Genomic DNA, 53808 nt, shown 5'->3' with positions numbered 1-53808 from the left:
ATGTGTATTTTTTCATCAGCTGTAAATTTAACCATAGAAAAACTGCACCTCCAATTGTTAGACGGTGTCTAACAATTGGGGTGCAGTTCATAAATTTGTGCTCTTTTTTTATCCCGCTATTTGTGGGAGCCTTACTGCCCGTAAACGCCTGATTGGTGTGGACTAATAATCAGCTGGGGATGCACTTCAACACTGATTAAAGTTTCACTTTATTTTGTAGGAATAAAGAAAACAGATATAGCTGCGATAAGACCTGCAAAAGAGAATAAGTAAAAATTCCATGCTAAGTCATATTGCATTGTCATAATAATACCGACAAGAATAGGTCCAGCAATTGCACCAACTCGGCCAAGTCCAAGTCCCCAGCCTAAGGAGGTAGCTCGTATATGTGATGGGAAGTATTGTGTTACATAAGCATTTAATATTTGAGTAATACCGACTGATCCAATTCCAGCAAGACCAATTAAAAGATAAATGATTGTAACAGATGGTTTAATTGTTAGTAGTCCAATACATATGGCTGCCATAAGATAGGAGATGCTAATAACAATTTTTGCTCCTATACGATCGGCAATCGCCCCGGCAAATAATGCGCCGATAGCTGCAGTAATATTTAGCATAAGTAGAAATGATAAACTAGATCCAAGAGGATATCCTGCCTGACGCATCATCTGTGGTAACCAAGTATTTAAACCGTATATTAAAAACATTCCCATTATATAAGTGATCCAAAAAAGTAGCGTTGCTTTTATGTATTCTTTTGAGAATAACGTAAGAAATCCATTTTTCTTTTGTATATTAGATGGTGCTTCGGAAATTTCATCTTTTACATGGAATTCAATTTGAAAGCGATTAAGAATTTTGTTCACTTCTTCTTGTCGATTCCGCGACAATAAAAATTGAATGGACTCAGGTAAATAACGAATAATGAAAGGAATGAGGAGTAGCGGAATCATGCCGATGCCAAACATAATTCTCCATCCGAAATCTTCTAACATAAACATGGATAAAATAGCACCTAACACGATACCTAAAGGATAGCCGGTAAACATAAGAGCATAAATAAAAGATTGTCGTTTTTTTGGTGAATATTCAACAGTAAGTGCGGAAGCTGTTGGGATAACACCGCCTAATCCGATTCCTCCGATAAATCGAGATAGCCCAAATAATTCAGGAGAAGGAGCAATTGCAGCTAAGCCCATTGTGATAGAAAAAAGAACTAAACAGCATATAAGTGTCCACTTTCGTCCAATTAAATCTGTAATGGTTCCGACTAGAATAGCGCCAATAAACATCCCAAATAGAGCATAGCTGGCAATTGTTCCAGCTTGAGCTGGTGATAGTGCCCAGCTGTTGTCTTCTAAAAGCTTTGGCAGAACGGCACCGTAAATACCTAAATCATATCCGTCAGCTAGAATGGCGAGCCAACAAATAAAAACAACAAGTTTTGTAATAGAGCTTGAAAAGATAGTTTCTGTAGATTCTAGATGAGGTGGAGCAGAAGGTTGCATAGTATTCACCCCTTTTATTTGTAGATGAATATATTATTTTATTTACTGTTAATATTTCCCTTCTTATGTCGAAATTTATATGAAAAGGTGTCATGAAAAACAAAGAAGTTCAACAGGATTCTTGTTGAACTTCTTTGTTTTTTTATTCGTTATCAACTCGTTTTAATGGTTGATCTGCTGGCCCTTCCATAACATCGCCATCAATGGAAAAACGAGAACCGTGGCAAGGACAATCCCAAGTACAATCACCGTTATTCCATTCAACTTCACAGCCGAGGTGTGTACAAGTCGTATCGACGATATGTAGTTTTCCTTCTTTATCTTTATAAGCACCTGCTCGTTTACCGTTGACATGTACAACGGATCCTTCGCCAACTTCAAGATCCTCTGGTTTACGTAATGCAGTTTCAAGTTTCCCTTCAATTAAATGTTTAGCAACATCAATGTTTTGAGAAAGGAATGTTTTTATATCTGGATTTGCATGAAACCGTGATGGTGCAAACAGCTCTTTATATGGGCTGTGGACTTTTAGTATGGAATCCTTCAGTAAATGAGCTGCAGCAGTTCCAGTTGTCATTCCCCATTTGCGATATCCAGTTGCAACAAATATATTTGGATTGCTTTCGTTAATATGTCCGATATAAGGGAGCTTGTCTAGCGTAATCAAATCTTGCGCTGACCATCTATAGGGAACTTCATCTACTCCAAAAGTTGCTTCAGCAAAAGAATAGAGTGCTTCATAATGAAGCATCGTATTTATTCCCTGTCCCGTTTTATGGCTCTCTCCGCCAATCAAAATCAACTTTTCTCCATTGTTTGTTATATAGCGTAAGGAGCGTTTTGGATCATCAATACTTAAATACATGCCACCTGGATAATCCGTTTTTGCTTTTATTGCAAGAGCATAGGAGCGTTCTGCGTACATTCGCGTAAAGAAAAAGCTATTCGCATCATAAAAAGGAAAGTGAGAACAAGAGACGATATATTCACAAGTGATGCGATGCCCCTCCTTTGTAATTACTTGTGGATAATCTCCTTTTTCCACATCCATAGCTGTTGTTTGTTCATAGACCTTTCCTCCCATCTCCACAAACTTTTCTAAAAGTATTTTCAAATAAAGGAGGGGGTGGAATTGCGCTTGATTTTTCATTACAAGTGCAGATTGTACTGGAATAGGAATCGATAGAGATTGAACATAGTCACAAGGTATATTTAATTTTTGATAAGCTTCATATTCTTTCGATAAATTTCTTAATCCGTTATCAGTAGTTGTATATAAATATGAATTTTCATTTGAGAAATTACAGTCGATTTTATATGTTTGAACAGTTTCATTTATGAATTGTAGAGCCTTATTATTTGATTCATAGTAAAGCCCGGCCTTTTCTACACCGAAATGATTTATTAATTCATCATAAATAAGATCATGTTGTGCTGTTACTTTTGCTGTTGTATGCCCAGTCGTTCCGTTTAAAATACGACCAGAATCAATTAAAACAACGTCGATGCCTTCTTTTGCAAGTAAATAGGCAGTAGTAATACCTGTAATACCAGCACCGATAATAGCAACTTTCGTCTTTATATTTTCGGATAAACGAGAGAAAGTAGGAAACTGAGTAGATTCAATCCAATAAGATAGCGGCAGTTGTGGAAATGTATCACTTGTCATTGCGGAAACCTCCTAATTTTAGAACAATTTTCCTTTTAATATTTCCATATTATATGAAATTCATGTGTATTGTTTTAGAAGTAGTCTATCTTTATTAAAAGAGGTTATAAATTATTTTGATATAATTAATTAGGTGGGGCATTATGAAGAAGTAGGATTTATATAAAACTAAATTTAAGTGATTCTGTTTGTTGATTACATAGAGAGTTATTGAATGAGATAGAGTCTATGGCGTTTAAGAAAATGTCTATATATAGTAGGTGAATCCTTATGGAATCTATACATTTTCTTTAGTGAAATAAAGTATGATTATAAAAATATAACCAACTTTTATTACTAGGTCATAAAAGTTGTTGACAATATAGAAATTCTATTGTTATGATTCATCATGTGGAAAGGTTGATAGAGAGTAAAAAGAGAAATGTTTTTCATTGATAATAAAAGCGAAAAATAAGTGACGATAGAGTGAGTATATTTTCCTTATAATAGATGCTTTTTGGATCATCTAGTAAAATCAATCTGGAAGCAAGAATTGATATATGTAAGTTGCGCAAGGCGCGGCATAAGAAAGGGGCAAAAGGATGAAGGAGCTTCATACGTTTGGGTGGTATGCAGCACGTGTATCACCACATTTGCCGAAAAAAGCATTTAAACCAGTGCCTACTCGTTTATTTGGTGGACTGGCTTATTTGCTTGTGGCATTGGCGGGGTTAATATCGATTGGTGTATTTGAATTGAATGTGTGGGCGAATCTAGGAATTGCGATTGTTCTTGGATTATGTTTTGCTTCACTAGGATTTTTAGGGCATGAAATTTTACATGGAACTGTTGTAAGAAAGGCATGGCTTCGTGACTTCTTAGGCGCGATTGCATTTATGCCATTATCAACAGGACCAAAGCTTTGGAGAAAGTGGCATAATGCAACGCATCATGTTCATACACAGCATGAAGAGAATGATCCGGATGCATGGCCGACACTTGAGAAACTTAAGAAGAGTAAGTTTTTGAGTTGGGTATATCGTATGCCTTTACATGTACGTTCATTCTTTAGTTTTCTGTCACTAACAATTCAATTTACATTGCATTCGACTCGAATGTTCTTTCATTTTATAAAAGAATTTAAGTCATCGAATCAAAAATCTGTATGGCTTCAACTTCTTTTGCCTTGGACAGTTTGGATTAGTTTATTATTTATTATGGGACCTGGAAAATGGTTATTTGCATATGTAATTCCGTTGTTAATTGCTAACTTTATTGTAATGGCATATATCGCAACAAATCACCGCTTAAATCCAATTGTTCCAGTAAATGATCCGTTAGCAAACTGTTTATCAGTAACAGTGCCGCGCTGGGTAGACGTTTTACATTTCAATTTCTCGTATCATACAGAACATCATCTGTTCCCTGCTATGAGCTCTAAATACTATCCGTTAGTAAAAGAGAAGATTAAAGAAATGTGGCCGGAACGCTATCACGAAATGCCGATGACAAAAGCATTGGCAGCACTTTGGAATACACCACGTGTGTATTATCATGGAAGTGAATTAGTTGATCCGCATAGAGAACATTTCTACGGTTCTTTAGGAAATGGATTAGACCCTCATAATATTTCATATCGTGAGGAACATATAGAAGAAAAAGAGAATATTAAAAAAGTAAATCAGTAAAAGTTGATATATTTTGCAGTGAAAAAGCAAGCCATCTCAGGCTTGCTTTTTTTTATAAAGAAACTTCTTTTTTATTCTTTGTATGGACTTGGATAGAGTTTGTCTCTTTGCGCTGTAATCGTTTTTCTAAAAGGTTAACAAAATAAGTAAATAGGAGAACGAGTACGAGATAATATAAACCAACGATTACATATGTATCTAATTGTTGGAAGTTACTTGCGGCAATTGATAAACCCGATCCCCATAATTCGGACAGTCCTACGTAAGCAACAAGTGAGGAATCTTTCAATCCAATAATAAATTGATTACCTAGAGGAGGAAGAGATAGACGAAATGCTTGTGGTAATATAATTCGGCGCATCGCCAAAGGATAAGGCATGCCTAAAGAGCGAGCAGCTTCTAATTGTCCACGGTCAACGGATTGAATGGATCCACGGAAAATTTCGGTAATATATGCACCGTTATGAATTGCTAAAGCAATTGCTCCTGCCCAAAAAGGGGTGAACACAACAACAGATGTAATACCAAAATAGAGAATTGCGATTTGAACAATTAAAGGTGTACCACGAATAATGGCGATGTAGACATGAGCGATACTATTTAGAACTTTATTGTTAGAGATTCGAAAGAAAGCGAATAGTAATCCAATTAATGAGCCGAGTACTAGGGAAGTTAATGTTAATTGTAATGTGACAATAGTAGCTTTTAAGAGTGTGGGGTAGGTAGAGATAAAAATTTCAAACATGCGTTTCACCTCATAGTGTATAGATTTTAGTAGGGAATGAAATACCCCACATAAAAAGTGGGGCATGATTTATGGAATCTTTGAATAGTTAACTTACTTCGTTTTTGCCTCTTCTCCAAGAATATTACGACCAAACCATTTTTTACTAATCTTTTCGTACGTACCATCTTTAATGATTTCATCTAAAGCCTTATTTACTTTCTTAACCATTTCTTTATCATCTTTGCGAATAGCAATTCCCATTTCATCAAGATTTAATGGTTTTCCAGCTTCTTTTATATTTGATTTACCTTCTTTAATCATTCGAAGACCAACCATTTGATCAGTGATTACTGCGTCCACACGCCCAGGCTCTAAGTCCATAAGAGCGGTAATATCACTATCGTATTCCGTAATTTGATCTGTATGTTTTGAAACAAGAGTTTTAAAGGTACTAGCTTTTACAACACCAATTTTCTTTCCTTTCAAATCTTCTGGAGAAGAGATAGATGTATTCTTTTTAGCTACGAAAATCTGGGCACCAGAGCGATAATATGGGTTTGAGAAACTAACAGCTTTTAATCGTTCTTCTGTAATGGCCATACTTCCTAAGATTGCATCATATTTTTTTGATTGTAGACCTTGAATTAGCGTTTCCCACGGATTTGTAATAGGAGCGGGTTTCATTCCCATCTTTTTCGCGAGCGCCTCACCTATTTCTACATCAAATCCGGCAAGTTTTCCGTCATTTTCTTTATAGTTAAAAGGTTTGTATAATCCACTCATCGCATAACGAAATTCCTTTTCACCATTTGATGAAGTAGTCGAGCTTTCCTTACTACAGGCTCCCAGTATGAATGATGTACATAGTGTAATACTCGCAACAATGGTTAATAGTTTTCTTTTCATAAGACCCCTCCTATATATTGATCATACGGATGGTTTTAAGTATGTTATCGAGATATTTTATTTGGACAATTAGTTGTGCACCGTATAAATGTATTTCTTTACGTTTGAAATAGAAGTTACATTATAAAACGTTACGTAAAAACTGTTTTGCTCGTTCATGTGATGGGGCTGAAAAGAATTGCGCTGGCGGAGCATCCTCTACAATTTTTCCGTCATCCATAAAGATGACGCGATCAGCTACATCTCTTGCGAAATTCATTTCATGAGTAACAATAACCATTGTCATTCCTTCTTCAGCAAGTTCTTTCATAACTTGCAATACTTCTCCAACGAGTTCAGGGTCTAAGGCTGAGGTAGGTTCATCAAATAGCATAATTTTAGGATTCATAGCAAGAGCTCGTGCAATCGCAATGCGTTGTTTTTGACCACCTGAAAGTAGGTGAGGAGTTACATCCGCCTTATCTTGTAGGCCGACTTTTTGTAGGAGTTGATTCCCAACGTCCTTCGCGTCTGCTGTTTCCAATTTTTTTACGTGAATAGGTGCTTCTATGATGTTTTCTAGTGAGGTCATATGAGGAAAGAGGTTAAAGTGTTGAAAAACCATACCGACATTTTCACGGACTTTGTTTAAATTTGAATGCTTTGGATCAATTCGTTCACCTTGTAAGTGAATTTCACCTTCATCGTACATTTCTAAAAAGTTAAGACAACGAAGTAATGTACTTTTGCCGGAACCACTGGCACCGATTAAAACAACAACTTCTTTTTCTTTTACTTCTAAATCAATTCCTTTTAAAACATCAAGTGAGCCAAATGATTTTACTAGATTTCGAACTTGAATCATACAAAACCCCCAGTCAAAAATATATTTTACAAATGTTGCCCCTTATTTCTGTTATTAGTCATAAATTGTCAGAATCCTTTATTTTTTTCAGGGGATTTAATATTCAAAGAAATAATGATTTTTAAAATCCCTATATCTTTCTATAACGAAAATATGGATAATAATATATAGGTAGTACTTATATTGCTTATAAGAAGGGGGAAAGAAGAGATGGGAAAAGAAAGAAAAACATTTTCCTTTGGCTTGCGTATACAGCTTATGTTATTTACTACAATTCTAGCTTTCATTACATATTCAACAAGTTTAATTTTCATTTACGTTATATATGATTATTTTCAAAGTTATGTAAGTCAAACTGTTTATAATATTATCGTTATGTTATTAGGTGTAGTATGGTCTGGAATTTTAGCGTATGGGGCAGCAATATTTTTAATTAAACCACTTCGAAAGTTGGAAGAAGCAGCAAGGAAAGCGGCTGAAGGTGATATTCGTGAAGATGTCCCATTGCCAAAGACCGATGATGAGATAAAATCTTTAAGTGTTGCATTTAATATGATGCTAGGGAACTTAAGGGGCATGGTAAAAAATATCGATACTACATTTTCGTATACAAATAATCAAGTTCAGCAAATTAGAAAACAAACAGGTGAAGCGACAAAGCAAGCACAAGGTGTGTCTGAAACCCTTGCGGAGATTTCTTCCGGTGCCGAGCAATCAGCAGCATCGATTCAAGCGATCGTTTCTACTGTTGATACAACGACTTCTATTGCAAATGAAGTAGAAGGAAAAGCAAAACAGTCTGACGAGTTGTCTTCAGAAATGGTTCAAGCTTTAGGACAAAGTACACGTGTCTTTACTTCTTTAATTCAAGGTATTCAAACATTGGCGAGAGAAAATGAAGATTCGATGGAAAATGTACAGAAATTAGAAGAGCGAATGAAACAAGTTGAACACATTGTTTCTGTTGTGAGTGAGATTGCTAGCCAAACAAATTTATTAGCACTCAACGCTTCTATTGAGGCAGCTCGTGCAGGGGAGCATGGAAGGGGCTTTGCGGTTGTAGCAGAAGAAGTACGTAAACTTGCTGATGAAAGTGATCATTCCGCAAGAAACATATCGCAGTTATTACGGAATATGCAAGATGAAGTACAGCAAGTCGCATTGAAAATGACAGAGCAGGTGAAGACAGCTAAAGAAGAGGCGAAACGCGGAGAAGCTACAGAATTAATTTTAAAAGAAATGTCATCAAGTGTTATGGAAGTAGCCGATGCAACTAAGCAAATTAGTAGTTATATGAATGAACAAGTGAATCACATTCATCAAACAGGAGCACAAACAAAGGCTGTAGCAGCAATTGCGGAAGAAACGTCAGCTGGTTCACAAGAAGTGGCACGTGTGACGTTGCAGCAGTCTAAAAATATGATAGCAATCGATCAATTATTAAAAGACTTAGAGAAGCAATCAGCGGATTTAAAACAAACAATTGAACGGTTTTCAATGTAAAAGAGAAGAACAGAATGCTGTTCTTCTTTTTTTTTAGCTAGATTTAATATCTACAGTTAAAAAGTATAAACTATGAACGTTTCCGCAACATTCTTTTCTGTCCCTTTCGGATGAAAATTATAGCGAGCTATAATATTAAAAGGGGTGTCTTTTATGAAAAAAGAAAAAAGACAACGATTAATTAAACAATTTGTAAAGGAGTATGAAATAGAGAAGCAAGAAAGATTAGTAGAATTGTTAGCAAAAAAAGATGTATTAGTAACACAAGCTACAGTTTCTCGAGATATTCGTGAGTTAAATTTAACGAAGGTACCTTCTCAAGAAGGATTAATGATATATAAATTTTTCTCAGAAGAGCATTTACAAACTGATATAAAGTTAAAGAAAAAATTACGAGAGGTTGTTGTAAAAATTGATTGTGTAGATCAATTAATGGTTATTAAAACATTACCCGGTAATGCACATGTTATTGGTGTTTTGTTTGATGAGCTAGATTGGAAAGAAAAAATAGGATGTGTATGTGGAAATGATACATGCCTTATCATTTCTCAGTCAAAATCAGATAGGGAGATTTTAGAAGAAAGGTTAAATTTAATTATTTAGATGCAAAATCCTGTTTTTAATAAAAATTAAAAACAGGATTTTTGTTTAAATACGGAAGTTAAATATTCAACATATATGCGTAATATATGTATTTTTTTATTGAAAAATCGGGATGAAGTGTTATAAAAATACAAATTCATATGATTTTAAAAAAATAACTTGTTTAATATTTCACAATGATAATGTGGATACTTTCACAAAGATGAAGGCGCGTAGCATTTATTATGTACTTGTAAGACATCAAACATATTTAAAAGGAGGTACAACAAATGAAGCATCCGATACATGTTACTTCAGAGATTGGGGAATTACAAACAGTTTTATTAAAACGACCTGGTAAAGAAGTGGAAAACTTAACGCCAGATTATTTGCAACAATTATTATTTGACGATATTCCATACTTACCAATTATTCAAAAAGAGCATGATTATTTTGCACAAACATTACGCAATCGGGGTGTTGAAGTTCTTTATTTAGAAAAACTAGCTGCTGAGGCATTAGTAGATAAAAAACTTCGAGAAGAATTTGTTGATCGTATTTTAGAAGAAGGACAGGCTGACGTAAATGTTGCACATCAAACTTTAAAAGAATATTTACTTTCCTTTTCAAATGAAGAATTAATTCAAAAAATTATGGGTGGTGTACGGAAAAACGAGATTGAAACAAGTAAGAAGACACATTTATATGAATTAATGGAAGATCATTATCCGTTTTACTTAGACCCAATGCCTAATTTATATTTTACTCGTGATCCAGCAGCTAGCGTGGGCGATGGATTAACGATAAATAAGATGAGAGAACCGGCGCGTAGACGTGAATCATTATTCATGGAGTACATCATTAAATATCATCCAAGATTTGCAAATCACAATGTGCCAATTTGGCTAGATCGTGATTATAAGTTTCCAATTGAAGGTGGCGATGAGCTAATTTTAAATGAAGAAACAATTGCAATTGGAGTATCTGCCCGTACGTCAGCTAAAGCAATTGAACGTTTAGCTAAAAATCTTTTTAGTCGACAAAATAAAATTAAGAAAGTGTTAGCAATAGAAATTCCAAAATGCCGAGCATTTATGCATTTAGATACAGTGTTTACAATGGTTGATTATGACAAGTTTACAATTCACCCAGCCATTCAAGGGCCAAAAGGAAATATGAATATTTATATTTTAGAAAAAGGTCCAGATGTGGAAACTCTTAAAATTACACATCGCACTTCTTTAATGGAAGCATTAAAAGAGGTATTAGGTTTAAGTGAATTAGTTCTTATTCCTTGTGGAGGAGGAGATGCAATTGCTTCCGCTCGCGAACAATGGAATGATGGTTCTAATACATTAGCAATTGCGCCAGGTGTAGTTGTTACATATGATCGCAACTATGTATCCAATACGTTATTACGGGAACACGGTATAGAAGTCATTGAGGTGCTAAGTTCGGAATTATCTCGTGGGCGTGGGGGTCCACGTTGCATGAGTATGCCAATTGTTCGTAAAGATATTTAGTATAAATAACGGAGAAAGTAGGGATGAAGTATGTTAATGACTAGACCAAATTTAAAAGGAAGAAGTTTTCTAGCTGAAAAAGATTTTACACAAGAAGAATTATTATATTTTCTAGATTTAGCAGCAGAATTAAAAGAGAAAAAGAAAAACGGTGTCCCACATCATTATTTAGAAGGTAAAAATGTAGCGCTATTATTTGAAAAAACCTCTACTCGCACGCGATGTGCATTTACAGTAGCATGTACAGATTTAGGTGCGAACCCTGAATATTTAGGGAAAGGTGATATTCAGCTTGGAAAAAAAGAATCCGTAGAGGATACAGCAAAAGTGTTAGGACGTATGTTTGACGGAATTGAGTTTCGTGGATTTAATCATGAAACTGTAGAATCTTTAGCACAAAATTCTGGTGTACCGGTTTGGAATGGATTAACAGATATGTGGCATCCAACACAAACACTTGCAGATTTATTAACAATTAGAGAACATGTAGGGAAATTAAAAAATGTGAAGCTTGTTTACGTTGGAGATGGACGAAATAATGTTGCTAATAGCTTACTAGTTGGTGGAGCAATTGTTGGAATGGATGTACGTATTTGTACACCGGAATCTTTATGGCCAGAACAAGAAGTAATTGATTTAGCAAAAAAATATAATGAACAGGTAATGATAACAAGTAATGTGGAAGAAGCTGTTGCGAATGCAGATGTAATTTATACAGATGTATGGGTGTCTATGGGAGAAGAAGAAAAATTTGCTGAACGTGTCGAGTTATTGAAACCTTATCAAGTAAATATGAAAATGATTAAAGAAACAGGGAATGAAAACGTGATTTTCTTGCATTGTTTACCCGCATTCCATGATGTTGAAACGATGTATGGTGAGGAAGTTTATGAGAAATATGGACTGAGAGAAATGGAGGTAACTGACGAAGTATTCCGCAGTAAACATTCAAAAGTATTTGATCAGGCTGAAAATAGAATGCATACAATTAAAGCGGTTATGGCAGCTACTTTAGGAAACATGGAGTAAAGAAGAAAGGGAGTCTTCCTTTCTTCTTTCTCCTCCTTTAGACACTATCATTCACTATTGCTTTCGTATTGTTATTGCAATTAAAGAGAGGTGAGTGGAATGGGTGAAGATAAGAAATTAGGGTTGTTTACATTAACGGCGCTTGTAGTGGGGTCTATGATTGGCGGTGGAGCATTTAATTTAGCAAGTGATATGGCAAAAGGTGCTGGTGCTGGAGCCATTATTATTGGTTGGGTTATAACAGGAATTGGGATGATTGCGCTTGGATTATCTTTTCAAAATCTAACTGTAAAACGGCCAGATTTAGATGGTGGTATTTTTAGTTATGCAAAAGCAGGATTTGGGAATTTTATGGGATTTAATAGTGCGTGGGGATATTGGCTATCTGCCTGGCTTGGTAATGTAGCTTACGGCACATTATTGTTTTCTTCATTAGGGTATTTCTTCCCAATCTTTGAGGGCGGTCAAAATGTAGCATCCATTATTGGTGCAAGCGTATTATTATGGTGTGTTCACATGTTAATTTTACGTGGAGTTCAATCAGCAGCACTTGTGAATTTAGTAACTACAATCGCAAAATTAGTACCTGTATTTGTATTTATTGTTATAGGAATCTTCGCGTTTCATATTGATACGTTCCTAGATGGATTTTGGGGACAAACTGGTTCTTTTTCATGGGGAGCAGTTGGCAGCCAAGTTAAAAGTACAATGCTTGTAACTTTATGGGTGTTCATTGGGGTAGAAGGGGCTGTTGTTTTATCAAGTCGAGCAAAAAATAGAAGTGATGTAGGGAAAGCAACGGTTATTGGCTTAATTGGTACACTCATCATTTACATTTTAATTACATTACTGTCTCTTGGACTTATGCAGCAAGCAGATATTGCTAATTTAAAAAATCCGTCTATGGCTTATTTATTTGAAAGTGTTGTTGGAAAATGGGGTGCTATCTTTATTAATTTAGGTTTAGTTATCTCTGTATTAGGTGCTTGGTTAGGTTGGACTTTACTCGCATCTGAAATTCCGTATTTGGCGGCTAAAGACGGAGTATTTCCAAAATGGTTTGCAAAAGAAAATAAAAATAAAGCTCCAATAAATTCATTATGGATAACAAATGGCTTAATTCAAATGTTCTTATTAACATTCGTCGTTTCCGATCAGGCGTATAACTTTGCATTCTCATTAGCATCTTCAGCTATTTTAATCCCATATGCTTTTTCAGCATTTTATCAACTGAAGCATAGCTTAAAGTCTGAAGAAGCGGATCGAAATAAAAATATAATAATTGGTTTGATAGCAAGTATGTACGGTGTGTGGTTAGTTTATGCAGCTGGTTTAGAGTATTTATTATTAACAATGACTTTATATGCGCCAGGTATTTTTATTTTTTACAATGTTCAAAGGCAAAAGAGTTCGAAGCAAATATTTACTCGAGTGGAATTAGCATCATCGGTAGCAATTGGTGCTTTAGCATTCTTTGCGATTTATGGATTAATTACAGGCAATATTACTTTATAAAGCGTTGTGAAATCGAAATCAACTGGAGGGCTGAAATATGGCACGAAGAAAAATTGTAGTTGCACTAGGGGGAAATGCGATACAGTCTGGAAAAGCTACTGCGGGAGCACAGCAAGAAGCGTTAGAAAAAACAGCGGAACAACTTGTGAAAATAATGGAAAATGATGTAGATATAGTAATTGCGCATGGAAATGGTCCACAAGTGGGAAATATTTTATTACAGCAAAAAGCTGCAGAAACGGAAAAGACACCTGCAATGCCATTAGATACTTGTGGTGCAATGAGCCAAGGGATGATTGGATATTGGATGGAAAATGCGATTGAAAAGGCATTGAAAAAAAGGAATATAAAAAAAGACGTAGCAACGGTTATAACACGCGTTGTCGTGGATGAAAAAGATGAGGCATTTAAAAATCCAACTAAACCAATTGGTCCTTTTTATACAGAAGAAGAGGCCAGAAGATTAATGGAAAAAACAAAAGCAGTGTTTAAAGAAGATGCTGGCAGAGGGTGGAGACGTGTTGTTCCATCACCGAAGCCTGTAAGTATTCATGAACATAAAGTAATTAATTCTTTAGTTGAGGATGGAAATATAGTGATAGCTGTTGGTGGTGGTGGAATTCCAGTAATTGATTCTGAAGAAGGGTTAAAAGGAACTGAAGCGGTTATCGATAAAGATTTCGCTGCGCAGAAATTAGCTGAATTAGTAGATGCCGATACGCTCGTAATTTTAACTGCAGTTGATCATGTGTATGTAAATTATAATCAACTGAATCAAAAGAAATTAGAGCATGTCACAGTGAATCAATTAGAAGAATACATGGAAGAACAACAATTTGCTGCGGGAAGTATGCTTCCAAAAATTGAAGCTGCTATTAATTTTGTTAATACAAATCCAAAAAGAAAAACAATTATTACGTCTTTAGAAAAAGTATATGAAGCACTAGAAGAAAAAGCTGGTACTATTATTTCTAAACAGAATGTATGCATGTATGTTTAAATAATTATGTACGCTATTTATTAGTAAAAAAGAATGGAGTTAGTAACTTCATTCTTTTTATGTATTAATATTTTTTGTACTCATTGTTCATAAAGTTTTCATGATGAAATCTGAATATATAAGTTAGTTATGATAAAATTAAATTTGAATACGCTTTCTTGATTTTTCGCTCCAACATACAGCAAGAGAGAGGGAATCTTATGAATAGACGGAACGTAGTTAAAGATTTAAAGCAATTTGAATTATTTGCTCATTTAACAGAAAAGAAATTGAAAGGTTTGACGGAGTTTGTCTATTGGCGAACTTATAAAAAGGGTCAATTTTTATTTTTAGAAGGGGATTCAAGAGAAAGAATTTACTTCATGTTAGATGGTTTTGTAAAGTTAGAGCGGGTAAATCAAAGTGGAAATTTATTATATGATGACTATGTAAAGCGGTATTCTATTTTTCCTTATGGTGGTATGTTTACAGACAGAGGATATAACTATACGGCAGAAGCGATGACAGATGTAGAGGTATATTATATTCCGACAGTAATTTTTGAAGATATGGTGAAATCTAGTAGGACGCAATTAATGTACGTTGTTCAGCAATTATCATCAATATTAAAACTAAACGAAAATCGAGTGCAAAACATTACAATTCCTAATGCACAAGATCGAGTCATTCAAACATTAAATTATTTAATGCAAGATTTAGGAGAACAGAGTGGCGAAACGATTGTAATTTCCTGCCCACTTACAACAATTGAAATATCGAAAATATCTGGTACGTCTCGAGAGACGGTTAGCGGCGTATTAAAACAATTAAAAAACGATAGTATTGTTACGATTCTGGATAAGAAAATTACAATACATAATCCAACATATTTTGAGGAAGTCTCTATGTGAAAATTGCATATGGATTTTCTAATTCATACTATATATTAATAAAGTTCTTTATATATTTATAAGGAGCTTTTTTACGTTATCCTCTATAAAAAGATTGTATAGCATGGTAATAATAGCTAAAATCGATAATAAAAAAGTAAGGGGAAGGAGAGAAAGAATGGTCCGAATTGAGTATGATCGATTAGTAGCTATTTGTTACAGTATAGGGGTTTTGTTATTATTAAAAATTCCAAACGATAATGAATTAATTGGGGAAAAACTATTCAATTTCTTTAATGTTCCGGTATATACATATACTTATATGGATTATAAAGTCTCAAATATAGTAATCGTTTCTTTCATACTACATGTAATCGCATTTATATTATTTGTAAAATGGTTAGTAAAAAAGAAATCTAGTACATTTAGAACAATGAATAAGATAAAAGTAGTAGGCATTAGTATTTTGATTTTAATGATGCCGTTTATGCTAAATAACATCCTCCAGACATTGAATAAAACATGGTACTACGCAGGAAAAACAGGGGTAGAGGCGATAGAATATAAAAAAGAAGATAGTCAATGTAGAATGGAGAAGAATGAAGGGGATATTGAACAAAAGTGCATTGTTACTTTAAAAAATTATCGTAATCATTCACAAGCATTAAAAATTGTTTTATATGATAATGCAACAGAGACTTCCAAAAGTTATCCAGTACCGAAACCAGTCTATTTACAAAAACATGAGACAAAGCAATTGGAATTTCAAATTCCTGTTGCTTATAATAGCGGTATTGAAAAAGATAAAGTACCAAATATTAAATTACATTCATTGCATAAAAATGATGAGAAATACAATTAATCCGTAATTGAAAGTTTATGAGTAGGAGCAATAATTTGAAAAGATATAGAAAATTAACTTGAATCATCCAACATGCTGCGAGGTAACGGCATATTGGATGATTTTTTATTTTATCCCCTTTTTTACGTATGAAAAGGTGGGATACTTTGTTGAAAACGAAAAACATTGCAAGGATCATATATGGTTTTCACTTTACGTAATCTGTGAAAGTTAGAGCCATAGTAACTAGTTTGCCAATTTTTAATGTCGATATCGGGCCAATTGACATAATCACCTAGTGTATAAGGATCTAAGCTTTCTCTTAAATCTTTAACCCAGCGTATATTTCGATTTTCTTCATCATCGCATTTCCAAGAGGTAATGTATTCTTGCGCAATAATTGCTTTGCGATGGAAATAAGCTGTTTCAGTAGGCGAAATATTTTCCACAGCACCTACGAGCGATTGGTGCCAAATACTCGCATCTTTATTTGGTGCATGAGAAAGAAAATATTGCATAATCTGAATGCCTTTAAGAGGGATAGGTTTATATACGTAGGAACCGGAGCGCTTGAAGTTTTCAGGGATGTTACCACTGTTAAAAAATTCAACAGCCTTTATATAAGGAACTTCATCTATAAAGAGAGAGGGGGTACCGGTTTCAAGAAGTGGTGATAATAAGGAATGGAGTTCAGAGGGAGAGCCAACAAACTCACCTTGTGCTTCAATTTTATTTTGTTGCTTTGCGAATAATTCAATTGATGAAGTGAGACGTTCATCTATATAAGGCGCCCAGTTTTGCCAAGCTTGAAATGCAGCGATAAAATCTTCCCATTCCCATGTGATGGAGAAGATTGATACATTTTTTATAGGATGTACTCGAAAAGTTAAAGAAGTAACAATTCCGAAGTTTCCACCACCACCGCCGCGGCAAGCCCAAAACAAGTTAGGGTTTTCTTGTTCGTTTGCACGAATGATTTTTGCGCCCAATTTACCGCATGCTTGTACCATTTCAACTTCTACTAATTGATCACATGTTAATCCAAATAAGCGTGAAAGCATACCGATACCACCACCAAGTGTTAATCCAACAATTCCAACACTTGCACTTGTACCAGCCGGTATTGTAACACCATAATTCCAAAGTTCTTTATAAACCGTACCAAGATTTGCACCAGCTTCAATTGTTGCTGTTAATTTATTTGTATTAACAGTAATGCGATGCATTTCACTCACATCAATAATAAGTCCTCTATTTAAAAGAGAAAAATTTTCATAGCTATGACGTCCGCTTCTTAAGCGAAATGGTATATGACGTTCACGTGCCCATTTTAAGGCATTACACACATCATTTTTATTTTGGCAAAAAACAATAATACAAGGGAGTTTTGGAATACTTAAATTTAAATTCATTCGGGCTACGTCATAGTCAGGATCTGAGGGAACAACGATACGACCTGTTAATTTTGTTTGTTTCAATTTATCACTCCTTTCTAAAATAAGCAGTGCTTTTTATTAATATATGAAAAGCGTATGTAACGTGCGTGGACAAGAGCAGGTAAGAATGAGATTTACCTTTGTGAGAAATAAATAAAGTGAAGGCTAATAATCAGTGGGAGTTTTGTTCCTCCCCCACTGATTATTAGCCTTCACCAATCGGACTTTAACGGGCAGCCCGATCCCCACCGAACTTCTTTGCTTTCGCTGAATTTTGAGGTGGGGTTCTTACTGCTCGGCCAATAGCGGGATAAAGCATAAGAATAAGGAATCTACATAGAGTTCAATGAAAACAGTTGCAAACTATTCATATTTTGTTATGATAGTGTTACGAAAACGTTTGCATAAAATTTCCGATGGGATGCAAAAGGAGAGAATGACTATGAATAAGACATGGTGGAAAGAAGCAGTTGCTTATCAAATTTATCCACGAAGCTTTATGGATTCAAATGGTGATGGTATTGGAGATTTACAAGGTATTATTGCAAAGCTGGATTATTTAAAAGATTTAGGTATAGATGTAATTTGGATTTGTCCAATGTATAAGTCTCCCAATGATGATAATGGTTATGATATTAGTGATTATCAAGATATTATGGATGAGTTTGGTACAATGGCGGATTTTGATGCTTTATTAGATGAAGTTCATAAGCGTGACATGAAGCTTATTATTGATTTAGTTATTAATCATACGAGTGATGAACATCCATGGTTTATTGAATCTCGTTCATCTAAAGACAATCCGAAGCGTGATTGGTACATTTGGCATGATGGTAAAGATGGTGCGGAACCAAACAACTGGGAAAGTATTTTTAATGGTTCGGCATGGGAATATGATGAAGTAACAGAACAATATTATTTACATTTATTCTCACGTAAACAACCAGATTTAAACTGGGAGAATAAAGAAGTTCGTGAAGTGTTATACGATACAGTTAATTGGTGGCTTGATAAGGGAATTGATGGTTTCCGTGTTGATGCAATTAGCCATATTAAAAAAGAAGATGGCTTCAACGATATGCCAAATCCAAAAGAATTAAAGTATGTACCATCTTTTGATAAACATATGAATGTGGATGGTATTCAACCTTTATTAGAAGAGTTAAAAGAAAATACATTTTCTAAGTACGATATTATGACTGTTGGTGAAGCGAATGGCGTTAAGATTGAAGATGCTGAGCTTTGGGTTGGAGAAGAGCAAGGTAAATTCAATATGGTATTCCAGTTTGAACATTTAAGCTTATGGGATGCAGAAAAGAAGAAAGACCTTGATGTTGTAGGATTGAAAAAGGTATTAACGAAATGGCAAAAAGGATTAGAGAATAAAGGATGGAATGCTTTATATATCGAGAATCACGATAAGCCACGTATCGTTTCAACGTGGGGAGATGATAAACAATATTGGCGTGAAAGTGCAACAGCTCTAGGAGCGATGTATTTCTTTATGCACGGTACACCGTTTATTTATCAAGGACAAGAAATTGGTATGACAAATGTTCAGTTACCAAATATTGAAGATTACGATGATGTAGCAATTAAAAATTTATATCGAGAGAAAATTGCAGAAGGCGTATCACATCAAGATATGATGGAAATTATATGGGCTTCTTGCCGTGATAATTCACGTACACCTATGCAATGGAACGATGAGATGAATGCTGGTTTCACAACAAGTGCACCTTGGTTTGGCATGAATCCAAATTACAAAGAAATTAATGTTGAAAAGCAAAAAAATGACGAAAAGTCTATTTTCAATTTCTATAAGACAATGATTGCCTTGAAAAAAGAGCACGATGTATTGAATTATGGTACGTACGATTTACTTTTAGAGGACGATTCACAAATTTATGCATATACACGTACGTTACAGGATGAAAAAGTCATTGTAATTAGTAATATCTCAAAAGAGGAAGCTGTGTATAATGAGCCTTTATTCGCACTAGAACGCAAACGTTTGCTTTTAAATAACTATGAAGTTGCGGAACATGAACAATTAACTACAATCACGTTAAAACCTTATGAAACAAGGGTTTATCGCATTTCATAATACAAAAGGATGCTCCTTGAGCATCTTTTTTTATGAAAAAAAATAAATTTCTATTGCAATGTGAAAACGCTTTTATTAAAATAGATTTATGAAAACGGTTGCGTAACGAAAAAGATAAAGCAATATGAGGAATCGTTTTCATAAGAGAAACAGAAATTATAATTTAAATCATTATGTTGTTATAAATAAAGGGGAGGAAGAACAGATGAAAATTACGTCTTTTGATTTTTGGCAAAAGTTCGGGAAAGCATTATTAGTTGTTGTAGCTGTAATGCCAGCAGCTGGTTTAATGATTTCCATCGGTAAGCTAATTGGAATGTCTGCTGGGGATATTAACGCAGTTCATACTATTGCTCGTGTAATGGAAGACATCGGTTGGGCAATTATTACAAATTTACACATTTTATTTGCAGTAGCAATTGGGGGATCTTGGGCGAAGGATCGCGCAGGTGGTGCATTTGCAGCACTATTAGCATTCGTCTTAACAAATCGAATTACAGGAGCAATATTTGGCGTAAACGCTCAAATGTTAGCGGATTCAAAAGCGACAGTTTCTTCAGTATTAGCAGGAGATTTAGTTGTAAAAGATTACTTTACTTCTGTACTTGGTGCACCAGCATTAAACATGGGAGTTTTCGTAGGGATTATCACAGGTTTCTTAGGAGCTACTTTATATAACAAATACTATAACTATAATAAACTGCCACAGGCATTAGCATTCTTTAATGGAAAACGATTCGTACCATTCGTTGTAATTGTTTGGTCTACAGTCACTGCGATTGTATTATCACTTTTATGGCCATTTATCCAAAGTGGATTAAATGAATTTGGTCGCTGGATTGCAGCATCTAAAGATAGTGCGCCAGTTGTTGCGCCATTTGTATATGGAACGTTAGAACGTTTATTATTACCATTCGGATTACATCATATGTTAACGATTCCGATGAATTACACAGAGCTAGGCGGAACATATACGATGTTAACTGGCTCAAAAGTTGGACAAATTGTAGCAGGACAAGATCCATTATGGCTTGCATGGATTACAGACTTAAATAATTTATTAGCAAGTGGAGATACGAAAGCATATAACGATTTATTAAATAACGTTGTACCAGCTCGTTTCAAAGCTGGACAAGTTATCGGCTCAACAGCAGCGTTAATGGGGATTGCTTTTGCGATGTTCCGTAATGTTGATAAAGAAAAACGTGCAAAATATAAACCAATGTTCTTATCAGCAGCATTAGCAGTATTTTTAACAGGTGTAACAGAACCAATTGAATTCATGTTCATGTTTATTGCACCAGTACTATATGTTGTATATGCTATTACAACAGGACTTGCATTTGCATTAGCAGATTTAATCAACTTACGTGTTCACGCATTTGGATTTATTGAGTTAATTACTCGTACACCGATGATGGTTAATGCAGGACTAACAAGAGATTTAATCAATTTCGTTATCGTTTCATTAGTATTCTTCGGTCTTAACTTTACATTATTCAATTTCTTAATTAAAAAGTTCAATTTACCAACACCAGGACGTGCAGGTAACTATATTGATAATGAAGATGAGTCATCAGAAGGAACAGGAAATGTACAAGATGGTTCATTAGCAACAAAAGTTATTGATTTATTAGGTGGAAAAGAAAATATTGCTGACGTAGATGCTTGTATGACGCGTTTACGTGTAACAGTAAAAGATTTAGATGTTGTTGCACCAGAAGCGCAGTGGAAACAAAATGGTGCTTTAGGACTAATCGTAAAAGATAAAGGTGTACAAGCAGTATATGGTCCGAAAGCTGACGTATTAAAGTCAGACATTCAAGATATGTTAGGTGCGTAATAATATGAAATTGCTAACTTTAAACTGTCACTCTTGGCAAGAAGAGAATCAAATGGAAAAGATAAAATATCTTGCTAAAGTCATTCAAGAAGAAGAATACGATGTCATCGCATTGCAAGAAGTCAGTCAGTCGATACAAGCTGAAAATGTATGCGGTAACAAGAAAAAAGATAATTTTGGACTTTTACTATTAGAAGAGTTAAAAGCGTTACATGTAAAAGATTACAATATTACTTGGGATTTCTCTCATATTGGTTATGATGTGTATGAAGAAGGATTAGCGATTCTAACGAAACATAATGTTATAAAAGAAGATATGTTTTTTGTATCAGAAAATAAGGATACAACGTATTGGAAAACACGCAAAATTGTAAGTGCAACAATTGCTTATAATGGTAAGAACATCACGTTTTACTCTTGCCACCTCGGTTGGTGGAATGACGAAGAAGAATCATTTAAAGATCAAGTGGATTGTTTGATGGAGCGTGTAGATAGCAATGAACTTTCCTTCTTAATGGGTGATTTTAATAATAACGCCCGTTTGCAAGGGGAGGGTTATGAATATATGATACAAAAAGGTTTGTATGACACATATGAACTAGCAATAGAGAAGGATGAAGGAACAACTGTCCAAGGTGAGATTGCTGGTTGGGATGAAAATAAACATAATTTGCGAATCGATCTAATATTGTGTAACCGAAGTGAAAAAGTTCGTTCTTCAAAAATTATTTTTAATGGTACAAATCGAAATGTAATTTCAGATCATTTCGGTGTAGAGGTTCAATTAGATATATAATAGAAGAAATCCTCACAGATGATGAAAAGCTGTGAGGATTTTTTTTAGGAATACAAGTATTTCCAAGAGAAAATACTTGTATTTTTTATGACATTTCCTATATATTTGTTATTATTGAATGTAAAACTAATTTGGTCATTTTGTATGCATACTTTTTTTACTTCGTTATATAATGAAGTAAGTGAAATATTTAATGGAAAAAATAGTGTATTTTCGTTTAATCCACGATGTAGAAAGTGATATAATTGCAAAATGTATGTATCATTTTCTAAAGAAGGAAAAATATATAATTAGGTGATAACTTCTATGAAACAAATTTGGCGTATTTATAAGACAGATTTACGGAATGTAGCTAAACATTGGGCTGCAATTGTTATTGTTTTAGGGTTAATGATTTTACCATCGTTATATGCATGGTTTAACATTAAAGCTTCTTGGGATCCATATGGAAATACAAAAGAGGTTCCCATTGCAGTTTCTAACCAAGATGCAGGCTCTAATTTAAGAGGGAAAGATATCAATATCGGGAAAGAGATTGTAGATTCTCTTAAGAAAAACAAAAACCTTGGTTGGAAATTTGTAGATGAAAAACAGGCAATTTACGGAGTTGAGCGTGGGGATTATTATGCGAGCATTACGATTCCGAAAGACTTCTCTGAAAAAATTGCAACTGTTCTGGATGAAAATCCAAAGAAACCAGAACTGGATTACTATGTAAATGAAAAAGTAAATGCGATTGCACCGAAAATTACAGCAAAAGGTGCATCAGGTATTACAGAAGAAATTAGTAAAAACTTTGTTAAAACAGCAAACGGTGAGATTTTTAAAATTTTCAATGACCTTGGAATCGATTTAGAAACAAACTTACCAAGCATCGAGAAAGTAAAAGATCTTGTATTTAAGTTAGAAGCGCAGTTCCCAGAAATGAATACACTTATGGATAAGGCGTTAGATGATGCGACTCGAGCAGAAGATCTTGTGAAAGTGACGCAGAAAGAGTTGCCAGTTGTAGAAAGTGTTATTAATGATGGGCAAGAAGCGTTAGGGAACTTAGATAAGTTCTTTGCAAACAATGATCAAACATTGCAAAATGCACCTGGGACGATACGAAATCATTTAACAGCGGCTAAAAATGTAATGGATAAAGCTAATGCTTTTACGGATTTTTTAATGCACCCGGGAATAGACTTTTCTGGTATGAAAGGATTGCCGGAGTTTCCAGCGCGTCCGGATCTTTCAAAGTTAAACGATGAAGGTTATAAAAATATTGCAAGAAATATTAATCAAACAGTGAATAACGTTTTAAACTCGGCACGTGCAGGAACAACATACGGTAAAAGTGTTGTAAACGGATTGCAAAATGGTCAATTTGATCCAGAAAAGGCAAAACAAGATCTTAATGCGGTTTCTGAAAATCTTCAAGGTCGTACAGATAGTATCACATATCTTATTAATGTATTTACTGAACTACAAAAATCGGCGACGACTGATTTTGGTCAAAGCTTTTTCAAAGATCGTGTGGATCGCTTAACTAAGCTTAAAAGCGGTATGGAAAATGCAAACAACGGTATTAAAGATATTGTAAATGTTATTGGCACAGGTCAAGAAGTAAAGAAAGATGTAACAGATGTAGCGAATCAAAAATTAGATGCAGCAAATGGATTAATTGATCAAGCAGAAAAAGATTATAATGAAACGTTTGTAGCAGATTATAAAAAAGCAGTTAGCACAGTTGATCAAGCTAAAGCTGATGCAAATGAAGCGTATGATAGTGTGAAAAATGAATATGATAAGTTCAAAAATGGTGTTGAAGATGCTAAAGCAAACATATCAAATAAAGGTGTTACTGATTTAGAGTGGGCAAAAGTATCTTTAAACGATTTAAATGGTCAATTACAAGCTACTAATAATCTAATTGGTGATGCGATTCCGGTGTTAGAAAGCACAAATAAGGTATTAGCAGATGTAAATAGCGGAAAAGACCTTAATGGCGGAATTGCAAAATTGAACAAAATACAAAATTCTGTTCAAAAAGGTATAGATGCAACGAATAAGGCAACTACGCTAATTAACAATGGACAGAAGCCTACAAAAGAGGTTGTAGAAAGTATTAATGAAGCAACTCAAAATGCTTCAGCTCAATTAGGAGATTTCTTAGCAACATATGATTCAGAAATCGTTCCAAACTTTAACACAGCAATTGAACGTACGAAACGTATGTCTAAAAACACATCTCAAATTTTAAAAGAAGCAGACAAAAAGCTTCCAGACGTTAAAAAGTTACTAGAAGATTCATCAAAAGGTTTAGTTGACGGTAAAAAGAAATTAACAGACATTAAAGCTGAAATGCCGGAGACTGAGAAAAAGATTAAAGAATTAGCAGATAAAATTCGTGATTTTGAATCTGAAGAAGATTTAAAAGACATCATACGCTTATTGAAAAATGATGTTGAAAAGCAAAGTGATTACTTTGCGAATCCAGTAAATTTAAAAGAGAATAAATTATTTGCGATGCCGAACTACGGTTCAGCGATGTCACCATTCTATACAGTGCTTGCATTATGGGTAGGCGCATTATTAATGGTTTCATTATTAACGGTAGAAGTACATGAAGAGGGCGCAAATTATAAGAGCCATGAAGTTTACTTCGGACGTTTATTAACATTCTTAACGATAGGTCTTTCACAAGCGTTTATCGTATCGATGGGAGATATATTCTTACTCGGTACGTACGTAGTCGATAAGTTCTGGTTTGTATTATTTAGTTTATTTATTGGTGGGGTCTTCGTTTGTATCGTATACTCACTCGTTTCTATTTTCGGAAACGTTGGGAAATCGATGGCGATCATTTTACTTGTACTGCAAGTAGCAGGATCGGGCGGAACATTCCCAATTCAAATGACACCGGCGTTCTTCCAAGCACTTTATCCGTTCTTACCATTCACATACGCAATTAGTGCAATTCGTGAAACAGTGGGTGGAATGCTTTGGGATATCGTAACAAGAGATTTACTTGTACTAAGTGTTTTCGTAGTAGTTATGATTGTTGCTGCATTATTACTGAAAACGCCAATTAATAAATCAAGCGAAAAATTCGTTGAGAATGCAAAAGGAAGTAAAATTATTCACTAAAAAAAGGTTCCTACCGATAGAGGTAGGAACCTTTTTTGTTTAATCAAATTTTAATTTCTTTAATGCTTCTGCGAACGGGTTATTTAACGGTTCTTCTTCTTTGTTCTGTTGTTTCAAATATTTTTGAACGTCACGCTTATCAGCTTTGTTTCCAGATTCTTTTTTACGTCGCTCCTGGAATGTCGATAATTTTTCGCGATAGCCACATTTACATGCAAAGATTTGACCTTCACCTTCACCACGTAGTTCTAGTTTCTTCTTACATTGTGGACAACGAGCGTTTGTTGTGCGAGATACATTTTTACGATGACCACATTCACGGTCTTGGCATACGAGCATTTTTCCTTTTTTGCCGTTTACTTCTAGCATCGGTTTACCACAGTCTGGACAAGACTTTGTTGAAATGTTGTCATGTTTATATTTTTTATCGCTCGATTTAATTTCAGAAACAATTTCTTTCGTATAGTTCTTCATTTCAGAAATGAAGACTTCTTTTTTCAGTTTACCTTTTGCGATAGCCTCAAGTTTTTGTTCCCATTCACCAGTTAGTGTAGGAGATTTTAACTCTTCTGGTACTAAATCAAGTAACTGACGGCCTTTTGATGTAATGTGAATATCTTTACCACGCTTTTCAAGTAAAAATGAATTGAAGAGTTTGTCGATAATATCTGCACGTGTCGCTACAGTGCCTAATCCACCAGTCGATTTTAACGTATCAGCAAGTTGTTTATTTTGCGTATCCATATATTTTGTAGGATTCTCCATTGCTGAAAGTAAAGTCGCTTCATTAAATCGTGCAGGTGGCTTTGTTTGACCTGATGTTTGCATAATTAACTTTACAGCTAATGTATCACCTTTTTCAATGTGAGGTAGAAGCTGCTCTTTTACGTCATCAGTTACATCATCGTCTTCAAAGCGATTTTCGTATACTTCTTTCCAACCAGCGTGTAAAACCGTTTTTCCGCGTGCAATGAACGTTTCATTACCAACTTTTGTGCGTAACGTTAGTTGCTCGTATTCGAATGCTGGGAATAAAACAGCTAAGAAACGTTTCACAACTAAATCATAAATTTTACGCTCTTTATCTGTAAAGGATGAGAAGTTAACGTATCCTTCTGTTGGAATAATTGCGTGATGATCGCTTACTTTACTATCATCAACAAATGATTTATTAGGCTTAATTGGCTTTTGTAGTACTTTATGTGCTAACGGACGATATTCCCCGACACCGCACGCTTTTAGACGTTCTGGAAGTGTTCCAACGATATCAGATGAAATGTAGCGTGAATCTGTACGAGGATACGTTAACACTTTATGTTGTTCATATAATTTCTGCATAATGTTTAATGTTTCTTTAGCAGAGTAACCAAACTTTTTATTTGCATCACGTTGTAATTCAGTTAAATCGTAAAGGCCAGGAGAGAATGACTTCTTCTGTTTTTTATCAATTTCCACAACAGTGGCATTTTGTTTATCTAGATTTTTTACAATACCATCAATTTTTTCTTTAATAAAACCACGGCTATTACCGTTTGCATCTTGCCAAGTTAGTTTTAACTTATCAGTTGTTAGGGCTTCGATACCATAGTAAGTTTGAGCCTTAAAGTTCTTTATTTCATCTTCACGACTAGCGATCATAGCGACAGTAGGCGTTTGTACACGACCGCAATTTAGTTGAGCGTTAAAGCGAGTTGTTAAAGCCCGAGTCGCGTTAAGGCCGATATACCAGTCAGCTTCTGAACGTGCAACTGCTGAAGCGTATAAATTGTCATATGCCTTACCTGGTTTTAAATTTGCAAAACCATCTTTAATTGCTTTATCGGTTACAGAAGAAATCCATAAACGTTTAATTGGTTTATTGAGCTTAACTTTATCGATAATCCAGCGTGCGACTAATTCGCCTTCACGACCTGCGTCTGTAGCGACAATAATTTCATTTACATCTTTTCTAAGTAGCTGGCTTTTCACAGCATTAAACTGTTTACCAGTTTGTTTAATAACCGTTAATTTCAAACGCTCCGGTAGCATCGGTAAGTCTTCTAAATTCCACTTTTTATATTTCACATCATAGCTTTCTGGATCTGCTAATGTAACGAGATGACCTAAAGCCCAAGTTACAATATATTTACTACCTTCAAGATATCCGTTTCCTTTTTTATCACACTTTAGTACACGAGCAATATCTCGCGCAACGGAAGGTTTTTCAGCGATTACAACGCTTTTTGACATATTAAAAACATCCTTTCAAATTTCCATAAGTTAAATATAGCATACATTTTCTTGAGATTCAGTTTCGCTCGAGGTTTGAGCTGTTTTAGTGGAATGAACAAAACCCCCACTGATTAAAGTTTCACTTTATACGGAAAAGTAAAGAACTTGTTATTTTACTAGAATAAGAGTAGACTTTGAAGTAGATGAATAAGAAACACATGGGAGTTTGTGGATGCAAACTGAGAGTATGACTAATCCGTCATTGACCATTTGAACCTGTTGGATAATGCCAGCGTAGGGAGAGTGTAAAAGCACATGTTCAGGCACTTTGCATACGCGCAAAGTGCCTTTTTGTGTATCTCCCATCATTATAGTTAGGAGATGAAAAGGATGAATATGAAAGAAATTAGTAAAGTAGTGGATTTAGTGAGGGAATCTAATCCGCTCGTTCATAATATTACAAATGTTGTTGTAACAAACTTTACAGCGAACGGTTTGTTAGCACTAGGGGCATCGCCTGTAATGGCGTATGCAAAAGAAGAAGTAGCAGAAATGGCTAGCATTGCGGGAGCGTTAGTATTAAATATGGGAACACTTCGTCCCGAGGAAGTAGAAGCGATGTTACTTGCTGGTAAGTCGGCTAATACGAATGATGTACCAGTATTGTTTGATCCTGTTGGCGCAGGAGCAACATCGTATCGAACAGAAGTTGCGAGACATATTCCAGCTGAAATAGATCTAGCGATAATTCGTGGGAATGCAGCTGAAGTAGCTAACGTTATTAATGAGAGATGGGAAATTAAAGGGGTAGACGCTGGTACTGGAAATGGCAATGTTGTAAATATTGCAAAACAGGCAGCAGAGGAATTGAATACAGTTGCGGTCATTACTGGAAAAGAAGATGTCGTTACAGATGGAGAGCGAACGATTCTTATTCGAAACGGTCACTCTATTTTAACAAAGGTTACTGGAACGGGTTGTTTACTAACTTCTGTAATAGGAGCATTTGTTGCGGTAGAAAAAGATTATGTAAAGGCAGCAGTAGCAGCAGTAACATTTTATGGTGTAGCTGCGGAACTAGCAGCTGCTAAGACGGTAGAAAAAGGGCCTGGTAGTTTCCAAATTGAATTTTTAAATCAATTAGCGAATACAACTTCAGGTGATATTGAGAAGTATGGGAAGATTGAGGAGTTAGAGCAAGGGGGATGAAACACATGATGCGCATTGAAACCAAGAAAATGTCTAACCTATTACAAGTGTATTTTATTATGGGAAGCAATAATTGCACGAAGGATCCGTTAGCTATATTGAAAGAAGCGTTAGACGGTGGAGTGACACTTTTTCAATTTCGTGAAAAGGGAGAAGGGACTTTAACTGGAGAGGATAGAGTGCGTTTTGCAAAGAAATTGCAGGCGCTTTGCAAGGAATATGGTGTTCCTTTCATTGTAAATGATGATGTAGAATTGGCCGTTGAATTAGATGCAGATGGTGTTCATGTAGGACAAGATGATGAAGGGATTACATCTGTTCGTGAAAAGATGGGAGATAAAATTATCGGTGTATCTACACATACAATTGAAGAAGCAAAATGGGCGATTGAAAACGGAGCTGATTATTTAGGAGTTGGCCCTATTTTCCCAACGAGTACGAAAAAAGATACGAAAGCTGTTCAAGGAACGAAAGGTTTAGCTCATTTTAGAGAACAAGGAATTACAGTCCCGATTGTTGGTATCGGTGGGATTACAATTGAAAATACTGCTGCCGTTATAGAAGCGGGTGCTGATGGTGTTTCAGTTATTTCTGCAATTAGTCTAGCGGATTCTGCGTATGAAAGTACGAAGCGATTAGCTGGGGAAGTAAATAAGTGTTTGTAGATAAAAGACCACGTAGCATGAAAATACTACGTGGTCTTTTATCGTATAAAACAAAATATGCCGCCTAAACTAGTATGTATAAACATATATTGTTTCGGAGGCGAAGGCATGATTGTATTTCAGGATATTATAGCTGCTTATGAGAAAATGAAGGGCATTGTACATATGACCCCATTAGATTATTCAAGTACATTTAGTGAGTTATCACAGAATGAAGTGTATTTAAAGCTGGAGAATTTACAAAAGACAGGCTCTTTTAAAGTACGTGGTTCTTATAATAAAATGGTTTCTCTTGAGAAAGGTGATTTAGAAAATGGTGTTGTTGCGGCATCTGCTGGAAATCATGCGCAAGGAGTCGCTTATTCTAGTAATATGCTTAGTATTCCTTGTACGATTGTGATGCCAAAAGGTGCTCCGTTAAGTAAGGTGCTTGCGACAAAAAGGTACGGTGCACATGTAGAATTACAAGGTGATGTATTTGATGATGCATTAGCTTATGCACTAGATTTAAAAGAGAAGACAGGAGCGAAATTTGTACATCCATTTGATGATGAAGCAGTAATTGCTGGTCAAGGTACAGTCGGTCTGGAAATATTACAACAGCTGGAAGATGTAGAGGCTGTTATTTGTCCTATTGGAGGTGGAGGACTAATTGCAGGAGTTGCGATGGCAATTAAAGAACAAAAGCCATCAGTGAAAATATATGGGGTGCAGACACTTGCTTGTCCGGGAATGAAACAGTCACTTGAGGAAAAGAAGGTAATAACAGTAGAGTCGACGCCAACTATGGCGGATGGAATCGCGGTTAAAAGGCCAGGTGATTTGACTTTTGAACTTGTACAACGTTATGTGGATGATGTGTTTTGTGTAGATGAAATGGAAATTGCACGAACGATGTTAATGCTTCTTGAACGGAACAAATTGTTGGTTGAAGGGTCTGGTGCGAGCTCATTAGCTTCTTTGCTTTATCACAAAGTCCCAATAAAAGAAAAAAAGGTCGTATCCGTACTAAGTGGTGGAAATGTCGATGTAAACTTTATTTCGCGTATTATTGAGCATGGAATGGTTGAAGCAGGACGCTTCATTCACATCGCGACAATGATTAAAGATAAGCCAGGCTATTTGCATCATTTGCTCGAGATTGTAACAAATTTTGAAGCGAATGTACTAAATATACATTTAGAACGGATTGGTACAAAGGTATTTCCAGGATATGCGCAATTGCACTTGTCATTAGAAACGAAAGATAGAAATCATATTGAAGAAATATTGAGTGGTTTAAAAAAGAAAGGGTATGTTGTAGAAGTTATTGATTGAAAAAATTAAACAAACGTTTAATTAAAAAAGCACAAACCCTTTTAAATTATAGGTTTGTGCTTTTTACTTAAAACATAATTGAAATTAAGAGCATTCCAATTCCGATAGAAGTAAAGGTTGCGATTAAGCCGGGAATCATGAAGCTATGATTTAAAACATATTTACCGATACCTGTTGTACCAGTGCGGTCGAAGTTAATGGCAGCAACAATTGTTCCATAGTTTGGAATGAAGAAGTATCCGTTTACTGCAGGGAACATAGCAATCAGTAATGCTGGCGGAATACCAAGAGATAGTCCAAGTGGCATTAAGGCACGAACTGTTGCTGCTTGGCTGTACAGTAAAATAGATAGAATGAATAATGCGATAGCAAATAGCCATGGTGCACTTGTAACTAAGTGCTGAATTGATCCTTGAATCATATTTAAGTTTCCGTTAAAGAAAGTATCTCCCATCCAAGCGATACCGAAAATAGCAACAACCGCTGTTGCCCCAGCTTTAAAGACGTTACCAGACACAATGCTTTCTACATTTGGTTTACAGAAAATAATAATAAGAGCTGCGATGGTTAACATAACCATTTCAATTGTGTTTGGCATGGAAAGACGAACTAACTTCCCGTCAACCATCCATCCCGGACGAAGTGCTTCAAATGAACCAAGAAGTACGACAAGGAAAGTTCCTACTAGGAAAAGAATAACTGATAATTTAGCGCCTTTTACACCTACAAATTCTTTTTTCTTTTCAAGCTTAGGAATCATACCTTCTTTTAATCGTTTTAAGTATTCAGGGTCTTCATTTAGTTCTTTCCCCATTTTACTAGCAACGAATGCAGCTACCATACAAGCGATGAAAGTAGAAGGGATACTTACTTTTAAAATATCTAATAAAGTAATTTTATAGTCAGCTAACATTGCTAAAAGGGCAACTGTGGCAGCTGAAATGGGACTAGCTGTAATTGCTTGTTGAGAAGCGATTACGGCAATTGACATTGGTCGCTCTGGTCTAATTCCTGATTCACGAGAGACTTCTGCGATAACAGGAAGTACAGAATAGGCAACGTGACCAGTGCCAGCACATAGTGTGAACAAATAAGTAACAATTGGAGCGAAAAATGTAATGCGCTTTGGATTTTTTCGTAAAGCTTTCTCAGCTAGATGAACAAGATAGTCCATTCCTCCAGCGGCTTGCAAAGCACCAGCGGCAGTAATTACTGCTAAAATCATAAGCATTACATCGATAGGAGGAGCGGTTGGTTGTAAGTGGAAGACAAAAACGAGTATTGCCATACCAACTCCACCCATTACTCCTAAGCCAACTCCGCCTAGGCGTGCACCAATAAAAATGCAGAGTAATAAGGTAAGAAATTGTAGCCAAAACATGATAAATTACCTCCGAAATTCATAAGTTAAGATATATTCGAATAATTTAATTTAAATGAAAATTAGTGAAATATCCGAAGGGATCTTTGATTTATATACGTTTTTTATTATATAACATAAAAAAAGTAACATTCACGTATTTTGTTAAATTATTTCGAAAAAATAATACATTGGAATTTTATATTTATATCTCTAAATAAGTAGACATTTTAATTTAAATGTTGTAACCTTGGAAAGAGAATAATTTAATTCTCATAGAACTCCCATATCGTTCAACTCGTTCAGCGAGAAAGGCAAACTGATGGAAACATGAGGGCGCAAAACTATAGGGGCTAAGGTCGAAAGGCTATGCTAGCCAGTTACCGGACGGATAGGGTTGGTCTTGACCAATGCTTTTTACATTGGTCTTTTTTTATTCTCGAACATATTGAGAATCATTTCAAACAAAATATTGATATATTTTGTTTTTTTGTTTTAAGTAATTAAGGAAGGTGAATATTGATGAAAAAGTATTGGCATAAGTTATCGTTTCTTCAAAAGAACGTCTTATTAACTGTATTAGTTATTTTGACGCTTGTTGGAAGTATGGGAGCGTTAAGTTTCAATTTGTTTCAAAATAGTATGATGTCTTTATTTGAAAGGCAGTCTATTGAAACCGGAGAGATAGTAGTACATGACTTGGATACAGAATTAGTTAAAGATATGGCGAAAGATCCTACAACCGAAAGAGTGAAAAAAGAAAAGTTAACAGAGCAATTAGATGAAGTGACAAAAGGTTTAAAAAGTGTGGGACAAACGTATGTTACAGGAGCAAAGCCAAATGAAAAACGAGAATTACAACTCGTTGGTTTGACTACAGAGCTAACAAATGCAGTGCCTGTAAAGCCGGGAGATTATTATGAACAACCGACTCATTGGATGGATGCATATGATAAAGTGATGGACACGAAAAAGGCCCAAATGACAGAAGTATATGAAGATGAATTAGGTTCGTGGGTGACAATATTAGAACCAATTAAAGATGGAGAAAACAATATTGTTGCAATTGTTGCGGCTGATTTAGATGCTTCTATCGTTCCTAGTACAAAGAAGAATTTTATGATACAAGGTTTACTCTTTATTATTATTTCATTAGCAATCGCGACTATTGCTCAATTCTTTATCGTACGTAACTCGTTAGCTCCATTAAAAGATTTACGAGAGGGATTACGTAAGATTGGTGAAGGTGACTTAAGTATTAAATTAAAAGAAAGACCAGATGATATTGGAATTATTAATGTTTATTTCAATGATACAATTGAGAAATTTAAAGGGATTATAGATAAAGTTAGGCAGACCGCTGAGCAAGTTTCTTCTTCTTCACATGAATTGTCGGCAAGCACAGAGGAAAATAGCATGGCAGTTCAAGAGATTGCAAGTTCTATTGAAGGTTTAAGAGTAGGGGCACAGTCTCAAGAAACTTCAGTCCAACAATGCTTAGGAATTGTGCATGGAATGGAAGATAAGGTAGAAGAGATAACTGGAGCTGCGAAACAAGTTGCGGTTGCCTCAGAAGGTATGGAGCAACATTCAATTGAAGGTAATGAAGTGATTGGACAAATTATTAATCAAATGAGTTTAATCCAAAATGCAGTGAAAGATTTATCTTCTATTATTTATTCGTTAGAAACAAGATCAAAAGAAATTAGTGATATTGTAACTGTAATTACAGGTATTTCAAATCAAACAAATTTATTAGCTTTAAATGCTTCTATTGAAGCTTCTCGTGCTGGAGCAGCTGGAAGAGGATTTGCAGTTGTTGCTGATGAAGTACGTAAATTAGCAGAACAAACTGAAACGTCAGCGAAAGATATAGCAAAATTAATTAGTGAAACACAAGCTGAAACAGAAGAGGCTGTAGTTTCAATGCAAAAAGGTTCAAAAGAAGTAGAATCTGGAATTTCACTTGTTCAAAGTAGTGGTGCTTTCTTTGAAAAAATTTCAAAATCAGCACAATCTGTTAAAAATCAAGTGAAAGCTGTTTCTGGCAATTCGAGTGATATTTTACAAAATAGCCAGAATATCGTTCAAGTCGTAAATGAATTATCACATATTGCAAATACTTATGCGAATAGTAGTAGTAATGTTGAAGAAAGCATGAAGGAGCAAGAAATATCAGTACAAGATATTGCAGAATTAGCGACTTCTTTAAGTTGGCTTTCTCAGGAATTGCAAGAGCTAATTGGTGAGTTTAAAAGCGAATAAGGAAAAGTGAAATTTTAATCAAGGGGGTAGCCCCCTTGATTATGAGTTGAACAAATCTGCCCGTTAATACGGGATAAAAAAGGTGTGAATTTTCACACCTTTATTATATTTAGGAGAGGAATTTACATAAATATGAAATTAGCGATTTCTTATAATGAGATGGTAAAAGAATTTTTAGGGAAAGTAGAAGGGAGTATTCAAATACCTAAAGATGCGCAAAAGATAGAGTTTGGAATAAAAAGAAAAACTATACCATTTCCAAAATTGACTCATATTGTAGATTTAATAGGAGCAGCTGCGACGTGGTTATATCATGTTTCTAAAGAAAAACATATTGTCGTGCTATATCATGTAAGAGGAAGTTTATTTCCGATTACTATTAAAGTTTCTAATTTTCTCTCCTATGAAAGTTTGAATTTGCAGATTGAAGAGCAGCTGGAACAAATTAAAGAAATGAATGAGGAAGAAATAGAAGAGTTTCAAAACGGTAATACATTATATGAAATGTCATCTATTATTATTGGTGAAACATATTATGAGCTACAAGACACAAATACATTACAATTTGTATTTGGTAAAAATATGCAAAGTGTAGAAATAATATATAATAGTGTTAATTGGAAAGAGACAACGATTACTCGTTATGCACAACAAATACAAGGTATTTTAATTGATTCATCACAAAATGCGAATAAACATATAAAACATTTTAATGTTATTACAGAGGCCGAGATGGCACTTTATAGTCAAGTGAATGATACGACAGCAGTATATCCTGAGAAAAGTATCGTCGATATGTTCTATAATACTGTTACTCAATTTCCAAATCGTATAGCTTTATCTTCAAGGGAAGGTACTTTAACTTATGAGGAGCTAAATAAAAAAAGTAATCAAATAGCTCATATGTTAATGAAAAACGGCGTCCAATTAGGAGACTATGTTGGAATATTTATGAAACGTAGCATAGAGACAGTAGTAAGTATGGTAGCTATATTAAAAGCTGGTGCAGCGTATGTTCCGATTGATCCAGATTATCCGGAAAGTAGAATACAGTACATTATTCAAGATAGCCAAGCGAAAGTTATATTGATGAAAGAGACGCCTATAACATGTGATGGGGTTCAAACAGTTTCAATGTATGATAGTGAAACTTATGAAGATATAGATGTACAGTTGTCTATTCATTGTGATGATGTAGCTTATATGATTTATACATCTGGTTCAACAGGGAATCCAAAGGGAACGATGTTAGCACATAGAGGCGTTGTTAATCTGTACACTTGGATGCAAAAGCAATATGAATTGACAGAAGAGGATGTATTTGCCCAATTTCCTTCCTTTAGTTTCGATGCTTCTGTATGGGAGTCATTTGCTTCTTTATTCTGCGGAGGAAACTTGTATGTATTATTAGAGGAAGAGCGATTGTCTGTAGAAGCATTTGCAAATGCAATCTATAAAGTGAAAGCAACTTCGATCTTGGCATTAGCGACAATTTTTGTTCGACAAGTAGCAACTTATTTAGCAGAAGAAGATATATATAAGCTAGCTTCCCTGAAAAGAATTGCGATTGGCGGTGAAATGTTGCCTGTAGAGGTTATTAAATTGTGGAGAGAAAGAATAAATACAAATGTTGAAATTCATAATGTATACGGACCGACAGAATGTACTGTAGTGACGACAACCTATAAAATACCTAATCAGTTAAATGAGGATGTTGCGAGTATTCCCATTGGTAAACCATGTGCTAATTATCAAGTTATGATTTTGGATGAGAATATGAATCTTTGTCCAATTGGTGTACCTGGTGAGTTATATATAGATTCAGTAGGATTAGCAAAAGGGTATTTTAATAAGCCTAATAAAACAATTGAAGCTTTTATTCCGAACCCCTTTAATCCTATAGTTAATATATATAAAACAGGTGATATCGTTAAGTTGCTAGAGGATGGAAATATAGAGTTTTTACATCGGAAAGATGATCAAGTAAAAATTAGAGGACATCGTATTGAACTAGGAGAAATCCAAAGTAAAATTTCTCAAAATCATAATATAAAAGAAAATGCTGTTTTTGCTAAGAAGAGCAAGGAAGGTAGCCAATATTTAATCGCATTCTATACAACTTTGAACAAAAAGGAAATACCAGAATTAGTTTATCAGTTACAAGAGCAGTTACCGGATTATATGGTACCATCTAAATTAATTTATATTAATGAACTACCACTTACACCAAATAAAAAGGTTGATGTTAAAAAGTTAGCTCAGTTAGAAGAAAAGTATGAACCGGTTCGTCTACAAGAATATGTTGCACCTTCTAATAAAGCAGAGAAACAAATAGCAAAAGCTTGGGCAGAGGTATTAGGAATTTCAAAAATTGGAGTGTATGATGATTTCTTTACAATTGGTGGACATTCGTTGAAAGTATTGAGAGTCTTAACATTGTTAAAAGAAGATTTTTCACATTTAACAATTCAAGATTTCTTTAAAGAAAGAACGATATATGGATTAGCTAGAATTGAGAGAGAAGTAAAAGTAGAGACAGAAGAAGTATTTCGTGAATATAAGGTGATTCACGAACCGAATACTATTACTTATTCGAATGTTTTAGAAGACATTAACATCTCAAATGTCTTTTTAACAGGAGCTACTGGTTATTTGGGGTCGCACATATTATATGAATTATTGAGAGATACATCTGCTACCATTTATTGTTTAGTAAGACCGACAAAAGATGTGCAACAAAGAATTATCGATACATTAACAAGCTACTTTAATGATATATGTGAAGAGTGGTTACAGCGTATACAGGCTGTACCTGGTGATTTGGGAGAAGAGTATCTTGGGATGAGCGAAGAGGAATTTATTTTAATTAGTTCTAAGGTCGATACGGTAATTCATTGCGGTGCAGATGTAAGACATTTTGGAGATGTAAAACAATTTAAAAATGTGAACGTCCAAGGCACGAACCGTATGCTAGCGTTAGCCGAGAATGGTGCTATATTCCACTTTATTTCTACAATTGGTATTCCGATAGAATTAGCGGTAGAGCAATGGGATACATATATGGAAACAGGTGATTTCAATTATAATGTAGAGTTAGAGAATGTGTATTCCGATAGTAAACTACAGGCGGAAAATCTTGTTCGTGAAGCTTTGAAGAGCGGCATACGAGGGAATATTTATCGTGCAGGTAACCTAGCATGTCATTCAGAAACGGGTTCGTTCCAACAAAACATTGAAGGAAATGCATTTTATCGTCTTATTAAAACGATGCTTCTAATTGGAAAGGCACCAAATGTGAAGTGGAAAGTTGATTTTACACCAATTGACTTTGCCAGTAAGTCGATTGTATCGTATTTACAAGATCCAAAAATTGTAGGAGAGACGTTACATATTTGCCATCCACATCAAGTTGAATTTGAACATTTTATAAAGCTAATTGAGGGGTGTGGATACAATCTTGAAATGGTTCCACTTTCGGAATATGTAAATATCGGGCTTGAATTAGCAAAAGGAAATGAAGAAATAGCAGAGTTAATTGCTTCTCAAGTTGCAGGAGATGGAGCACAGCAATCTGAAATTGTCATGGGTACTCGTAGAACAAATGAATGGATTAAGAAAAAAGAGCTGATAGTGCCAGCGATTAATAAAGAATTTATTCAGCTGTTATTAGCTCATGGTGAAAAAGTTGGATATTTTCCAAAAGTAATGAAATGATTATGTACGTTTTTGTTTGTTCAATAAAATAAATCATGCTACAATGAGAACGAATTAAGAACCGGGGAGCCAATTGGCTGAGAGGATGTAAGTATACATCGACCCTCAACCTGATCTGGATAATGCCAGCGTAGGGAGTTACTTTAAAGTGATGTAGCATAAGTTATTATAGAATAACTTGTATACAAGGCTTTCCTACATGGTAGGAAAGCCTTTTCTTTTTTTGGAAACATATTTTATAAGGGGGATTTTTATTATGTCACAACAAGTTACAATGTCATTTTCAGTAGTACCGCAAGCAAAAACAAAAGATGTATATTCTGTTGTTGATAAAGCAATTGAAGTTGTACAACAATCGGGAGTTCGTTATGAAGTAGGAGCAATGGAAACAACGTTGGAAGGAGAATTAGATGTACTTCTTGATGTCGTGAAACGTGCGCAGCAAGCTTGCGTCGATGCTGGAGCTGAAGAAGTGATTACTTCTATTAAAATCCATTATCGTCCAAGCACTGGTGTAACGATAGATGAAAAGGTTTGGAAGTACCGTGATGAATATGCAAAACCAGAAGCAATCTAAACTTATTACAACAATTTGGCTTATCCTTCTCATTGCGATATGGGAAGGATCTGTTTCATTATTTAAAATCGAACCGTGGATTTTACCAAAGCCTTCTGCCGTTGTTCAAGAATTAATTGGAATGAAGGATTTACTATTACCAAATACGATGCAAACACTGCAGGAAGTTATAATCGGACTATTTTTTGCGATTTTACTTGGGACGAGTATTGCAATTATTATGGACGTGATACCTTTATTTCGTATTTTAATAAATCCGTTGCTCGTTATTTCGCAAACGATTCCAATCGTTGTACTTGCACCGTTATTTATTATTTGGTTTGGATATGGGATGTTGCCGAAAGTAATGGTCGTCATACTCGTTTGTTTCTTCCCAATTGCGCTTAGTATTTTAGAAGGTTTTCAAACTGTAGATAAAAATATGTTGAAATTGTTGCAAACAATGAAAGCAACGAAATGGCAAATTTACCAGAAAGTAAAGTTTCCGGCAGTGCTCCCATACTTTTTCTCGGGTTTAAAAATTGCAGTTACATATAGCGTGATGGGGGCAATTATCGGAGAATGGCTCGGTGCAAGTGAAGGGTTAGGGGTTATGCTTACGAGAGCTACAAAATCCTTTTTAACTGCTCGAGTATTTGGTGTTGCAGCAATTATCGTCATGGTGACATTATGCCTGTATTTTATCGTGGAGTTTATGGCAAGAATAACAGCACCATGGATATATAGAAAGGACGGCAGAAAATGAAAAAAGGTTTAAAAATTATGTTAGCTGCTTTATTAGCAGTAAGTGTGGCTGGGTGTAATCCGGCGAAGAAAGAAGAAAGTGCAAGTAAAGATAAAAAAGTAAAAGTTGTTTTAGATTGGTTTCCAAATACGAATCATACTGGCTTATATGTAGCGAAAACGAAAGACTATTACAAAAAACAAGGGCTTGATGTAGAAATTATCCAGCCTGGTGATAATGTCACAGCAGAGCAGATGATTGCTTCTGGGAAAGCAGATTTTGCGATGAGCGCACAGGAAAATGTAACATTAGCTCGTGTTGAAGGAATCCCAGTTGTTTCTGTTGGTGCAATTATTCAGCATAATACCTCTGCTTTTGCATCACTAAAAAAAGATAATATGACGTCACCGAAAGACTTTGAAGGTAAACGTTATGGTGGCTGGGGAGGACCAGCAGAAGAAGCGACGTTAAAAACAATTATGGAGAAACATCAAGCTGATTTTAATAAAGTCGAAAAAATCATCTTAGGACAAACAGACTTCTTCAAATCAATCGGTCGTGATGCGGACTTTGAATGGATTTATTATGGATGGGATGGCATTGAAGCGAAGCGTCAAGGAAAAGAGTTAAATACGATTATGGTGAAAGACTTAGATCCAGCGCTTGATTTCTATAGTCCTGTTATTATTACGAGTGAAAAACATACGAAGCAAGATAAAGACTTCGTGAAAAAGTTTATGACTGCAACGACAGAAGGTTATAATTTTGCAATTAAAGAGCCGAAAGAAGCTGCTGATATTTTAATTAAAGCTGTTCCAGATGTGAATAAGGAATTAGTACAAGAAAGTCAAAAGTGGTTAAGTACGAAGTATCAAGATGATGCAAAAGCCTGGGGAGTACAGAAGGAAGAAGTTTGGACGAATTACATGAATTTCTTATACGACAACAAAGTTATTAAAAAGAAAATTGATGTAAAAGATGCTTTTACAAATGAATTCCTTCCAAGTGAAAAATGAGCGGATTACAAATAAAAGATATTGTGAAATCTTTCGATGGAAAGAATGTATTAGCAAATATTAGTGCCTCTATACAGGAGGGAGAGTTTGTCTCTTTTGTCGGTCCGAGTGGTTGTGGGAAAAGCACATTGTTAAATATGATTGCGAGTGTTGAAGAGCCAACGAGTGGAGAGGTATTTTATAATGAGGAACATGTGAGAAAACAAGATGTTGTAAGCTATATGCCACAACAAGATTTATTATTACCGTGGCGATCGGCTTTACAAAATATTGTTCTTCCATTAGAAATTGAGGGGAAATCTAAAAAACAAAGGTTAACAGAAGGAATGGAAGCATTAAAGCAGTTTGAGTTAGATGAATATGCGGATCATTATCCTGATGCATTATCTGGTGGTATGCGCCAAAGAATTAGCTTTCTTCGTACATACTTATGTGAGAAGCCAATTATGCTACTTGATGAGCCTTTTGGAAAATTAGATGCATTTACAAAAATGGAAGTACACAGTTGGCTTTTAAATTCTTGGCATCAAGAAAAGCAAACAATTGTTATGGTTACACACGACTTAGATGAAGCAATTTTACTTTCTGATCGCGTATTTATTTTATCTCAAAGACCAGCATCAATAGTTGGTGAAGTGCAAGTGAAATTACCTCGTCCTCGAACGATGGATATGTTAACATCATTGGAGTTAAAGAAGGATAAGGAAGAAATTTTAAGTGTATTAGCTCCTTATATGAAAAAATAGAAAAAGTCTTTTAACAGTTTTAATCGTTTCACATGAGCTTCTTTCTATGAAACGTGGATAACGAAAGTATGGAATATCGAAGAATGGAACGTTTAAAAATAATCACAAAGAAAAGGCCGTAGCTTATATAAGCTACGGCCTTTTCTTTGTGATTAACATGATTTTCGAGAACTCTTACATGAGAATTGTATGAAGAAGCACTCTTATGGTGCGCTTATAAGCGTGCTTTTTCTGCGATTATGTTTATATTTATAATAATATTAGACGCCTTTCCCTAATAGGCAACTATCTTTTTTGTATATATAGATAGCTTGAAATGGAATGAAAATTATTCCTATATATAAAGAATAAGGTGATTAGTATGGGAAGACAATAGAAATTAAAGGAAATTCATGTAAAATTCAGATGAACTTCACGCAAACTTCATATTGAAAACTAAATATAATTATAATCGGTTATTGTAATTTTAATTTGTGATTTTTCGCAAAATTAAAAGTTTGAATTTAGGAAAGATTATTCAAACCTAAATTCAAACTTTAGTGAAACAATTAAAGAATGTTACGTCTAGTTTTCGCTAATAACGGCATTTAAAAGTTCGGCAGGGTTACCTGTTCCTGCACCTCCTATTGTAATAGATCCACCAGGAGGAATTTCACCGTTCCATCCGGCATTTGTAATTACATAATGATTATTTGTTTTACTACTAATTTTAGAATCCCAAACTTGTGTTAAATTGCCGTTATAATCAAATTCTAACTTCCAGTTTTTAATAGGGCTTGTGCTGTTATTTTTAATTACAATTGAGAAGTTATAGCCACTTCCCCAATTTGAAGTAACTGAAAATGTAGCCTTACCATTACCATCAGGAGGCGTTGTGTTAGCATCATCAGTTTTTACAATAATAGAATTAGGTTGTGATTTATTCCCGGCAGCGTCCTTTGCTAGTATTGAAAAAGTGTATTCCGTATTAGGTTTCAAATTTTTAATTGTAATGCTATTTGATGTTGTACTCCATTTTTCTTCCCCAGCAGTAACTTCATATTCAGTAACTCCCACATTATCAGTAGATGCAGTCCAGCTTAATTGGACTGAGCTTGAGGTTTTATTAGTAACCACAATGTTTTTTACGTTCGTTGGTGATTCAGTATCTTTTTGACTGATAGGTCCACCAAGTAATTCGGTTACTAACGTATCAAGCAATTTTGGACCACTACAGCTATATTTTGGACTTGTGCGACAGTCACCACTAAGTTCCCAAAACATTGCTCCACTTAAACCTTTCGTTTTTATATAATCTGTTTTATATTTCATAGATTCATTGTCATCGTAGCTAATAAATGTGCCTGTAGTAGCATTGTATAAATAAGGTACTTTAGCTGTATCATTCCAATAGCGTACAAAACCATTTTTGTTTACGTAATTCGCTGCTAAATCACCGTAATCATAAACACCCGTATCACCAGTAGAATAATCATCCCAAGTACCTTTAGATGCTAGTTTGCCATCACTACCTGGTTTACATGGTTGATATTGCCCATTATTATCTTTTCCACAACTTTTCCAACCACGTCCGTAAAATGGTACGCCTAATACGAGTTTATCAGCTGGTACACCTTCATTTTTATAAACGTCAATAGCTCCATCTACGTAAAATTTCGTATCAGCTGCTGGATCATTCGGATCTTTATATAATGCGGCATTATGGTTAGAAGTTGCTTCCCAACCGCCGTGGAAATCATATGTCATAATATTAATCCAATCGAGTATTTGAGAGATTTTCTTTAACTCTGTATGATCGGCATAACGTTGACTTGCCCCTGAAGCAATTGTTAATAAATATTGTTTTCCATCTTCAGTACCGGCTTTATTTAAAGCATTTCGGACATCTTGAAGAAGGAGTGTGAAATTTTGTTTATCTTCAGGACGGTAACTACCACCAGGAATCGTTTCAACACCTGGATATTCCCAGTCTAAATCGACACCGTCAAATCCGTATACACGTAGGAAATCGACTGTTGATTCTGCGAATACTTTTCTAGTTTTTTCATCAGCTGCCATATCAGAAAATCGATTAGACCAAGTCCAGCCTCCGACGGAAATAATGGTTTTTAAATGAGGGTATTTAGCTTTTAGTCGTTTTAATTCTCCGAAGTTGCCACAACGGGCATATTTATCACAATCTTCCCAAGTTGTACCTGATCCTGGATAAGATTTTGTGACATCAGCCCAGGGCTCACCTAATACGAGAGTACCATTAGGAACTTCTTTATTTTGCAACGGTACACCAGATTCTTTACAGTTCCATGTTTGTTTATTTGGATTATCGGGATGTGTAGAAGGATTTCCATGTTTTCCATTCCAGCAAATATCAGCAAACGCATAGTTTAAATGAGTGAGCTTTGATGCATCGATGTCTGCAACTTGATAATTACGTCCGTAGATGCCCCACGAAGGAAAGTACCCAATAATTTTTTGATTTTGCGTTGGTGAATTTGCTGATGCGAGATTTGGAGTAATAAAATTTGCGAGAAAAAGAGGTAAGAAGAGTAGTAGAGATAGCAATAGTAATGTGAATTTTTTTGACCTCATAGTCATTTCCCCTTTCAAGGTAAAAGATATATTTAAAGGCATTTGCCGATAAATCAAAGTGAATCTAGACGTATGAAACGTCTAGATAAAAATGATCAGACATCACGAAGTCTATACAAGAGAGCTGGGGTGATTAAATCGTAACAAATGTAAGATTTAGTGTAAACGCTTTATTGTATGAAGAAAGACTTTCTCAATACAAAAAGGCTTTAATACAAACTGCATATGAAAATGAAAGACCGGTGAGGAAGAAAATAGCTTATTATAAATAAATTTGAGAAAAAATTGTATGAAGTCAACTTGTAATGGGGTGGTAAGATGGTGAAATTTCATATAAAATAATAGTAAAAATATGTAAGGAAGAGGATAGTGTGGATGTGTTTTTGAACATTGCTGAAGAAAAGGTTCGACAAGCAATCTGGAATGGTGATCTGGATTATATTTCGGGAAAAGGAAAACCACTACAATTAGAAGATCTTTTAATGGTACCTCTAGAGTTAAGGATGAGCTATAAAATTTAAAAAATGCGGGAATGATTCCAGCAGAAATGGACTTACAAAAGATATATTAAAAATAGAAGATTTAATTGCTTGCTGTTATGATGAAGTAGAGAGGAAAAAATTACAAGAAGGGTTAACAGCAAAAACGTTGTGTTTTCAGCAGGTAATGGAAAAGAGAAAGATAGTTCAGCATTTCGTAAATTAAGTTAAGAGGGATAAGATGAATACATTTGAAACGATAGAAGAATTAGCAACATATATTGAAGAACAGCAATTAGTACTTCTATTTATTAAAACAGAAAATTGTGGTGTTTGTGATGTCATGTTAAGGAAAGTAAATTACGTATTAGAGAATTATGATTACGTAGAGAAAATAGAGATATTACTACAAGACATGCAAGAAGTTGCGGGGCGATATGCAGTATTTACAGGGCCGACAATTTTGTTATTTCATAATGGAAAAGAGATCCTTCGTGAATCGCGCTTTATTTCACTTGAAAATTTAGAGAGAACCATTCAATTATTCGAGAATTAGGGAGGTTTTTATATGGAATTTATTATTGTCATACTATTATTTGTTGTCATTGGAATAATTGTAATAGCTGTTCGATCAAATAAAAAGAAAGTAAACCTTACGAAACAAAATAACATACATAATTCGTCTAATAACTCATCACCGCTTTTTTTCTTTGCTGGATCTGATAATAATGACAGCTCACATGATAGCAGTTCACATGACTGTGGAGGGTCTTTTGGAGGAGATAGTGGAGGTAGTTGCGGTGGTGGCGGTGATTGATAAGAATACGCCTTATATAGGCGTATTTCTTTTTTAAACAAACGTTTGATTAGTTGGCTTACATACGCACACTAACAGTTAAATAAACGTTTGTTTAATATTTTTAACATGATTAGGAGAATAGAAATGGGAAGGGAACCGAAAGTGAAAAATAAAGGGAAAATAGCATTGTTTTTATTAGTTGCTGGAGGTGTATTTCTTGTTAAACTTGGATTTAAATTTGGAACAATACATATGATCCGAACTTGGTTTGAAAGTACGTTTTCGTAAATAAGGAATATAGCCTCTTGCGAAAGAGGTTTTTCATTTGTTATCATTAGACTGAACGGTCGGTTTAAAGAGGTGTGAGTATGAGAAAAAGCGCAGAAGAGATAAAGAAGGAAATTGCATACAAAGCAGAAAATCTGTTTTCACAAAAAGGCTATGCAGCCACATCTATGGAAGATATTTGTGAAATTACAGAGCGAAGTAAAGGGAGTATTTATTACCATTTTAAAAGTAAAGAAGAATTATTTTTATTTGTAGTAAAACAGCATACGTATGATTGGCTTGAAAAATGGAATGAAAAAGAGAAGTTGTATAGTACTAGTATTGAAAAATTATATGGTCTCGCAGAATATTATGTAGAGGATATACAACAACCTATTTCGAGTGCAATAGAGGAATTTTCTATGAGCCAAGTTGTGAGCAAAGAGGTTCTAGATGAATTATTAGCTTTAACTAGAGAATCATATGTTATGTTTGAGAGATTAATCGAAACAGGTATACAGTCTGGAGAGTTTCGTGAAGAAAATGCGCGCGATTTGATGTATATTGTACATGGCTTATTATCAGGGCTTGGAGTGCTTTACTATGAGCTAGATTATAACGAGTTAAAGCGAGTTTATAAAAAGGCAATAGATGTATTGTTAAAAGGGATGGCAGCTGAATAATAAGTCAGCGGCTTTTCTTTTAAAACGAATTAGACCGAATGGTCGGTTTATAAAAGGAGGAGCGGAAATGAAAGCTTTATTTAAAAATCGAGCATTTATGCTCGTTATGGCATCCGATATTTTACAACAATTTGCGATTTGGATCAGAAATATGGCCCTATTGTATTTCATAATGGAGCGGACGAATAATGATCCAGTTTCAGTGTCACTATTATCGGTCATGGAATATGCACCTATTTTTATTTTTTCTTTCATTGGTGGCGCCTTAGCAGATCGCTGGAACCCGAAAAGAACAATGGTTGCTGGGGATGTGTTAAGTGTACTGTCTATTATAGGGATTGTTTTATTGTTAAAGATTGATTACTGGCAGGCAATATTTTTTGCGACACTCGTTTCCGCAATTGTAGGTCAGTTTTCTCAGCCTTCATCTTCACGCATATTTAAGCGCTATGTAAAGGAAGAACAGGTAGCAAATGCGATTGCATTTAACCAAACATTACAGTCATTGTTTATGATTTTCGGACCAGTTGTAGGATCGCTTGTGTATACACAACTTGGTTTATTTACGTCACTATATAGTTTAATCATTTTATTTTTATTATCTGCTATCGCCCTTTCATTTTTACCGAAATGGATTGAACAAGAGCAAGCAGTGAAGGAATCATTAAAAAATGATATAAAAGAAGGATGGAAATACGTTCTTCATACGAAAAATTTACGTATGATTACGATCACTTTCACAATTATGGGCTTAGCTGTTGGATTAACGAATCCGTTAGAGGTGTTTCTTGTAATAGAACGTCTTGGAATGGAAAAGGAAGCAGTTCAATATTTAGCAGCAGCGGATGGAATAGGTATGCTAATCGGTGGTATTGTTGCTGCGGTTTTCGCTTCAAAAGTAAACCCGAAAAAGATGTTTGTATTTGGTATGAGTATATTAGCAATCTCATTTTTAGTCGAAGGGTTGTCCACATCATTTTGGATTACTAGTTTGATGCGATTTGGAACAGGTATTTGTTTAGCTTGTGTTAATATCGTTGTCGGTACGCTTATGATTCAACTTGTACCAGAAAATATGATTGGAAGAGTAAATGGAACCATTTTACCAATGTTTATGGGGGCAATGTTAATTGGAACATCACTAGCTGGAGGATTGAAGGAAATGACTTCATTAGTTATTGTATTTTGTATAGCGATGTCACTTATTTTATTAGCGATTGGACCAGTTCTACGCATGCAAATAAATAAAGAAGATGTCGCTAATAAAGAGGAACTAACAAATTCGTTAGCCTCGAAATAACCATTGTAAGGGAGCAGAATTGCTCCCTTTTCTTGTGGCAGTCTTTTGACAATGAAATGTACCGATTATATACTAATGTTGTAAAAACGATTTTACATGTTAGGAGAAAAGATGTGAAAAATCAAATTTATGAATTACGCACTGAAAATAATATTTCACAAGGTGCATTAGCTGATAAGTGTAGCGTATCAAGACAGACGATAAATGCAATTGAGAATAATAAATATGATCCAAGCTTAGCGTTAGCTTTTCGTTTAGCGGAAGTATTGGGAACAACTGTTGATAAACTATTTTTGTATAAGCTGTAGGGGAAAGAGAAAATAAGTCTTTTAGTTACGACATTAGTAGTTATAAGTATGCTAGCATTTTGCACTTTACTATTGGTTAATTGAACTTCAAGTAAACTGGTATGCACTATTTATTTGTAGCATCGCATAATGTTGAAGGGGCAAATGAGGAGAAGAAAGATTTAGAAAAACATGTATGAAAAACAAGTGCAAATGTTACATATTATGTACGCATTGTATTTATTTTTTGGTTTTTTTTCGCATCGGTAGGTTTTAATAAATGGATAGATTTTCATGATGTACCGCTTTTACTTACGTTATGTGCTGCTAGAGTTGTAAAGCCAGCTGTAGTGTTTTTACTTGTAAAGCGTTATCGTTAAAAATAAAGAAAGATCCTCTTCTTGTGTGAAGGGGATCTTCTTTTTATAGCGTTTTAGTTTTCGGATTAGGTGGTGTAACGGGTGTATCATTTTCAGGAACTCTAGTTAATAAGAATCCACCGATAATAAACAATACGATAATACTAAGGACACCAGCGTTTGTTTTTCCCGTTAATTGCGTTGTAACACCGACTAATACTGGACCCATGATCGCGGCAAACTTGCCAAATATATTATAAAATCCGAAGAATTCATTTGCCGATTCTTTAGGTACTAGTTTTGCAAAATAGGAACGACTAAGTGCTTGAATACCACCTTGAGAAGTGGCAACTAACATTGCTAAAATCCAGAAATCGAGTGTCGTTTTTAAGAAATAAGCATATGTGCAAATGATGATATAAATAATAATACCAACATATAGCATTTTTTTCCCTGTAAATGTTTCTGATAATTTTCCGTATAATAAAGCGAATGGACAAGCTACAATTTGTGTGACAAATAAGATGATTAATAGATTCGTTGCACTAATACCGAGATCTGTTCCGTAAGCGGTAGACATAGTAATAATTGTATCGACCCCGTCAATGTAGAAGAAATAGGCGATTAGGAACATAAAGACTGTTTTATATTCTTTAATATTTTTAAAAGTATCAGCAAGGCGTTTGAAGCTCATTGCAATTGGTCTTGGATGGCGTTCAATATAATGTGTTTGCTCTACGTTTTTTAGCATTGGAATTGTAAATAATCCCCACCAAAGAGCTGTTATTGCGAATGAAATTTGACTGGCAATGCCGACTGATAAAGGGATAGTGCCTTTTTGAGCAAGAATAATAAGAGCGATACAACCGATAAAAGGAATTGTGCTCCCAATATAGCCTAATGCAAAGCCTCGTGTAGAAATTCGATCCATTCTATCTTTAGAGGTAACATCTACTAAAAATGCATCATAAAAAATGTTTGCTCCAGCAAAACCGACTAGTGCTAGCATATAGCAACCTAGTAATAAGTACCACTGGGATGTTGGGACGACTGCTAGCATACTTGTAAATACGATGCCGAGTCCAAAGAAGAATGTGAAAAATCGTTTTTTAAACCCTTTATAATCAGCAACTGTGCCGAGAATAGGAGCAAGTATAGAAATTAAAAGTGTAGCGAATGAGTTTGCATATCCCCAATATGCTGTTGAAGTTGCACCAGATAGTCCAGCTTCTTTTGCAGCTGCTTTAAAGTAAATTGGGAATAGTGCAGTTGTAATGACGAGCGAATATACCGAATTCGCCCAATCATATAATATCCAGCTTTTTTCTTGTCTGGACATTTTTTTCATATAATGTTCCCCCTTAAATTGTTCTACTAACAGTGTACAAAAATAAAAATTATAAAAAGAGAAACAGTGATGATTTTTACATAACTTTTACATATATACACAGTTCTTTACAATTGTAGTAAATCCTCTATAATGGATCCGTCTGTTTCGCCTAAGTGCAAACCGAGTAATCTTGCGATAGTCGGACCTTCATCAATAAGTCTCATATACGGGATTGTAACGCCACTTTGAATACCTTTTCCAGCAGCGATAAAAATTGTTTCATAGTTAGGCTTTGTTGGGGAGTAACCATGAGTTCCAAATGTATATTTTTTACTAGAAGTAACATCTTTTTTAGTAATTTCTTTTATAAAATCACCGGTATAATTTTCAGTGAAATAATACCCCTCTTGTGCTTCCAACATAAATAAACAATTACCATCTGCACCGGATTCTTTCGCCGCTTCATCATGAAGTATAAATTCAATGCCATTTTGTTTATTTTGAAGCAGTTCTTCAAGAAGTAGTTGTACTTCCCGAATGGTATCCGTATCGTTTTTGTCTTTCACATATACATAGGCAGAACCGTCGCAACTTTGACAGTAGGCCTTCCAATCTACTAATTTACCTTCTTTATTTAGAGATATAAGCTCTTTTTGATGGAATAGCACATTTAATTGAATTGATTTGTTTTCACTTAAAGCGCTATGATCACCAAGGGCAATAATTGTACTTTCTTCGTATATTCCACTTTCTTCTAATGCATGAATAATTTTTCCTAGACGTTCGTCGTGCCTATGGATAGCTGCTATTGTTTCGTTAGATTCAAAGCCATGATAGTGTCTTTGTGTGTCTAAATCAGTGAAATGCACAAACATGACATTAGGCCTTTTTGTAAGGATTGTATGTACAGCAGAAGCAAGAACGAAATCATCGAGTTCAGGTTGTGATAATCCATTTCGTATATGACCGAACCGTCGATTTAAATCTAATTGGTATAGCGGGCTACCGCTAAATAATGAAACTAAAATTTGATTTTGCCACGGTCTATTTGGAAAGATTTCCGGTAAATTGTAATCAATGTTTGCTCTTCCAGTAACAGGCCAAAGAAGGGCTGCTGTCGTTAAATTTGCTTTGCGTGCTTCATCATATAATGTTGTTCCTTTTATCGATTTTCGGTACCAATGCCAATCTGGTGATTCACGTCCTGGTTGAAGTAAAGTATTGGTAACAACACCATGTTTATTAGGGTAGTTTCCAGTAACGATTGTTGAGTGGCTTGGATATGTTACAGAAGGATAAATTGGTTCTACTTTTTCTACAACCGCGCCCTTTTTTATTAGAGATTGGAAGTTAGGTAATTTTTGTAGTATAGGAAAATCTAAAGCTGATAAACAGTCGAATGATAAAATAATGACACGATTAGTTAATGCTTTATCCATAAAGTAATCCTCCTAATTATATAAAACCTATTCTTATATATTACTATTAATACCTAGTAATAAAAATATGTTTCTGAATAAAATTTATTATTTATTTTCAGAAAAATTAAACATATAATAAGTATAAGGGATTGAATGAAAGGAGGGAATACTATGGACTGGCTAGATGGATTTGGTATTTTTTACATCATTGGTGGAATCACGATTCTCCTAGTATTTGCTATTTCATATTTACTAAAGAAACGTTTTCCAGACAAACAGTTTGATATTATATTTTCACTTAGTTTAGTACTTCTTTGTTTAGCTTTCTTTCCTGTAACAATGATAGCTATTGGTGGGTGGGAAGGAATGGGATATGGATTTATTTGTTTCTTCGTTCTACTTGGTACACTTATCGGTATGGTTGCACATCAACTTGTGAAAATCGTTCGAAAGAGCTACGTATAAAACTACAAAAAATGAAAAGAATATATAAAAATAAGAAAATTAGCTATTGTTTTAAAAAAGAATTTGTATTATGATAATCAACAAATTTATTTCGTTATAACGCTGAAAAAGGACTAGTACATGTCCAACCTTTTTTGCAGAGAGAGAATCCGTTTGGCTGAAAGATTCTTAAAGGGCGATATGGAACCTACCTTTGAGTTCTGCATATGCAGCGGGAAATTCCCGTTATCAAAAAGAGAGCATATACAATTTTTGTGTATGAATCAGGGTGGTAACGCCGGCAAAGCTCGGTCCCTATTTAGGGGCGCGGGCTTTTTTGTATTTTCTAAAAGGAGGAAGACTGACTATGGCAAAAGAACAAGTGCAAGCCATTACGAAGATGGAAGAGGACTTTGCGCAGTGGTATACCGATATTGTAAAAAAAGCTGAACTTGTTGACTATTCAAGTGTAAAAGGGTGTATGATTCTGCGTCCGTACGGTTATGCCTTATGGGAGAATATGCAGAAAGTGATGGATGAAAAGTTAAAGGAAACTGGTCATGAGAATGTGTATATGCCAATGTTTATCCCAGAGAGTTTATTGCAAAAAGAGAAGGATCATGTTGAAGGATTTGCTCCTGAAGTAGCATGGGTTACGCATGGCGGAGATGAAAAGTTAGCGGAAAGACTTTGTGTACGTCCTACATCGGAAACTTTATTCTGTGAGCATTTCTCAAAGATTGTTCAATCATATAATGATTTGCCAAAGTTATATAATCAGTGGTGTTCAGTAGTTCGTTGGGAAAAGACAACGAGACCATTCCTTCGTACGACTGAATTTTTATGGCAAGAAGGCCATACGATTCATGAAACGGCAGAAGAATCGCAAGCTGAAACGTTAAATATTTTAAATCTATATGCATCTTTCTGTGAGGAATACTTAGCGATACCAGTAATTAAAGGACAAAAAACAGAAAAAGAAAAGTTTGCGGGAGCGAAGGCAACTTATACGATTGAAAGTTTAATGCATGATGGAAAAGCACTTCAAACAGGAACATCTCATAACTTTGGAACGAATTTCTCTGAAGCATTTGATATTAAGTTTTTAGATCGTAACGGTAAGTGGCAATATGTACACCAGACTTCGTGGGGTGTATCAACGAGAATGATAGGTGGACTTATTATGGTCCATAGTGATAATAACGGACTTGTAATGCCGCCAAAAGTCGCTCCAGTACAAGTTGTTATTGTACCTATTGCTCAGCATAAAGAAGGTGTGTTAGAAAAAGCAACAGAGTTACAAGGACGTATTCAGAAGGTTGCGCGTGTAAAAATAGATGCTAGCACTAAAACACCGGGCTGGAAATTTAATGAGTATGAAATGAAGGGAATTCCAATTCGATTAGAAGTGGGTCCAAAGGATATTGAAAAGAATCAAGTTGTACTTGTAAGAAGAGATACGAAAGAAAAAGAATGTATATCAATGGATCAATTAGAAGAACGCATTCCATCATTACTGGAGGAAATTCATCATTCTTTATTTAATAAAGCAAAAGTATTTCGCGATGAGAATTCGTATAGTGTGACGAATTTCGAAGAGATGAAAAAAGCAGCTGATGAAAAGCAAGGGTTTATTAAGGCGATGTGGTGTGGAGAACTAGCTTGTGAAGAGAAATTAAAAGAAGAAGTTGGAGTATCTTCACGTTGTATGCCTTTTGAGCAAGAACATTTAGCTGACGAATGTATTTGCTGTAGTAAAGAAGCAAAGCACATGGTCTATTGGGGAAAAGCATATTAATACGCTTTCTGATAGATGCCAAAAGGACTTTGGGTTGCATAATAAACTGCAATCCAAAGCCCTTTTTAGTTTTATATTGGTTTCATGTATTTTTTAGATGGAAGGATGTTGGTCTTTATTTTGCATTTTTACGGCGAATAAACAATAACATACCAATTAGGAATGTTGAAAGTCCTATTAAAATAGATGCAGGATAATGTGCTGCAGTATTAGGTAACTTATCACCTTGTTTTGTCGCATTATCTTTTACGTTACCACCTTGTGAACTGCTATCCCCTTTAACTCGATTGCCATCTTGGGAGCCTTTGCCATCTTGCAAACTGCTATCGCCCTTAACTCGATTGCCACCAGAACCGTTGCCACCAGAACCGTTGCCACCAGAACCGTTGCCACCAGAACCGTTGCCACCAGAACCGTTGTCACCAGAACCGTTGCCACCAGAACCACTGCCATCAGAGCCGCTGTCACCAGAGCCGCTACCACCAGAACCGTTGCTACCAGAGCCGCTGCCACCAGAACCACTGCCATCAGAGCCGCTGCCACCAGAACCGTTACCACCAGAACCACTGCCATCAGAGCCGCTGCCACCAGAACCGTTACCACCAGAACCACTGCCATCAGAGCCGCTGTCACCAGAGCCGCTGCCACCAGAGCCACTGCCATCAGAGCCGCTGCCACCAGAACCACTGCCATCAGAGCCGCTGCCACCAGAACCGTTACCACCAGAACCACTGCCACCAGAACCACT

At 35.2% G+C, this 53808-nt stretch carries 42 protein-coding genes, 2 pseudogenes, 3 riboswitches and 1 other annotated feature; of the genes and pseudogenes, 32 read left to right on the top strand and 12 right to left on the bottom strand.

The annotated features are described in order from the left end of the window. Window positions 1-209: 209 nt before the first annotated feature. Together DPQ31_RS01635 and DPQ31_RS01630 are read right to left on the bottom strand one after the other, a co-directional pair. A complete protein-coding gene (locus tag DPQ31_RS01635; protein ID WP_098163023.1) occupies window positions 210-1511 on the bottom strand; it encodes an MFS transporter in 1302 nt (433 codons plus the stop codon). 142 nt (window positions 1512-1653) lie between these two features. Further along, window positions 1654-3180: an FAD-dependent oxidoreductase gene (locus DPQ31_RS01630; protein WP_098711080.1), complete on the bottom strand. Its 1527-nt coding sequence runs from the start codon at window positions 3178-3180 to the stop codon at window positions 1654-1656. A gap of 581 nt (window positions 3181-3761) precedes the next feature. Between DPQ31_RS01630 and DPQ31_RS01625 the strand changes: the two genes are divergently transcribed. After that, complete coding sequence (locus DPQ31_RS01625; protein ID WP_098165075.1) at window positions 3762-4847, top strand: Delta(10) desaturase DesB; 1086 nt, start codon at window positions 3762-3764, stop codon at window positions 4845-4847. A 52-nt stretch (window positions 4848-4899) separates the two neighbouring features. Here the strand turns inward: DPQ31_RS01625 and DPQ31_RS01620 are convergent, their stop codons facing one another. From DPQ31_RS01620 to DPQ31_RS01610, 3 genes are all read right to left on the bottom strand, one after another. After that, the gene (locus tag DPQ31_RS01620) at window positions 4900-5592 is read right to left on the bottom strand and encodes an amino acid ABC transporter permease (RefSeq protein WP_000461553.1); all 693 of its coding nucleotides are present in this window, start codon (window positions 5590-5592) and stop codon (window positions 4900-4902) included. 93 nt (window positions 5593-5685) lie between these two features. Further along, window positions 5686-6480 carry an ABC transporter substrate-binding protein gene (locus tag DPQ31_RS01615; protein WP_000823745.1) on the bottom strand — a complete coding sequence of 265 codons (795 nt, stop codon included), beginning with the start codon at window positions 6478-6480 and terminating at the stop codon, window positions 5686-5688. Window positions 6481-6601: 121 nt separating this feature from the next. Continuing rightward, window positions 6602-7324, bottom strand: a complete 723-nt coding sequence (locus DPQ31_RS01610; RefSeq protein ID WP_208731481.1) for an amino acid ABC transporter ATP-binding protein — start codon at window positions 7322-7324, stop codon at window positions 6602-6604. 210 nt (window positions 7325-7534) lie between these two features. Here DPQ31_RS01610 and DPQ31_RS01605 point away from each other — a divergent pair, with 210 nt between their 5' ends. The 8 genes from DPQ31_RS01605 to DPQ31_RS01570 all read left to right on the top strand — a co-directional run bounded on the left by DPQ31_RS01605 (window position 7535) and on the right by DPQ31_RS01570 (window position 16207). Continuing rightward, a complete protein-coding gene (locus DPQ31_RS01605; RefSeq protein WP_000514185.1) occupies window positions 7535-8827 on the top strand; it encodes a methyl-accepting chemotaxis protein in 1293 nt (430 codons plus the stop codon). Window positions 8828-8980: 153 nt separating this feature from the next. Next, window positions 8981-9430 (top strand): arginine repressor, encoded by a 450-nt coding sequence (gene argR, locus DPQ31_RS01600; RefSeq protein WP_000711836.1) that lies wholly within the window; start codon window positions 8981-8983, stop codon window positions 9428-9430. A 269-nt stretch (window positions 9431-9699) separates the two neighbouring features. After that, window positions 9700-10932 carry an arginine deiminase gene (arcA, locus tag DPQ31_RS01595; RefSeq protein WP_000682324.1) on the top strand — a complete coding sequence of 411 codons (1233 nt, stop codon included), beginning with the start codon at window positions 9700-9702 and terminating at the stop codon, window positions 10930-10932. 30 nt (window positions 10933-10962) lie between these two features. Beyond that, window positions 10963-11961, top strand: a complete 999-nt coding sequence (argF, locus tag DPQ31_RS01590) for an ornithine carbamoyltransferase (RefSeq protein WP_000930304.1) — start codon at window positions 10963-10965, stop codon at window positions 11959-11961. Window positions 11962-12060: 99 nt separating this feature from the next. Continuing rightward, complete coding sequence (gene arcD / locus DPQ31_RS01585) at window positions 12061-13476, top strand: arginine-ornithine antiporter (protein ID WP_000503404.1); 1416 nt, start codon at window positions 12061-12063, stop codon at window positions 13474-13476. 37 nt (window positions 13477-13513) lie between these two features. Further along, on the top strand, window positions 13514-14476 hold the full coding sequence (gene arcC / locus DPQ31_RS01580) for a carbamate kinase (protein ID WP_208731480.1): 963 nt from the start codon (window positions 13514-13516) through the stop codon (window positions 14474-14476). Window positions 14477-14676: 200 nt separating this feature from the next. Continuing rightward, window positions 14677-15366 carry a Crp/Fnr family transcriptional regulator gene (locus DPQ31_RS01575; RefSeq protein WP_001081910.1) on the top strand — a complete coding sequence of 230 codons (690 nt, stop codon included), beginning with the start codon at window positions 14677-14679 and terminating at the stop codon, window positions 15364-15366. A gap of 157 nt (window positions 15367-15523) precedes the next feature. Continuing rightward, window positions 15524-16207, top strand: a complete 684-nt coding sequence (locus tag DPQ31_RS01570) for an ABC transporter permease (protein WP_199632185.1) — start codon at window positions 15524-15526, stop codon at window positions 16205-16207. A 122-nt stretch (window positions 16208-16329) separates the two neighbouring features. On the opposite strand, the gene DPQ31_RS01565 is transcribed toward DPQ31_RS01570, so the two are convergent. Further along, on the bottom strand, window positions 16330-17664 hold the full coding sequence (locus DPQ31_RS01565) for an FAD-binding oxidoreductase (RefSeq protein ID WP_098056294.1): 1335 nt from the start codon (window positions 17662-17664) through the stop codon (window positions 16330-16332). 400 nt (window positions 17665-18064) lie between these two features. Here DPQ31_RS01565 and DPQ31_RS01560 point away from each other — a divergent pair, with 400 nt between their 5' ends. The 4 genes from DPQ31_RS01560 to DPQ31_RS01545 all read left to right on the top strand — a co-directional run bounded on the left by DPQ31_RS01560 (window position 18065) and on the right by DPQ31_RS01545 (window position 25500). Beyond that, entirely contained in the window at window positions 18065-19729 is a 1665-nt protein-coding gene (locus tag DPQ31_RS01560; protein WP_097958246.1) for a glycoside hydrolase family 13 protein, read from the top strand. 205 nt (window positions 19730-19934) lie between these two features. Further along, window positions 19935-21572: a PTS transporter subunit IIBC gene (locus tag DPQ31_RS01555; protein ID WP_000705554.1), complete on the top strand. Its 1638-nt coding sequence runs from the start codon at window positions 19935-19937 to the stop codon at window positions 21570-21572. Window positions 21573-21576: 4 nt separating this feature from the next. Beyond that, window positions 21577-22368 carry an endonuclease/exonuclease/phosphatase family protein gene (locus DPQ31_RS01550; protein WP_208731479.1) on the top strand — a complete coding sequence of 264 codons (792 nt, stop codon included), beginning with the start codon at window positions 21577-21579 and terminating at the stop codon, window positions 22366-22368. Between the two features lie 306 nt (window positions 22369-22674). Then, a complete protein-coding gene (locus DPQ31_RS01545; RefSeq protein WP_208731478.1) occupies window positions 22675-25500 on the top strand; it encodes a YhgE/Pip domain-containing protein in 2826 nt (941 codons plus the stop codon). A 39-nt stretch (window positions 25501-25539) separates the two neighbouring features. Here DPQ31_RS01545 and topB read toward each other — a convergent pair whose 3' ends face one another. Further along, complete coding sequence (gene topB, locus DPQ31_RS01540) at window positions 25540-27729, bottom strand: DNA topoisomerase III (RefSeq protein WP_098711084.1); 2190 nt, start codon at window positions 27727-27729, stop codon at window positions 25540-25542. Between the two features lie 190 nt (window positions 27730-27919). Continuing rightward, window positions 27920-28029: riboswitch (TPP riboswitch) on the top strand. A 72-nt stretch (window positions 28030-28101) separates the two neighbouring features. On the opposite strand from topB, the gene thiM reads away from it, so the two are divergent. From thiM to ilvA, 3 genes are all read left to right on the top strand, one after another. Next, window positions 28102-28920, top strand: a complete 819-nt coding sequence (thiM, locus tag DPQ31_RS01535; protein WP_098711085.1) for a hydroxyethylthiazole kinase — start codon at window positions 28102-28104, stop codon at window positions 28918-28920. 5 nt (window positions 28921-28925) lie between these two features. Then, entirely contained in the window at window positions 28926-29585 is a 660-nt protein-coding gene (thiE, locus tag DPQ31_RS01530; protein ID WP_098139536.1) for a thiamine phosphate synthase, read from the top strand. Window positions 29586-29693: 108 nt separating this feature from the next. After that, window positions 29694-30902 carry a threonine ammonia-lyase gene (gene ilvA, locus DPQ31_RS01525; RefSeq protein ID WP_000634742.1) on the top strand — a complete coding sequence of 403 codons (1209 nt, stop codon included), beginning with the start codon at window positions 29694-29696 and terminating at the stop codon, window positions 30900-30902. Between the two features lie 67 nt (window positions 30903-30969). Here the strand turns inward: ilvA and DPQ31_RS01520 are convergent, their stop codons facing one another. Then, window positions 30970-32283: an anaerobic C4-dicarboxylate transporter family protein gene (locus tag DPQ31_RS01520; RefSeq protein ID WP_000498719.1), complete on the bottom strand. Its 1314-nt coding sequence runs from the start codon at window positions 32281-32283 to the stop codon at window positions 30970-30972. 282 nt (window positions 32284-32565) lie between these two features. Further along, a riboswitch (cyclic di-GMP riboswitch) is annotated at window positions 32566-32650 on the top strand. A gap of 134 nt (window positions 32651-32784) precedes the next feature. Between DPQ31_RS01520 and DPQ31_RS01515 the strand changes: the two genes are divergently transcribed. The 6 genes from DPQ31_RS01515 to DPQ31_RS01490 all read left to right on the top strand — a co-directional run bounded on the left by DPQ31_RS01515 (window position 32785) and on the right by DPQ31_RS01490 (window position 41304). Continuing rightward, the gene (locus DPQ31_RS01515; protein WP_173781370.1) at window positions 32785-34527 is read left to right on the top strand and encodes a methyl-accepting chemotaxis protein; all 1743 of its coding nucleotides are present in this window, start codon (window positions 32785-32787) and stop codon (window positions 34525-34527) included. 132 nt (window positions 34528-34659) lie between these two features. Next, window positions 34660-38241 carry a non-ribosomal peptide synthetase family protein gene (locus DPQ31_RS01510; RefSeq protein ID WP_199632181.1) on the top strand — a complete coding sequence of 1194 codons (3582 nt, stop codon included), beginning with the start codon at window positions 34660-34662 and terminating at the stop codon, window positions 38239-38241. A gap of 52 nt (window positions 38242-38293) precedes the next feature. Beyond that, window positions 38294-38395, top strand: a riboswitch (TPP riboswitch). 102 nt (window positions 38396-38497) lie between these two features. Continuing rightward, window positions 38498-38818 (top strand): MTH1187 family thiamine-binding protein, encoded by a 321-nt coding sequence (locus DPQ31_RS01505; protein ID WP_000082906.1) that lies wholly within the window; start codon window positions 38498-38500, stop codon window positions 38816-38818. Further along, window positions 38790-39563, top strand: a complete 774-nt coding sequence (locus DPQ31_RS01500; RefSeq protein ID WP_199632180.1) for an ABC transporter permease — start codon at window positions 38790-38792, stop codon at window positions 39561-39563. The genes DPQ31_RS01505 and DPQ31_RS01500 overlap by 29 nt, the downstream gene beginning before the upstream one ends. Next, window positions 39560-40558, top strand: coding sequence for an ABC transporter substrate-binding protein (locus DPQ31_RS01495; protein WP_208731477.1), 999 nt, complete (start codon window positions 39560-39562; stop codon window positions 40556-40558). The genes DPQ31_RS01500 and DPQ31_RS01495 overlap by 4 nt, the downstream gene beginning before the upstream one ends. Next, window positions 40555-41304: an ABC transporter ATP-binding protein gene (locus DPQ31_RS01490; protein ID WP_000016055.1), complete on the top strand. Its 750-nt coding sequence runs from the start codon at window positions 40555-40557 to the stop codon at window positions 41302-41304. Before DPQ31_RS01495 ends, DPQ31_RS01490 begins: the two co-directional genes overlap by 4 nt. Before the next feature lie 564 nt (window positions 41305-41868). Here DPQ31_RS01490 and DPQ31_RS01485 read toward each other — a convergent pair. Next, a complete protein-coding gene (locus tag DPQ31_RS01485) occupies window positions 41869-43893 on the bottom strand; it encodes a glycosyl hydrolase family 18 protein (protein ID WP_087968989.1) in 2025 nt (674 codons plus the stop codon). A gap of 371 nt (window positions 43894-44264) precedes the next feature. Here DPQ31_RS01485 and DPQ31_RS01480 point away from each other — a divergent pair. The 8 genes and pseudogenes from DPQ31_RS01480 (at window position 44265) to DPQ31_RS01445 (ending at window position 48088) form a co-directional block, all read left to right on the top strand. Beyond that, window positions 44265-44598 (top strand): annotated as a pseudogene (locus DPQ31_RS01480) (DUF1992 domain-containing protein). Between the two features lie 15 nt (window positions 44599-44613). Then, window positions 44614-44928 carry a thioredoxin family protein gene (locus DPQ31_RS01475; RefSeq protein ID WP_001091216.1) on the top strand — a complete coding sequence of 105 codons (315 nt, stop codon included), beginning with the start codon at window positions 44614-44616 and terminating at the stop codon, window positions 44926-44928. Between the two features lie 12 nt (window positions 44929-44940). Next, complete coding sequence (locus DPQ31_RS01470) at window positions 44941-45189, top strand: hypothetical protein (protein ID WP_000394360.1); 249 nt, start codon at window positions 44941-44943, stop codon at window positions 45187-45189. A 126-nt stretch (window positions 45190-45315) separates the two neighbouring features. Continuing rightward, window positions 45316-45459, top strand: a complete 144-nt coding sequence (locus tag DPQ31_RS01465) for a hypothetical protein (protein ID WP_000532279.1) — start codon at window positions 45316-45318, stop codon at window positions 45457-45459. A gap of 80 nt (window positions 45460-45539) precedes the next feature. Beyond that, the gene (locus DPQ31_RS01460; protein ID WP_001231936.1) at window positions 45540-46121 is read left to right on the top strand and encodes a TetR/AcrR family transcriptional regulator; all 582 of its coding nucleotides are present in this window, start codon (window positions 45540-45542) and stop codon (window positions 46119-46121) included. 67 nt (window positions 46122-46188) lie between these two features. After that, complete coding sequence (locus tag DPQ31_RS01455) at window positions 46189-47421, top strand: MFS transporter (RefSeq protein WP_087968986.1); 1233 nt, start codon at window positions 46189-46191, stop codon at window positions 47419-47421. A gap of 56 nt (window positions 47422-47477) precedes the next feature. Next, complete coding sequence (locus DPQ31_RS01450; protein ID WP_080001328.1) at window positions 47478-47729, top strand: helix-turn-helix transcriptional regulator; 252 nt, start codon at window positions 47478-47480, stop codon at window positions 47727-47729. Between the two features lie 48 nt (window positions 47730-47777). Then, window positions 47778-48088, top strand: a pseudogene (locus DPQ31_RS01445) (hypothetical protein). A 43-nt stretch (window positions 48089-48131) separates the two neighbouring features. On the opposite strand, the gene DPQ31_RS01440 reads toward DPQ31_RS01445, so the two are convergent. Beyond that, window positions 48132-49415, bottom strand: a complete 1284-nt coding sequence (locus DPQ31_RS01440; protein ID WP_000738837.1) for an MFS transporter — start codon at window positions 49413-49415, stop codon at window positions 48132-48134. 107 nt (window positions 49416-49522) lie between these two features. Next, window positions 49523-50836 (bottom strand): alkaline phosphatase family protein, encoded by a 1314-nt coding sequence (locus DPQ31_RS01435; protein ID WP_098711091.1) that lies wholly within the window; start codon window positions 50834-50836, stop codon window positions 49523-49525. 153 nt (window positions 50837-50989) lie between these two features. Between DPQ31_RS01435 and DPQ31_RS01430 the strand changes: the two genes are divergently transcribed. Together DPQ31_RS01430 and proS are read left to right on the top strand one after the other, a co-directional pair. Further along, window positions 50990-51283 carry a YesK-like family protein gene (locus tag DPQ31_RS01430; RefSeq protein ID WP_000383863.1) on the top strand — a complete coding sequence of 98 codons (294 nt, stop codon included), beginning with the start codon at window positions 50990-50992 and terminating at the stop codon, window positions 51281-51283. A gap of 93 nt (window positions 51284-51376) precedes the next feature. Further along, window positions 51377-51582: a binding site (T-box leader), on the top strand. A 47-nt stretch (window positions 51583-51629) separates the two neighbouring features. Then, complete coding sequence (gene proS, locus DPQ31_RS01425; protein ID WP_001040989.1) at window positions 51630-53060, top strand: proline--tRNA ligase; 1431 nt, start codon at window positions 51630-51632, stop codon at window positions 53058-53060. Between the two features lie 115 nt (window positions 53061-53175). On the opposite strand, the gene DPQ31_RS01420 is transcribed toward proS, so the two are convergent. Further along, window positions 53176-53808: LPXTG cell wall anchor domain-containing protein (locus DPQ31_RS01420; RefSeq protein WP_208731476.1), on the bottom strand; the 633-nt coding region annotated here is incomplete at its 5' end.

The sequence above is a fragment of the Bacillus sp. COPE52 genome (assembly GCF_003355115.1).
In the GTDB taxonomy this organism is placed as follows: Bacteria; Bacillota; Bacilli; order Bacillales; family Bacillaceae_G; genus Bacillus_A; species Bacillus_A toyonensis.
The sequence above is the reverse complement of the archived record's forward strand: the minus strand, read 5'-3'. Positions and strand labels throughout refer to the sequence as shown.

Coding starts and splice junctions, on each gene's coding strand:
- DPQ31_RS01500 (WP_199632180.1), top strand. CDS start 38,790: ATGAATATGCAAAACCAGAAGCAATCTAAACTTATTACAACAATTTGG.
- DPQ31_RS01485 (WP_087968989.1), bottom strand. CDS start 43,893: ATGAGGTCAAAAAAATTCACATTACTATTGCTATCTCTACTACTCTTC.
- argF (WP_000930304.1), top strand. CDS start 10,963: ATGTTAATGACTAGACCAAATTTAAAAGGAAGAAGTTTTCTAGCTGAA.
- DPQ31_RS01560 (WP_097958246.1), top strand. CDS start 18,065: ATGAATAAGACATGGTGGAAAGAAGCAGTTGCTTATCAAATTTATCCA.
- topB (WP_098711084.1), bottom strand. CDS start 27,729: ATGTCAAAAAGCGTTGTAATCGCTGAAAAACCTTCCGTTGCGCGAGAT.
- arcC (WP_208731480.1), top strand. CDS start 13,514: ATGGCACGAAGAAAAATTGTAGTTGCACTAGGGGGAAATGCGATACAG.
- DPQ31_RS01610 (WP_208731481.1), bottom strand. CDS start 7,324: ATGATTCAAGTTCGAAATCTAGTAAAATCATTTGGCTCACTTGATGTT.
- argR (WP_000711836.1), top strand. CDS start 8,981: ATGAAAAAAGAAAAAAGACAACGATTAATTAAACAATTTGTAAAGGAG.
- DPQ31_RS01505 (WP_000082906.1), top strand. CDS start 38,498: ATGTCACAACAAGTTACAATGTCATTTTCAGTAGTACCGCAAGCAAAA.
- DPQ31_RS01515 (WP_173781370.1), top strand. CDS start 32,785: ATGAAAAAGTATTGGCATAAGTTATCGTTTCTTCAAAAGAACGTCTTA.
- ilvA (WP_000634742.1), top strand. CDS start 29,694: ATGATTGTATTTCAGGATATTATAGCTGCTTATGAGAAAATGAAGGGC.
- DPQ31_RS01520 (WP_000498719.1), bottom strand. CDS start 32,283: ATGTTTTGGCTACAATTTCTTACCTTATTACTCTGCATTTTTATTGGT.
- DPQ31_RS01460 (WP_001231936.1), top strand. CDS start 45,540: ATGAGAAAAAGCGCAGAAGAGATAAAGAAGGAAATTGCATACAAAGCA.
- DPQ31_RS01605 (WP_000514185.1), top strand. CDS start 7,535: ATGGGAAAAGAAAGAAAAACATTTTCCTTTGGCTTGCGTATACAGCTT.
- thiE (WP_098139536.1), top strand. CDS start 28,926: ATGATGCGCATTGAAACCAAGAAAATGTCTAACCTATTACAAGTGTAT.
- DPQ31_RS01545 (WP_208731478.1), top strand. CDS start 22,675: ATGAAACAAATTTGGCGTATTTATAAGACAGATTTACGGAATGTAGCT.
- arcD (WP_000503404.1), top strand. CDS start 12,061: ATGGGTGAAGATAAGAAATTAGGGTTGTTTACATTAACGGCGCTTGTA.
- DPQ31_RS01630 (WP_098711080.1), bottom strand. CDS start 3,180: ATGACAAGTGATACATTTCCACAACTGCCGCTATCTTATTGGATTGAA.
- DPQ31_RS01450 (WP_080001328.1), top strand. CDS start 47,478: ATGTACCGATTATATACTAATGTTGTAAAAACGATTTTACATGTTAGG.
- DPQ31_RS01620 (WP_000461553.1), bottom strand. CDS start 5,592: ATGTTTGAAATTTTTATCTCTACCTACCCCACACTCTTAAAAGCTACT.
- proS (WP_001040989.1), top strand. CDS start 51,630: ATGGCAAAAGAACAAGTGCAAGCCATTACGAAGATGGAAGAGGACTTT.
- DPQ31_RS01495 (WP_208731477.1), top strand. CDS start 39,560: ATGAAAAAAGGTTTAAAAATTATGTTAGCTGCTTTATTAGCAGTAAGT.
- DPQ31_RS01430 (WP_000383863.1), top strand. CDS start 50,990: ATGGACTGGCTAGATGGATTTGGTATTTTTTACATCATTGGTGGAATC.
- DPQ31_RS01510 (WP_199632181.1), top strand. CDS start 34,660: ATGAAATTAGCGATTTCTTATAATGAGATGGTAAAAGAATTTTTAGGG.
- DPQ31_RS01625 (WP_098165075.1), top strand. CDS start 3,762: ATGAAGGAGCTTCATACGTTTGGGTGGTATGCAGCACGTGTATCACCA.
- DPQ31_RS01635 (WP_098163023.1), bottom strand. CDS start 1,511: ATGCAACCTTCTGCTCCACCTCATCTAGAATCTACAGAAACTATCTTT.
- DPQ31_RS01440 (WP_000738837.1), bottom strand. CDS start 49,415: ATGAAAAAAATGTCCAGACAAGAAAAAAGCTGGATATTATATGATTGG.
- thiM (WP_098711085.1), top strand. CDS start 28,102: ATGAATATGAAAGAAATTAGTAAAGTAGTGGATTTAGTGAGGGAATCT.
- DPQ31_RS01490 (WP_000016055.1), top strand. CDS start 40,555: ATGAGCGGATTACAAATAAAAGATATTGTGAAATCTTTCGATGGAAAG.
- DPQ31_RS01470 (WP_000394360.1), top strand. CDS start 44,941: ATGGAATTTATTATTGTCATACTATTATTTGTTGTCATTGGAATAATT.
- DPQ31_RS01435 (WP_098711091.1), bottom strand. CDS start 50,836: ATGGATAAAGCATTAACTAATCGTGTCATTATTTTATCATTCGACTGT.
- DPQ31_RS01550 (WP_208731479.1), top strand. CDS start 21,577: ATGAAATTGCTAACTTTAAACTGTCACTCTTGGCAAGAAGAGAATCAA.
- arcA (WP_000682324.1), top strand. CDS start 9,700: ATGAAGCATCCGATACATGTTACTTCAGAGATTGGGGAATTACAAACA.
- DPQ31_RS01615 (WP_000823745.1), bottom strand. CDS start 6,480: ATGAAAAGAAAACTATTAACCATTGTTGCGAGTATTACACTATGTACA.
- DPQ31_RS01575 (WP_001081910.1), top strand. CDS start 14,677: ATGAATAGACGGAACGTAGTTAAAGATTTAAAGCAATTTGAATTATTT.
- DPQ31_RS01555 (WP_000705554.1), top strand. CDS start 19,935: ATGAAAATTACGTCTTTTGATTTTTGGCAAAAGTTCGGGAAAGCATTA.
- DPQ31_RS01570 (WP_199632185.1), top strand. CDS start 15,524: ATGGTCCGAATTGAGTATGATCGATTAGTAGCTATTTGTTACAGTATA.
- DPQ31_RS01465 (WP_000532279.1), top strand. CDS start 45,316: ATGGGAAGGGAACCGAAAGTGAAAAATAAAGGGAAAATAGCATTGTTT.
- DPQ31_RS01455 (WP_087968986.1), top strand. CDS start 46,189: ATGAAAGCTTTATTTAAAAATCGAGCATTTATGCTCGTTATGGCATCC.
- DPQ31_RS01475 (WP_001091216.1), top strand. CDS start 44,614: ATGAATACATTTGAAACGATAGAAGAATTAGCAACATATATTGAAGAA.